A 55,003-nucleotide genomic window follows, 5' to 3' on the forward strand; every position below is an offset into this window, starting at 1 on the left:
GAAAACCGGCTGTTTGTCGTCTATCAGCCGCAGGTCGATCTGCCCAGCGGCAAACCGATTGGCGCCGAGGCCTTGCTGCGCTGGCGCACCGAGGATGGCAAGTTCGTGCCGCCCGATCAGTTCATTCCGCTGGCCGAAAAGTCGGGGCTCATCATCAGCATTGGTGAGTTCGTCTTGCGCACGTCTTGCCATCAGCTCAAACACATGATCGAACTCGGCTACGCCGATTTCCGCATGTGCGTGAACGTCTCCTTGGCGCAGTTCCGCCACCCCGAGTTCATGACAGTGGTGAACAACGCCATGCGCGATATCGGTGTGACCGGGCGCAATCTGGAACTCGAAATCACCGAGTCGATGGCGATGGAAGACACCGAATTGGTGATGCACATTCTGGCCGACATCAAGAAGCTCGGCATCACCGTGGCGATTGATGACTTCGGCACCGGCTTCTCATCACTGAGCCATTTGCGTCAGTTGGATGTAGACCGGCTCAAGATCGACCGCGCCTTTGTGCGCGAAGCGCAGACCTCGACCGCAGGTTCCACCATCGCGCAAATGGTCATCAATCTGGGCCGTGGCCTGGGGCTGACGGTGATCGCCGAGGGCATAGAGACCGAGGAACAAAGGCAGCTGCTGCTCGGCCTGGGCTGCCACGAAGGTCAGGGTTATTTGTTCGCCCGGCCGATGCCGGCCGACCAGTTGGAGAACTGGATGGCACAAGCCAAAGCCGGCGCCGAATAAATCGCCGTCGGCTTTGCTTTAGCTTTGGGCTTGAAGCCGATTCAGCGACGGCTGATCAGCATGCCCAACAGCAGGCCCACGCCGGCCGCCAAGCCCATGGCCTGCCAAGGCTTCTCATGCACGTAGAGATCAGTGGCTCGGCCGGCCGCACGAGCTTTCTCGACCGCCGCATCCTGCAGATCCGCCAAGTTGTGTTTGGCGCGGTCCAGGCTGGCTTGAACCTTGGCGCGCAACTCAGAGGCACCTTCGCTGGCTGAACCCGCAGTGGCGCGCAGCAAGTTCTCGGCTTCAGACACAACGGCATGAAGATCGCTCATCAGGCGGTCTTTGTGGGCTTGGTTGACTTCAGACATGGCAATGCTCTCCTTGGCTATAAAAATCTCACTCCCGTAACTTAACACCTCTTTTCGACGGATGGGTGACGGGCGACTGATTTGGATCAATAAGCCGCCTCGCTAACGTAATTTGCCGAGGCCCGAATGTCAGTCCAGCAAACCTTCCGCCGGCACATATTCATAGCCCAAATCACGCGCCACCGCCTCGTAGGTCAGTTGACCCAGGGCCACATTGAGCCCCGCGCAGAGGTAGGGGCTGTCATTCAAGGCGCGCCGCCAGCCCTTTTCGGCCAAGGCCACGGCATGGGCGATGGTGGCGTTGTTGAGCGCAAAGGTCGAGGTGCGCGCGACAGCGCCTGGCATATTGGCGACGCAGTAATGCACCACACCGTCAACCACAAAGGTCGGGTCGGCATGCGTGGTCGCATGCGAGGTCTCGAAGCAGCCGCCCTGGTCGATCGCTACGTCCACCACCACTGCGCCCTTCTTCATGCGCGCAATCATGTCGCGCGTGACCAGCTTGGGCGCCGCCGCACCGGGGATCAAAACGCCGCCGATCACCAAGTCAGCCGACAACACCGTCTCCTCCAGGCTTTGCACATTCGAGTAGCTGGTGCTGATGCGGTTGCCAAAGACCAGGTCCAGCTGCCGCAGACGGTCGACATTGCGGTCCAGCACGGTCACGCGCGCGCCCATGCCCACGGCCATCTGCAGCGCATGGGTGCCGACCACGCCGGCGCCGATGATCACCACATGCGCGGGGGCAACACCTGGCACACCGCCCAGCAGCACGCCCATGCCGCCCTTGCTCTTTTCCAGATGGGCAGCGCCGGCCTGGATTGACATGCGCCCGGCCACTTCGCTCATCGGTGCCAGCAGTGGCAGACCGCCGCCGGGACCGGTAATGGTTTCATAGGCAATGCAAACCGCGCCCGACTTGACCAAGGCGGCGGTCTGCTGCGGGTCCGGTGCCAGGTGCAAATAGGTGTAGAGGATCTGCCCCTCGCGCAGCATCGCGCATTCCTGCGGCTGCGGCTCCTTGACCTTGACGATCATCTCAGCCTGCGCAAACACCGTCGCCGCGTCGGGCACGATGCTGGCGCCTGCCTCCACGTAATGTTCATCCAGCAGGCCGATGGCTGCACCGGCGCCGGTCTGCACCAAGACCTGATGGCCGCGCGAAGTCAGCTCGCGCACGCTGGCCGGCGTCAGGCCAACTCGGTATTCGTGATTCTTGATTTCCTTGGGGCATCCGATCTTCATGCTTGTCTCCAGGGCCTTGACGGCTTGTTGTGGTGCTCTGTTGTACGCCCAAGGCCCTCCGCTAGGCAAGCTTGATTTGTTTCGCTTCAGATTCATTAGCTTCGCTTATGCGAGCAAGCCAAAGCAGCCAAGCTAAGTCACAATCACCACGCACTCCAACCATGCCAAGGAACGCTCATGTCCCTCTGCAAGATCCTCGTCGCCCAGGGCGGCGGCCCGACTGCCGTCATCAATCAATCCTTGGTCGGCGTGGTGCTCGAAGCGCGCCGCCAGCACCAGGTCGGCCTGGTCTACGGCGCGCGGCACGGCGTGCGCGGCATCATCAATGAAGACTTCGTCGACCTGACGCAAGAAACCAGCCACAACCTGGAACTGGTCGCACAAACGCCTTCCTCTGCCCTGGGCTCCACGCGCGACAAACCCGACGCCGCCTACTGCCACAAGATCTTCAAAGTTCTGCAGGCGCATGGCATCACACATTTCTTCTACATCGGCGGCAATGACTCGTCCGACACCGTGCGCATCGTGAGCGAGGAAGCCGCCGCGGCAAGCTACCCGCTGCGCTGCATCCACATCCCCAAGACGATTGACAACGACCTCGTCGGCAACGACCACACGCCCGGCTTCCCCTCTGCTGCGCGCTTTGTGGCGCAGGCCTTCGCCGGCGCCAACCTCGATAACGCGGCCCTGCCCGGCGTCTATGTCGGCGTGGTGATGGGCCGGCACGCCGGCTTTCTGACGGCCGCTTCGGCCTTGGGCAAGAAGTTCCCCGACGACGGCCCGCATCTGATTTATTTGCCCGAGCGCGTATTCGATCTGCAGCAATTCCTGGCCGATGTGAAGGCGACCTATGAGCGTTTTGGGCGCTGCGTGATCGCCGTCTCCGAGGGCATCCATGACGCCTCCGGCCAGCCGATCGCCGCACAACTGACCAAGGATCTGGAGCGCGATGACCACGGCAATGTGCAACTGTCCGGCAATGGCGCGCTGGCAGATCTGCTGTGCGAAGAAATCAAGGAAAAGCTCGGCATCAAAAGGGTGCGCGGCGACACCTTCGGCTATCTGCAGCGCAGCTTCATTGGCTGCGTGTCGGATGTGGACCAACGCGAGGCGCGTGAGGTCGGCGAAAAGGCGGTGCAGTTCGCCTTCAATGCCGGCCGTGACGGCTCGGTCGCCATCAAGCGCAGCGGCTATTACTCGGTCGATTACGAGTTACTTCCACTCACTGCCGTGGCCGGCAAGACCCGCGTGATGGAGGACGAATTCATCGCAGCCAGTGGCACCGATGTCACCGACGCCTTCCGCCTTTACTTGCGCCCGTTGTTGGGCTCCGGCCTGCCGGATGCCTTCCGGCTGCGGCCCAATCCGGTTGCCAAGGTTTTGAACCCCGACTGACCCCCTTGCAAGAGGAGAAGCGAGTATGAAGTCCCCTCCCGCCGGCTGGCCGCGCCTGAGCAGCACACTGTTTTACGAAGACGCCAACGCGGCGATCGCTTGGCTCGTTGAAGCCTTCGGCTTCGAAATTCAGTTGCTGGTGCCGGGCCCGGACGGCAGCGTCATTCACAGCCAGCTGAGCTTCGGCGAAGCCCTGATCATGGTCGGCGAAGGCGGGGCGCAGCGCCCCCCCAAACTCGGCGTTCCATGCCGAAGCCCCTTGCATACTGCAGCGGCCAATACGCAATGCTTGATGCTCTATGTCGACGACGTTGACAGCCATTGCGCGCAAGCCCGGGCTGCCGGCGCCACCGTCATTGCCGAACCGGCTCTGCACGACTACGGCCCTGAGTACTGGGCCGATCGCAGCTACGGCTGTACCGATCCGGACGGCCATATGTGGTGGTTCACGCAGCGCGTGCGCGACCCGCAGGCCTAGGCGACTCAGACAGGACAGAAAAAGGGAGAAATGACGATGGGACAGATGATCGAATTCCAGCGCCCCGACGGCGCCAACAGCGCCGCCTACTTGGCCGAGGCCGACAGCAGCGAGGGGCTCAAGCGCCCGGGCCTGATCCTGATTCAGGAATGGTGGGGCTTGAACCCGCAGATCTGCGGCGTCGCCGATCGCTTCGCGGCGGCCGGCTTCACCACCTTGGCGCCCGACCTCTACCGTGGCCGCCTGGCCAGCAATGCCGATGAAGCCACGCATCTGAAGAGCGGCCTGGACTTTGCCGACGCCACCCACCAGGACTTGGCCGGCGCCTTCGCCTTCTTGGCCCATCATTGCACCAAGATTGGCGTGACCGGCTTTTGCATGGGCGGCGCGCTGACCATCGCCGCTGCCGTGCACCTGCCAAGCTTAAGCGCGGCGAGTTGCTTTTACGGCATTCCGCCGGCCGAGTTGGCGGACCCAGCGCTGATCAAAATCCCCTTCCAGGGTCACTTTGCCAATATGGACGACTGGATCACACCGGCCGCTGCCGACGCCTTGCAAGCCAAGCTGCCGGCCTCAGCCGAAATACATCGTTATGCCGCAGAACACGGTTTCTTCAACGAGCAGCGCCCCGAGGTCTATGACGCCGCCAGCGCCGACTTGGCCTGGAACCGCACGCTCGCTTTCTTCAACCGGCATCTGCTGGCATGAGTCATCACGCCGCGGCGCGTTTCGCCAGCAGCGCCCGGCCGACTCTTGACACCGGCGGGCGCCCCAGCACGCCGGAGATAAAGGCGCCGGCGTCGACCAGCTTGTCGATGTTGATGCCAGTGTCGATGCCAAGCCCATTGAGCATGAAGACCACATCTTCGGTCGCCACATTGCCGGTCGCGCCCTTGGCATAAGGGCAGCCGCCCAGGCCTGCCACGCTGGCGTCGAAGGTGTGGATGCCCATCTCCAGGCAGGCATAGATATTCGACAAAGCCTGGCCATAGGTGTCATGGAAATGCCCGCTGACCTCGACCAGCGGGTAATGCTTCAAGGCCCGCTCCATCGCCGCCTGAATCTTTCTGGGCGTGCCCACGCCTATGGTGTCGGCCACGCCCAGATGATCAACGCCTATGCCCTTCATCAGCAGCACGACTCGCTCGACCTGGTCCGCGCTGATGTCGCCCTCATAGGGGCAGCCGACCGCGCAAGACAAGGCACCGCGCACCTTGATGCTGGCGGCGTGGGCGGCTGCTACCACCGGGGCGAAGCGCTCAATGCTCTCGGCAATCGAGCAGTTGATGTTCTTTTGGCTGAAGGCCTCGCTAGCCGCCGCGAAGACGACGATCTCGTCCGGGCGGGTGGGCAGAGCGGCCTCCAAACCCTTCAGATTCGGCGTCAGCACTGAGTAGCGCACGCCAGGGTGGCGTTGGATTGCCGCCATCACCGCGGCGTTATCGGCCATTTGCGGCACCCATTTCGGGCTGACGAAACTCGTCACCTCGATCTCGCGCAGGCCGGCCAAATAAAGCATCTCGACCAAAGCCGCCTTGTGCTCGGTGGCAACCAGCACTTTTTCGTTTTGCAAGCCGTCGCGGGGGCCGACGTCGACCAGCGTAACGCGGGAAGGGAGCGTGCTCATGACAAGGACTCCCGCCGGGCCGCCCCAAGGGAGGCCTGCGCCCCCTCGGGGGGCAGAGAACGAAGTGAACGTGGGGGCTTCATTGCGCTGTCTCCAAACGCAGCAGCTCGGCGCCGTCGCCGATCTGATCACCGACAGCGAACAGCAACTCGGCCACCACGCCGTCCCGCGGAGCGCTGATGGTGTGCTCCATCTTCATCGCCTCCATCACCGCCAGCGGCTGACCCTTGGCTACAGCATCACCGACCTGAGCGAGGAAGCCAACCAGCTTGCCCGGCATCGGCGCGGTCAGCCGTCCTCCCTCGGCCGGGCCGCTGCCGGCGCGGGCGATCACGTCGATCTCGACCACCAGGGCCGAGCCGGTCGGCGCAAACACCGCCACCGTTTCGCCCTCGGCATAGGTTTTGACGGTGATGCGCTGTTGGGCCAAGCCGGAGCCCAGCAACAGCTCGTGCGCTTCCAGGCTGGCCGAGTTGGCGGCGAAGGCAATCGCCTCGCCGGCCACGGTGAGTTGCATCCCACCCTGATGATGACGCGACAGCAAGACCTCATGGTGCACGCCGGCGATCTCCAGATCGAAGCGACGCGCCGAGGCGCCGTACATGCGCCAGCCGTCACGTCGGCTCCAGGGGTCGTTGGTCTGCAGTTGGGCCTCGGCCGCCAACTGATGAGCGACGACTGCCGCCGCGCAGGTAGCCAAAGGCAGACCCGGCTGCTCGAACAAGGCCGCGCGCTCGCGCTCGATCAGCGCGGTGTCGAGGTCGGCGCTCGCAAAGGATGCGGTTGCGGCGCAGCGGCGTAAAAACGCCACATTGGTTTGCAGGCCGACAATATGGGTGTCGCGCAGCGCGGCGTCCAGGCGCGCCAGGGCCTCGGCTCGGTCCTCGCCCCAGACGATCAGCTTGGCGACCATCGAGTCGTAAAACGGGCTGATCGCGTCGCCTTCGTCGACGCCGGCATCGATGCGCACATTGCCGCGTTCGAACTTCACATGCGCCGGCCAGCGCGCCACATGCAGCGCGCCGGTGGCGGGCAAGAAACCGGCATCGGGGTTTTCGGCGCAGATGCGCGCCTCGATCGCGTGGCCGGTCATCGTCAACTGTTCTTGCTTCAGCGGCAGCGGCTCGCCCGAGGCGACGCGCAACTGCCACTCGACCAAGTCCTGGCCCGTGATGGCTTCCGTCACCGGATGCTCGACCTGCAGGCGGGTGTTCATTTCCATGAAGTAGAAGCGCCCGTCTTGTTCGCAAATGAACTCGACCGTGCCGGCGCCGCTATAGCCCACCGCCTTGGCCGCCGCCACTGCGGCGCCGCCCATCTGGGCGCGCCGCTCGGCCGTCATCCCCGGCGCAGGCGCTTCTTCCAGCACCTTCTGGTGGCGGCGCTGCACCGAGCAATCGCGCTCGAACAGGTAGACGCAGTCGCCGAAGTTGTCGCCAAAGACCTGGATTTCGATATGGCGTGGGCGCTGCACATAACGCTCGATCAAGACTGCATCATCGCCAAAGCTATTGATCGCCTCGCGCTTGCATGAAGCCAGCGCGGCGTCGAACTCGTCTAGCTGAAAGACAGCGCGCATGCCCTTGCCGCCGCCGCCGGCGCTGGCCTTGATCAGGACAGGGAAGCCGATCCGCTCGGCCTCGGCGCGCAGCAGCGCAGGGTCTTGATCGGCGCCGTGGTAGCCGGGCACCAGCGGCACGCCGGCCGTCTCCATCAGGCGTTTGGATTCGGCCTTCAGGCCCATGGCCTGGATGGCGGCCGATGAAGGGCCGATGAAGGCGATGCCATTGGCAGCGCAGGCGGTGGCGAATTCCGAGTTTTCGCTCAGGAAGCCGTAGCCGGGGTGGACGGCTTCGGCGCCGGTGGCCTTGGCCGCGTCGATGATGCGCTGCCATTGAAGATAGGAGTCGCGCGGGGCGGGGCCGCCGATCAGAATCGCCTCGTCGCAGGCCTGCACATGCTTGGCTTTGGCGTCGGCTTCGGAGTAGACGGCGACGGTTTTGATGCCCATGCGGCGGGCGGTGGCCGCGACTCGGCAGGCGATTTCGCCACGGTTAGCGATGAGGATTTTCTTGAACATGTTGTTTGTCTCCAGTCTCGTGAACTTTGAACTCTTACTTTTACTTCCAGGGTCTCTGGGAGGGCCGCAATATCTTCATTTCATTCATGCGCTGCGGACCGCCCGGGCTTCGCTGGCACATCACCATCTCTCAAAGACCGTGCCGGGATTTCGCCCCGGCGGGCGACCTTCTTTCTTGGGCGTCCAAGAAAGAAGGCAAAGAAACCGCCCCGAATGCCAGGCCCCTTCGGGGTCCGCTGCGGTGCTCGGCTTTGCCGGGCCGCGCCCAACTCACTGCGCTACGCTCCGTTCAAACAAGGGGCGCGAAGCCAGTCCTTGATGGCGCTTCGCGCCGCCCGACAAATCCTGCGCTCCTCACCCAGGCAACACGGGGAACCCCGAAATACCGTCACGCCTCGCTGCGCATCGGATGGAGCGCTCATTTGAATCTACCTCGACGAAAACTGCTTCTCATAGTAGGACTCAAGCTCAGATTTAATTCCAGCTGACGGCGCGCCTATCAGTACGGTCGTACCCGACTCTTCTCGCAACTTGGCATATACGCGCTTCGTTGCCTTGCCGTACGCGATCGCGATGTTGTCCGTGTCGCAAGCATGCGGCTTGCAGGAACTGAGCAACAAAAACTCTTCGCCGCCGATCACCTTGTGTACCGCCTCGTTGCTCGGGCCGGGCAATTTAGTCAGCCATTTCTCTTGCACCTTTGATCCAAGCGCCTCTAAATAAGCCGACTTGAAGTCAGGCTGTTTGAGCAAATCCCAAGCGTGCTGCGCATCCGCTGACTGAGCGGCACTACAAAAGACAAAGATCAAACCTGAAACAAAACTGATCTTCATCTGTGTAGCTTCAACATTGGGTCGAACGAACGCGCCAGGCCCTGGAGTCCAAACCGATGCGCAGCGAGGCGTGTCGGTATTTCGGGGGTCCCCTTCTGCATGGGCGAGGAGCGGAAGGTTTGCCGGGCGTCGCGGAGCGACTTCAAAGACTGAATTCGCGCCCCTTGTTTGAACGCAGCGTAGCGAAGTGAGTTGGGCGCGGCCCGGCGAACCTGAGCATCCGAGCGGACCCGCAGGGCCATGCGGCAGGGGCGGTTTCTTTGCCTTCTTTCTTGGCCGCCCAAGAAAGAAGGTCGCCTGCCGGGGCGAACTCCCGGCATCGGTCTCTGCAGAACAGCAACGCCCATGACCCGTGAAAGCTCAGTGCGAGTGGCAACTCACCTTGCCGCAACCATCCTCAGCAGCAGCCTGCGGCACCAACTTCTCCTCGGTAGCGCACCGCATCCCCAGCCGATCCAGCAACGCCCTGTCCTTCTCCGCCTGCGGATTGCTCGTCGTCAGCAACTTGTCGCCATAGAACATCGAATTCGCACCCGCCAGGAAGCACAGCGCCTGCATGCTCTCCGGCATCTCCTCGCGCCCGGCCGACAAGCGCACCATCGCACGCGGCATCGTGATCCGCGCCACCGCAATCGAACGGATGAACTCGAAGGGATCGAGCGCCTCAGCGTCGGCCAAAGGCGTGCCCTCGACCTTGACCAAGTTATTGATAGGCACCGATTCCGGATACGGATTCAGATTGGCCAACTGCACGATCAAGCCAGCCCGCTGACCGCGCGTCTCGCCCAGCCCAACAATACCGCCCGAGCAAACCTTGAGCCCCACATTGCGCACCCGGTCCAGCGTGTCCAAGCGGTCCTGATAGGTGCGGGTGGTGATGATCTGCCCATAGAACTCAGGCGAGGTATCCAGATTGTGGTTGTAGTAGTCAAGACCTGCCTCGGCCAGCTGCTCAGCCTGGCCGTCACCCAACATGCCGGCGGTCAAGCAAGTCTCCAGCCCCATCGCCTTGACCTCCTTGACCATCTCGCCAATGGCTTCCAAGTGACGCGGCTTGGGCGAACGCCAAGCGGCACCCATGCAAAATCGCGTCGCGCCATTGGCCTTGGCTGCACGTGCCGCCTCCAGCACTTCTTGCAGTGGGATCAGCTTCTCGGCCTTCAGGCCGGTATCGAAATGCGCCGATTGCGGGCAGTAAGCGCAGTCTTCCTCGCAGCCGCCGGTTTTGATCGACAGCAGCGTGGACAGTTGCACTGCATTGGCATCGAAGTTCTCGCGGTGCACCTGCTGGGCGCGGAACATCAGGTCATTGAACGGCAGGTCATAAAGCGCCACGACTTCTTTGACCGTCCAGGTCTTGTCACTGCGGCGCTCGGCGTCGGTGGTCGGCGTCAGCGACTGGATTTGATTGACGGTTTGGGAGTGGGTCATAGCGAGCGATTCCGAAAAGAACTTATTACAAAGAAGACGATGCGGCCTGCGTGAGCAAGAGCGCGTGATTCAAATGGGCGGCAACGGCCGCAGGAGTTGGGTTTTCCAAGCGAGGCACATGGCCCCAGCAAGGCGCATCCAGCGATGCGCTCAGCGCGGCCAGATTGTCGGTCAGATGCGGCATGTCGGCGTCCACCGTATTGGCCACCCAAGCGATGAGCTTCAAACCGCGAGCGCGCACGGCCTCGGCGGTCAGCAGCGCATGGTTGATGCAGCCCAGGCGTAGGCCGACGACGAGCACGACCGGCAGGCCCAGGTCAACAGCGAGATCGGCGGTATCCCAGCCTTCACACAAAGGCACCCGAAAGCCACCGACGCCTTCGACCAGCGCCATTTGGCCCAAGTCGGCGCTGGCGCGAATCGCGGCCAGCAAAGGTGCGCGGTCAATGCTGCGACCCTCCAAGGCTGCGGCGATATGCGGCGCGCAGGCGGCGCGAAATTGCAGCGGGCCGACCTGCTCCGGCGTCATGCCAATAGTTTGAGCGGCGTGCAGACGCTGCACGTCCTCGTTGACCCATTGGCCGTCCAGCAGGTCTTGCCCGGCCGCCAGCGGCTTGATCGGGGCCACCCGCAGGCCCGCCTGCGTGAAGGCCTCAGTCAACCCGGCGGTGATGCAGGTCTTGCCGACCTCGGTGTCGGTGCCGGTGATGAAAAAGCCCTTCATCATCAAATGCCTGCCTTGTCCATGTCGGCGGCCGCCGCCGCCAAGGCTTGCAAGAGCTGCGCCACATCGGCCTCGGTATGCGTGGCGCACAAGGTGATGCGCAGCCGCGCCTCGCCGGCCGGCACAGTAGGCGGGCGTATGCCGGGCACGCGCAGACCTTCGCGCTCAAGCCTGGCGGCCAGCGCCATCACCTCGGCATTGCCGCCAATGATCAGCGGCTGCACCGGAGTGTCGGACGGCGCCAGACGCCAACCCAAGGCCGGGTGCTGCGCCAACATCGCTTCGATGCCGACGCGCAACTGCGCTTGCAGGCGGCGCAAATTGGCACGGCGCTCGGCGCCCAGCTCGCTGTCGATCAAGGCCAAGCTGGTCAGCAAGGCGTGCTCGACGGCCGGCGGCGAAGCGGTCGAAAAAATGTAGTTGCGGGCGGCTTGCAGCAGGTAGTCGGTGATGGTGGCGTGGGCGACCACAAACGCGCCGGCCAGACCGGCCGCTTTGCCCAGCGTGCCGACCAGAATCAAGCGTTCGCTGCGCAAATTGAAATGTTCCAACGAGCCTCGGCCGCGCTCGCCCAGGACGCCAAAGCCATGCGCGTCGTCGACGATCAACCAGGCGTCGAATTCTTCGGCCAGCGCCAGCAGCTCCGGCAGCGGCGCCAGATCGCCGTCCATGCTGAAGACCGCATCGGTGACGATCAGCTTGACCTTGGCTTGACTGGCCGACAGCAGACTGCGCAGCTGAGCCACATCGGCATGTGCATAACGCGTCACTTGTGCGCGCGCGAGCCGGCTGCCGTCGATCAGCGAGGCATGGTTCCAAGCTTCCGAAAAGATCTCGGTGTGCTCGTCGCCCAATGCGGTGACGACGGCCAGATTGGCCATATAGCCGGTGCAAAAGCCCAGCGCCTTGGCCTCGGGGATATGCGGCGCCATCCAAGCGGCCAAGGTCTCGGCAACCTGCTCATGGGCCCGGCTGTGGCCGCTGATCAAGGGCGAGGCGCCGGAGCCGCCGCCGTAAATCATCGCGCCTTCGATCAAGGCGGCGGTGATCTGCGGCTCGGCCGCCAGGCCCAGATAGTCGTTCGAGCAGAACATCAACAGCTCACGCGTGCGGCCGTCTGCGCCACGCACCTGCTGGCGCGGCGCAGTCGGGCTCTCGGCTTGACGCAGAAAACGGGTCAGGCTTTGCGCCTCGATGTCGGCCAGTTTGGCGTTCAGATGGTCAAGCAACATGGGCGTCGTCCTCCGCGGCTATGCCCTTGTTCATCGGCTGAGCCAAGACTTCGTCAAGCGTCAAGTTCACTGCTCGCGCCAGGAAGGACGCAATCTCGGCATCGACCACATAGGGCGGCATCAGATAGACCGTGTTGCCGATCGGGCGAATCAAGAGCTGATGCGCACGCGCGGCCAGATGGAAACGCTCGGCGAAGCGCAGGCCGGCGTCTTGCACATCAAAGGCCAAGACCATGCCGAGCTGGCGCAGATGCGCGACGCGCGGGTGCACAGCCAGCGGCGCGAAAGACTCCGCCAACAAGCGCGCCTGCGCCGCATTGCGTTCAAGCTGGCCCGCATCGAAGCGATCCAGTACCGCGTTCGCCGCCGCACAGGCCAGCGCATTGCCGGTATAGGAATGCGAGTGCAAAAAGCCGCGCGTCACGTCCTCGCTCCAAAAGGCCTGGAACACCGCCTCGGTCGTCAGCACCAGCGACAGCGGCAGCGTGCCGCCGGTGATGCCCTTGGACAGCAGGATGAAATCGGGCCAGAGCTGTTGGCCCCCACGCTCGCGGGTACACGCGCTGCCCCCCGAGGGGGCGTCGCCAGCTTGGGGCGGCCCGGCACTGGCTAGGTCCTCAATAAAGGTCTGCTCCCACGCGAAGAAGCTGCCGGTGCGCCCGCAACCCATCGCGATCTCGTCGACGATCAGATGCACCTCAAACTCCGTACAAAGCTTGCGCAAGGCCCGCAGGTAGCCGGCCGAATACATCACCATGCCCGCAGCGCCCTGCACCAACGGCTCGACGATGACGGCGGCGATCGTGGCGCTGCGCTCGGCCAGCAAGTCGCGCATCGCAGTCAGCGCGGCGGCTTCGTTGGCCAGACGGCTGTCGGGTGACATCACGATATGCGCGCGCATCAGCAGCGGGTCATAAGCATCGCGGAACACCGCCACATCGGTGACGGCCAGTGCGCCTATGGTTTCGCCGTGGTAGCCGTTCTTCAGGCACACGAACTCGCGCTTGTCACCCCGCCCCAGATTGCGCCAGCTGTGAAAGCTCTGCTTGAGCGCAATCTCGACCGCACTGGCGCCGTCGCTGCCGAAGAAGACATGTCCTAACGCTCCGCCTGTGCGCGCACTCAAGCGCTCGGCCAGGCGCACCGCCGGCGCATGGGTGCAGCCGGCCAGCATCACATGCGGCAAGGTGTCGAGTTGCTGCTTGATGGCGTCATTGAGGCCAGCGTCGGCGTGGCCGAACAGATTGACCCACCAGCTGCTGTTGGCGTCGAAATAGCGCGCGCCGTCAAAGTCATACAGCCAAGGGCCGGCGCCGCGCGCAATGGCCAAGGGCGGCACCATCGCCGCGCGCGCCATCTGCGTGCAAGGGTGCCAGACGGCGGCCAGGCTGCGCTGCTGCCAGTCTTTTTGAGTAGAAATCGTCATCTGAAGTAGTGATCGGGACTTCAGGCCAGCCAGGCTGGCCGGCTCTTGTTCAAAAAACTCTGCACACCCTCGCGGCCCTCGGCGCTGGCGCGAATGTCTGCAATGCGGCGGGCAGTGTCGTCGCGCAGCGCGGGCGTGATGTGCTTATCAGCGATGTCCTGCACCAGACGCTTGCAAGCGCGTACCGCTTGCGGTCCATTGGTGGCGATGGCCGAAGCGATCGCCACCACCTTCTCGTCCAAGCTCTCGGCCGTGGCCAGTTCATGCACCAGACCCAGTCGATGCGCTTCGGCGGCGCTGAAACGTTCAGCCGTCAGAAAGTAGCGCCTTGAGGCCTGCTCGCCCAAGGCTCGCACGACATATGGGCCGATGGTCGCTGGCAGCAAACCCAGCTTGGCTTCGGACAGGCAAAAGCCCGCCGACTCGACCGCCACCACCACATCGCATACCGACACCAGGCCGACGCCGCCGGCATAGGCATCGCCTTGTACGCGGGCGATCACGGGCACCGGGCAGCTATAAATCGTCCACAGCATTTCGGCCAGCAGCGCCGCGTCGGCGTGGTTCTGCTCCCAACTGAAATGGGCCATCGCCTTCATCCAATTGAGGTCGGCGCCGGCGCAAAAGGCCTTGCCCTCGGCGGCCAGCACGATCGCGCGCAGGGTCGGGTCTTGCCCTAGCTCGGCGAAGGCGGCGGTCAGCTCGGCGATCACCACTTCATTGAAGGCATTGCGCACCTCGGGGCGGTTCAGGCTGACGCAGGCGATATGCGGCCCAAGTGCATCGCGTTGCACCCGTATCGTTTGATAGTTACTGCTGTTCATTGGGGTCTCCAGACCACTTTGTCATCGACGGCATAAAAACTGCACGGTTTGCCCTTGCGTCTTTGGCAAAAACCTAGGGCGCGGGACAAGACATCTTCACCGCTGGCATAGCCAAACTCACCATCGCTATTGAGCGCAAAGGCCCGCGGCGGCTTGGCCAGCAAAAACTTCTTGTAACTCTCCTGAGCGGCAAATGAACTCAGCGGCAGCGCCTCCACATCGGTCAGCGGCGCGAAGTCAGTACTGGGCGGCGCCTTCATGATGCCGGGCTGAGTAAAGCCTTGCTGAGTCAGAAACTCATCGACCAAGGGCTGCCAGACATCGTTGGCCGCTGCGAACAGGCGGTGCCCGTCATCGCCGATGGCAGGCAAGAGCCGGTAGTCCACCAAACCGCCGCCGCTGCGGTAGGCCTCGGCCCAAGCGCGGCTGTGGTGTGGCGCGAAGTACATATCGTTCTCGGTGTAGATCCACAACGTCGGCGTTGGTGCGTCGGCAGTGGCATTGGCATTGGCATTGGCATTGAGTTCGCCATAGTGTTTGAACAGTCGTTTTAACTTCATCGACTGGCAAGGCTCACCGCGGTGTTCGGTCGGGCTGCCGCCGTGGCCACCGGCGAAATTGATCGCCGCCATCAAACCGGCGGGCCGCGAAGCCGCCGCTGCCACAGTCGCAATGCCACCGACCGACTGACCGACCAAAACCAGTCGGCTGCCATCAATATCGGGCTGTGCGGCCATGGCCTGAGCCACCGCGATGATTTGTTGCGCGGCCGCGATCAGCGCCGGCCCATAAAGGGCCTTGTCACAACTTTGGCTGCTCTCCGGATCTCCTAGGGCAGCTAACTCGCCATAGCCCAGGCGCAACGGCGCCGCCACGGCAAAGCCCTTGCGGACAAAAAAGCGCGCCGCCGATTCAAAGCGCTGGCGCCCATATTCGCTGCGTTTATCACTGCTGCGGCCATGACTGATGATGAGCAGGGGAAACGGCCCCGGCCCATTCGGCTTGAAGGTGGTCACGAGCAAATTCCCTGCCACGTCGCGCCCATAAGCATCTTGCACGGTGACAGGCACACGCAGCACCGCCTCGCGAATGTCTTTGTGCAGCGTGGCCGGGTCGACCGCCGACTCAGCCCTTGCCGTACCGCCAAATAGCCCGAAGGCAGCGAGCAAGGCCCATGCACTGGCGCGCGCCGCGCGAAGAAGGTTCGCCGCCATGATCAACTGCGCGACGCCAATTGAGGCGCCAAGGTTTTGACCATCAGGACGCTGGCGTAGTTCTTACCCTCCCATTGGATCTCGCACATCGGCACATAGCCGCTGCCGGCATAGCGACGCTGCAGATGCTCGGCCGGCCGGGCGGTATCAAGCGCGACATGGGCCATGCCCTGCGCGCCGGCCCAGGCCTCGGCGGCCTGCATCAGGCGCGCGCCCAAACCCTGACCCTGGCACTGCGGGTCCACCGCGAATTGCGACAAGATGGCGGTGTCGGCGCGGGTGTACCAGGGGGTATCGAGGTACCAGGCATCGACGCCGGGGCGATAAGGTCCGCGCACCATCACCGTGCCGACCATGGTCTCGCCATGCAGCGCGACCAGGCAATGCCCGGCCATGACTCGCTTGGCAGTGACTTCAACGCTTTGGTCAACGCCGGTGAAGTTCCAGCCCTGTGCGCCCAACGAGGCATAGGCCTTGTGCAGCAAGGCGGTCAACTCGCTCAGGCAGTCGCTAGGCGCCAAGGCACGAATCGAAATGGGCTGGCCGGCTATAGGCGTCTTCATGAGGAGCACTTCAATGTTTCCAGACCTTCAAGCCGCGCAAAGATTCCATCGCGTCATAGTCGCGGTCTGAATGCAGCAAAGCATAGTCGTTCTCGATGCAAAAGCTGGCTTGCAAAACGTCGACAGGGCTGTTGACGGTGAAGCCGCCGGCGCGCAGAGCACGGTAATGCTCGGCGGCGTGCAAGGCACTTTGCTCGCCGCCAATCTCCACCACATCGAGTGCCGCCAGGGCTCGCCTGGCGGCCAGATAGTCGCGCTCATCACGGAAGCCGCGCAAGACCTCAAACAGCACCAGATCGGCCAGCGCCAAGGGCGCACTGGCGTCCTCCAGCAAGTCGCTCAAACGGCGTACGCCGACAGTGTCGCGGCCGTTGAAAAAGTCAATCCAAACCGAGGAGTCCACCAGAATCATCGCGGGCCAGACTCCGTCGCTCGCGCATCATCTGGCCGCGCGTGATAGGGGCCAGCAGGCTCGTTCAAGATAAGTTCGGCGGCCCGGGGCGCATCGTCCCAGCGCAGCTTGCCACGCAGGGCCAAGATCTCGCGGTAGGCCGCCTGACGCGCCAACAAGCGCAAGCCCGCCTCGACCGCGTCTTTCTTGGTCTTGAAGGCGCCCGACTTCATCGCTTGATCCATCAACTCATCATTGATTTCAATATTTGTACGCATGATGTGTACCAAATTGTAAGTTTGCGCTCATTTTACACATTACATCCTGAATACACCAAACTTGGTCTCAGCAATCGGCGCGTTGAGGGCGGCACTCAGCCCGAGAGCCAACACACGACGCGTATCCGACGGGTCGATCACACCGTCATCCCACAGACGGGCGCTGGCGTAATAGGGGTGACCCTGGTCTTCGTACTGCTGACGAATCGGCGCCTTGAAGGCCTCTTCTTCGTCGGCCGTCCAGCTGCCGCCCTTGCCTTCGATGCCGTCACGCTTGACCGTCGCCAACACCGAAGCGGCCTGCTCGCCGCCCATCACCGAGATGCGCGCGTTCGGCCACATCCACAAGAAGCGCGGCGAGAAGGCGCGACCGCACATACCGTAGTTACCGGCACCAAAGCTGCCGCCAATGATGATGGTGAACTTGGGCACCTGAGCGCAGGCGACCGCCGTCACCATCTTGGCACCGGCGCGGGCAATGCCTTCGTTTTCGTACTTACGCCCGACCATGAAGCCGGTGATGTTCTGCAAGAACACCAAGGGGATCTTGCGCTGGCAGCACAGCTCGATGAAATGCGCGCCCTTGTTGGCACTCTCGGTGAACAAGATGCCGTTGTTGGCGACGATGCCGACCGGCATGCCCTCGATATGCGCGAAGCCGCAAACCAGGGTGGCGCCGTAGCGGGCCTTGAATTCTTCGAACTCGCTTCCGTCCACGACGCGGGCAATCACCTCACGCACATCAAATGGCTTGCGGGTGTCGGTCGGGATCACCCCGTGCAGTTCCTCGGCATCAAACAAGGGCGGGCGCGGCGCCTGCATCAACAATTGTGAGTCTTTGCGCCAGTTCAGGCCGGCCACGGCCTGGCGCGCGATGGCCAGCGCATGGGTGTCGTTATTGGCCAGATGGTCGGCCACACCGGACAGGCGCGTGTGAACATCACCGCCGCCCAAGTCTTCCGCGGTGACGACCTCACCGGTGGCGGCCTTCACCAGCGGCGGGCCGCCCAGGAAGATCGTGCCCTGGTTCTTGACGATGATGGTCTCGTCGCTCATCGCGGGCACATAGGCGCCGCCTGCCGTGCAAGAACCCATCACCACGGCGATCTGCGGAATGCCGGCGGCCGACAAATTGGCTTGGTTGAAGAAGATGCGGCCGAAGTGATCACGGTCCGGGAACACATCGTCCTGATTGGGCAAATTAGCGCCGCCTGAGTCAACCAGATAGACGCAGGGCAGGCGGTTTTGCGCCGCGATCTCTTGTGCGCGCAGATGCTTTTTGACCGTGATCGGGTAATAAGTGCCGCCCTTCACCGTCGCATCGTTGCAGACGATCATGCAGTCGACGCCGGCCACGCGGCCGATGCCAGCGATGATGCTGCCGCCGGGGGCTGCGCCAACACCAGCCTTGTCCAGATACATATTCAAACCGGCCAGCGGCGCCAATTCCAGAAACGGCGTGCCGGGGTCCAAGAGCATTTCAACCCGATCCCGCGGCAGCAATTTGCCGCGCGCCAAATGCTTGGCACGCGCAGCCTCGCCACCCCCCTGCGCAATTTTCTCCAGGTGCGTATTCAGATCATCCAGCAGGCAGCGCATGACCTCGGCATTGGACTTGAAATCGGCGGAACGGGCATTGAGCTTGCTGCTGAGTGCGGGCATGGTGTCTCCAAAAGCGCCGAACTCAAACTTAAATGAGTTCAGCTCACAAAATTCTTGAACAGGCCGCACATCAATCTAGACCGATGCGCGAAGGCCGAAGAATAAGCCAGCACTGCGGCAGACGCAAGTAAGACTTGAGCTTTACTCAATTTATGCGCAAAATGGCTGCCGTGACGACTCCATCAGCCTCCACACTCGCCCCGCAACGCCGCGCGCCAGCCGGCGCCAAGGCCGAGCAGCGCGTGCGCGACATTTTGCGCGTTGGCCGCGAAGTACTGGCCGAGCGCGGCTTTGAGCGCGCCACCACCACCGAGATCGCGCAGCGCCTGGGCATCTCTGAGGCCACCGTGTTCACCTACTTCCGCGGCAAGCGTGAGTTGTGCATGCGGGTGATTGGCGACTGGTATGACGAGATCATCGCGGCCATCGAGTCCGGCCTGCCGCGCTCGGCACCGGTGCGTGTGCAACTGGAGTTCATGGTGCACACGCATTTGCGACTGTTCCTGATACAAGGCACCGGCCTGTGCGCGCTGGTGCTGTCGGAGGGCCGCACCAAGGGCGACGCCGGGCAGGAACTGGGCGAAGCCTTCGTCGCGTTGCAGCGTCGCTACACCGCACCCTTGATGGACCTGCTGGCGCGAGGCCAAGCCAGCGGCGAGGTACGTGCTGATATCTCTTTGCGCTTGCTGCGCTCGCTGGTGTTTGGGCCGATGGAGCATATGTTGTGGGAGGTCATCAATGCCGGGCGCCAAATCGACATCGACGCCAGTGCCCGTGATCTGGTCGCCCTGCTCTGGCCGGCCCTGCAAGCGCCCGATCAGGAGTTGCTCAGCCTGCGCCGCTTGCGCGAGGATTTGAGCCTTGCCTTGGATCGAAGCTGAGCCAAGCTTGGATCCACAAAAGCGCCTGCGATTATGGCCGCCAGGGGCTGCTTGCAAAGCTTCAAGCACAGGCCCGACAAGCTAGGGGGCGGGTGTTTTATTTGAAGAAAAACCGCCTAGTGTGAAAGAGCCTAAGGTCACGATGCCCTCAAAAGTACGTAGACCCAAAGGCTCAATCCACCACTGGGAGTCTTCAAATGCCCTTACTTGACATCAACACCCTTTCAAAAAGTCTGACCCAGGCGAAAGCGCGCTGGACCCCCAGGCAAACTCCTCACTCGCTGCTCAGTGACGAGCAAAAGATGGCCCTGCTGGGTGTCATATTCAGCAAGGTGGAATTGGACGCGGCGGCCGCGCCCGTCCCAAGCAGCAAGGCCGCACCAGCCTTCGCGCCGGCGGTGGACTGGCGCAACCGCAACGGCAATCACGTCACCTCGGTGAAGGACCAAAAAAACTGCGGCTCCTGCGTGTCCTTTTGCTGCACCGCCTTGGTTGAATCGATGGCCTCGATCGAGAAAGGCCAGTTGCTCAATTTGTCAGAAGCAGATTCACATTTTTGCTCATCCCACGGCGCCAGCTGCGGCGGCTGGAATGCCAATGACTGCCTGGAACAAATCAAGGTTCGCGGTGTTGTGCCGGACAACCTTTTCCCCTATATGGCCGCGTTTGAAAACCCGCCACAAAGCTCGCCCACGCCGCCCCGCTATTGGATCCCGCACGCCGGCAACATCCCCAACCGCGCGGCGTCCGCCATCAAGATCAGCTCGCACGGCCTGCTCAACAGCATCGTGGACCGCAAGAACTACCTCAGCAATGTCGGGCCCTGTTCCGCTTCTTTTGACGTCTACGACGACTTCTTCTCCTATGGCAGCGGCGTCTATCACCATGTTTCCGGGAACTATGTCGGGGGCCACTGTGTGCAGGTGATCGGCTACTCCGAGGCCGAACAATGCTGGATCTGCAAGAACTCCTGGGACACCACCTTCGGCAATGCCGGCTTCTTCAAGATTGGCTATGGCGAATGCAAATTCGACACCTATCCCTTTGCCACAGCACAAGGCGTTGTGCTGCCTCAGCCCGCGGCCGGCTGGCATGGCTACGAAAGCCTGGGCGGCATCATAACGTCCAAGCCAAGCGCCACCTCCTGGGCCGCCAACCGCATCGATGTGGTCGCGCGCGGCACCGACTCGGCCACCTACCACCGCTGGTGGGACGGCAGCAATTGGCAAGGCTGGGAGAGCTTGGGCGGCAGCATTCAGAGTGCGCCGGCCATTTGTTCATGGAGCCCAGGGCGGCTGGACATCTTTGCCGTCGGCACCGATCACCGGATGTATCACAAATGGTTCCAAGGTGGTTGGAGCGCCTGGGAAAGCTTAGGGGGCCAGTTCTCCTCCGACCCTTGTGCAGTGTCCTGGGGGCCCAACCGCATTGATTTGTTCGCCCGCGGCATGGACTCGGCGATGTATCACATGTGGTGGGACGGCGCCCATTGGGGCGGTTGGGAAAGCCTCGGCGGCGTGCTCGCCTCCGGACCTGCCGTGTCCTCCTGGAGCGCCAACCGGCTCGACTGCTTTGTCAAAGGCACGGACAGCAAGCTCTTCCACAAATGGTGGGACGGCAACAGCTGGAGCGGCTGGGAAAACCTCGGCGGCTATGTCGGCGGCGAGCCAGGTGCCGAGTCCTGGGGGCCGAACCGCATCGACGTGTTCTACCCCGGCGCCAGCTTCCATATGATGCACAAATGGTGGGACGGGCGCAGTTGGAGCGGTGAGGAAGACCTGGGCGGCGTACTCAGCTCCGGCGTTGGCGTCAGCTCTTGGGCGCCGGGACGCTTGGATTGCTTTGTCGAAGGCACGGACTCGGCGATGTATCACAAATGGTATGCATAGGCCTGTGGGCCAGGACGACATTCAATGGAAAAACTGCAGCTCAAGGTCGCCCTGGGCGCAAGCTTTGAGGTGGAGCTGGGCTCGGGCGCCAGCACCGGCTATAGGTGGGAGTTGCTTGAACCGCACGACCACATAGTCCTGCTGGGGACAAGCTTTCGCCAGCAAGCCGGCGCTGCCATCGGCGATGGTGGCAGCCAGGTGTTCGAGTTACAGGCACAAAAGCTTGGGGCCCTGCAATTGCACTTCGTGCGCAAACGGCGCTGGGAGCAGCAAGCCATTGACAGCCAGGTGGTTGACCTCACTGTGGCTTGAGCGTCGGCAGAGTTGGCAGCTCATTCGCCGCGCAAAGCTCCATTCAATCGCCCTTCAATCGCTCTCAATCGCCAGTTCGGTCAAGTAGCCGGCTGGCGATTTTTTATGGCTCGCTCCGACGCAGCTGCCACCAAGCCGGCAGCAGCGCCTGCACCTCGCGCCTGCCATAGCGGTCATCCATCAAAAAGACCACACCGCTGTCGCTGCTGCTGCGTATCACCCGGCCGGCCGCCTGCACCACTTTGTGCAAGCCCGGGAACAAATAGGTGTAGTCATAGCCGGCCGCTTCACCCATCAAACGGTCCATCCGCAGCTTGATTTGTTGATTGACGGGGTTGACTTGCGGCAGCCCCAGCGTGGCGATAAAGGCGCCGATCAAGCGCTTGCCGGGCAAGTCCACCGCCTCGCCAAACGAGCCGCCCAGCACGACGAAAGCAATGCCCTGGCTGTCCAGCGTCAAGCGGTTCAAAAAGGCCTGCTGCTCCGGCTCGCTCATGCGCCGCGACTGTTTCCACACGGTCACCTGCGGGTGCTTGGCCTCAAACAAGCATGCAGCTTCCTGCAAATAGTCATGGCTGCTGAAGAAGGCCAAGTAGTTGCCGGGCGCGGCCACAAACTGGCTCGCCATCAAGCCCACGATCGCCGGCAGCGAAGCGCGGCGTTGCTGATAGCGCGTGGAAATATGGCCGGCCACGGTCACCTGCAATTGCTCGGCTTTGAACGGCGCCGCCACATCGACCCAGGCGGTATCTGCGGGCAGACCCAAAATATCGGCGAAGTACTGCGCCGGCTGCAAAGTCGCAGAGAACAACACGGTGGTGCGCGCTGCCTCATAGCGCGGCCTCAGGAAGGGCCCGGGCAGCACATTGCGCAGGCATAAGCTTGATTGGGTACGGGCCAGGCCCGCCGCAGACTTGCTCAGATCACACAGCGAATGTTGGTCAAACAATTCGGCCATGCGCGAGAAGTGCATCGCTTCAAAGTAGAAAGCTTGCAGTGGCCCGTTCACTTCGCTGGGATGCTCGACTTGGTACTCAGTGATCGCCGCAGTCAACAACTGCAGCGCCGCCAAAAACTTGAGCGGCAAGCCGTCCAGCACTTGATAGTCCTCGGCCTGAGCCTTGCTCAGTTCATTCCACTGGCGCTGCAATTTATCCAGCGGCTTTTTCAATACGGCAGGCGCCGCCAATCGCAGCGCGCGCAAATTGGCCTGATCCATCTCGGCCGAGTACATCTTGCGACCGCGCTCGACCAGGTTATGCGCCTCATCCACCAAGACCGCCACCCGCCATTGATTGGCCTGCGTCAGTCCGTACAGCATGGCGCTGACATCAAAGTAATAGTTGTAGTCCCCCACCACCACATCGCTCCAGCGGGTCAACTCCTGGCTCAGGTAATAGGGGCAAACGCTGTGCGCCAAGGCCAACTCGCGCAGCGCAGCGCGGTCCAGCAGCATGCCGTCGGACGCGGCGCTGACCGCAGCCGCCCGCGCTGCGCCCAGGCGGTCGTAAAAGCCCTGTGCCAGCGGGCAGGACTCGCCGTGACAGGCCTTATCCGGGTACTCGCAAGCCTTGTCGCGCGCCACCAACTCCAGCGCCCGCAAGGGCAGCGCACTGACGTTGTTTTTGAGCAGATGCAAAGCCTCCAGCGCCAAGCCTCGGCCGGCCGTCTTGGCGGAGAGGAAAAACACTTTGTCCAGTTGCTGACCCGGGCAGGCTTTCAACAATGGAAAGATCGTGCCCACCGTCTTGCCGATGCCGGTTGGGGCTTGCGCCATCAGGCAGCGTCCTGTTTGCGCTGCGCGATAGACAGCGGTCGACAAATCGCGCTGGCCGGGGCGGAAATCGCCATGCGGAAAGGCCAAAGTCGTCAGCGCCTCATCACGGCGACTGCGATGGGCCAGCTCCTGCCGGCCCCAAGCCAAAAAACGCCCACACAAGGACTCGAAAAATATCTGCAAATCAGCCGCAGCATGGCGCTCGCTCAACACCGTCTCCTGCTGCGAGCCGATATTGAAATACACCAGCGCCAGCTCGACCTCGGCCAAGCCCTGCGCCCGACACAGCATCGCGCCATAGACCTTGAGCTGTGCCCAATGTAGCAGCCGGTGGTTCTGCGGAATACGCTCGATTTTTCCCTTGAAGGTCTTGACCTCCTCCAGCCGGCCCAGCTGCGCATCAAAACCGTCGGCACGCCCGCGCACCAGCAAGTCTTCATATTGAGCGCTCAAGGTCAGCTCAGCCTGGTAATGCGCCGGGCGCCTTGAGGCCACCAGGGCGTGGCCTTCAATGCCTTCTTGCGCGCTTGGCGCCGGCGTGAAACGCAGGTCCAGATCTCCCTGCTTGGCCGTGAACTCGCACAGCGCCCGCACCGCCACCGTGTAGGGCTTCACGGCACCTCGCCTCCACCATCGAGCTGCGAACCTAAATGGCCCTGCGCCGGCTCCTCATCCAGCCGCACCGGCGTCGCCTTGGCCAGCGCCAGCCAAACAGAGAACGGCAGCCTGCAAGGCCTGTGGCGCGCCGGCCGCAGCAGCTCCAAACGGCCGTCCTCCACGCCACCGTGCAGCACCCAGACGCCGAAGGCCTCGGGGATCTCGGCCGCCTCGGCCACGCCGGCCGGAAACACGTAATAGCATTCGCTGCACAGCCAACGGTAAGACTCACGCTTGGCTGCATGGCGTAAATCCGACTGCAGATCGGCCCGGCTGACCTTGATCTCATGCACGACCGGCTGCAAATACTCTTCGACCGAGGTGTTGCGGACGGAAAACACATCCGGCCGCGCGACCCGCCACAGTGGCTTGGCCTTGGCCGTTTGCGTTTGCGCTTGCGTTTGCGCTTGCGTTTCAATCTGCGTCTGCAACGGCCGCTGCGGTTCAAGCAAGTATTCAGCGACGCCTTCCGCTGCTTTTGCTTGGGGCCCTACATCATCGAACGACTCAGCCTGCGCCTGCGCCCGCAATGACAGCTCACGCCACACCAGCCGCCCGCCGAGCAACAATTCCCGCGCCATTCGCCCAGCCAAGGCGTCATGCGCACTCAAGGCACGCTGATTGCGCCGCCGGGCTTCGGCTACGCAGCGAACCCCAAGCTCGGTCAAGCTGAGGGTTTCATGGCAGCCATGCGCTGTCTGGGTTTGCTTCAACACGACCCAACCCGCCGCGACCAAATCAAGCTCTACCCCATCCCGGCAGGGCCAAGCACCCGCCGACCAGATTTTCATCAGGCGAGACAATTGCTGGCGATTGGGAATTTGGCCGGCGGCCGGGGGCAAGTTCACTGTACAAGTTTACAGTGATGTGATGCGCGCGTGCTGGCGAGGGTTTCGCAGGCGTCAGGCCGCGGAGTTCGGTCCAAATGCCAAGCATGCGCCTCGTCTAATCAATGTCCTGGCGCAGCACTTGCGACACAAGCCAGTGCAGGTCTTTCAGTCGGCCAACCCCAATCCGCTGGCCCATAACGCCGCAGGCCCGGCGAAGAAATCGGCCTGCACCAGTGCAGCACCGTTCAAAGCCAGGTTCACCCAAGCCAGGGTGTCATGATGACTGGCGGGTATCAGATTCTGTGAGCGCAGGGCCAACAGCCAAGCATGGACTTGCGCATACTGCCGTGGGTGCTTCTGCTGCGTCCACGCCAAACCGACCAAGTCACCATAGGCTTCCTCCCGCCTTGTGGCCTCCATGGCCGCATAGGCAACTCGGTTCTCGACGCCCAAACCCTGGGGCAAGCTGGGCACGAAACCCGCCGGCACGCTGTACCAAGCGCCATCCAGATAGCGCCGGCAATGGCCCAACTCATGCGCTGCCATCAGCTCCACTGCGGCAGCCAGCAGCGGCGGCGGTATACGGTCGAGCGTGGCTTGGGCTTCCGGGTTGCCGCGCATAGAAAGCACCAGTTTGCAGCGCCCCTCCACAAATGCCAGCGCGAGTGGGGCCAGCCCGGCTGCAGGCTGCGGCTGCACAACGATGTCGATCGGCAAATTCAGTTCGCGGGCATAGGCGATCACCGGACTGGCGGCCTGGAGCCAGCGAGTTTCGGTCGCAGTCAGTTCGGCCGCTCGAAGCGGGCTCCCCAGCAGACAAGCCAGCATGGCCAACAAGGGGAACAGAACAGGACGGCGCATGGCGATACTCCTCGATGGGAGATCTTCGGCGACTCTGAGCCGGCCTTGAGTGCACCGGACTCTAAGCAATTGCAGGTTCTGCCTAGTATTGCCGCCAATGGGCCGCCGCCAGCCCAAAGGATTGCGCGTGCTGCCTCGAACCAGGACGCCGGCCCCATTTGGACAGGCCAACCAGTGCCTCAATGTGAGTCGCCTCAGCCTCCCCCACCGGCCGCCCGCCTACACTGCGGGCGGTGGCGCGCGATGCGTGTCCGATGACAAACCCACAAACTGACCGGCGGCAAGCGCCGCGACCACATGCTGAGCTGGATCTTCAAGAAATTCGGGCGCGCCGCCGCCCCGGCCAAGGCCACCACGGCCTCGCGCAAAGCCACCGAGCAAGCCTCAACCCAAGCAGCCCAAGTAGCCGCCCAAGAAGCCAGTCAAAAGGCCGCACAGAAGGCGAAACAAAAAGCCGCAAAAAAAGCCCAAGAGCTGGCCGCCGCTCAGGCCGACTGGGCGCCGCGCCTGCAGGCTGCGCTGGGCGATGACGCCGCTTTGCTGGCGCTGGCGCTGGCTGCGCCGGTGCACGATATCAAGCTCGCCGCGCTCGCCGCGCTGCAGGGCGAAGTGACCTTGAAGCAGGCCGAGCGCGAGTTTCGAAACCAAGATAAACGCTTGCACCGCGCGGCCAAAACCCGCTTTGAGGCCGCAGTAGCCCAGCGCGAAACCCGCGCACGCGCTCAAGCCCTGATCGCCAGCGCCCAAGCCCTGCACGCCGAGACCGATTTGCCCGTCAACCTGCTGAGCAGCCTGGACCGCGACTGGCAGGCGCTGGACCCCGACCGGCTGGAGCCGGCGCAGATCGCGCAGTTCCGTGGCCTGAGCGAAGCCTTGAACCACAATTTGCGCCAGCGCAGCGAGTTGGCACAGCAGGTGCTGCGCTGGACCGGCGAGGCCCGGCAGGCCTTGATTGAGTGGCAAGCCGCCGCCGAGCAAGCGGCAGCCACGGGCTTAGGCACGGAGCTCAGCGCCGGGCAGCACACGCAAGCCTTGCAAGCGCTGCAAGCGCGATGCCCCGACGCCAACGCCGCCGCTTGCCAAGAGCTGCTACCTAAACTGGCCAGCGCCTTGCTCAGCAGTGAGCAAATTGAAGCGCGGCTGCAGTGCTTGGCGAGTTTGTCGGCCGCGCCGGACAACTCGCCCAGCGAGCCTGCGCCAGAAGCTTCTCAGGCGTCCTCGCCCGTCGAGCCGCCAGCCGCTTCGCCTACCCAGCAATGGCAGGCCCTGGCGCCGATGGCTGATGCCGCCTTGGCGCGCGTGCTGACGCAGCGCTTTGAGCAATGGCGCCAGACACAGCAGCGCGCCCAACGGCTCGGCGACACTTCAGCACCGGCCGACGAGGCCACGGCCACGCGCACCAAGCCCACGCGCAAGCCGCCAACACATCTGAGAGACGCGACACCGGAGCAGATACAGCAGTTTGAGGCCCATCTGGCGCAAGCCGAGGCGGCGCAGGCAGCTGGCTTGCTCAGCGATATGCAGGCCTTGCTGCAGCAAATCGATGCCGGGCTGCAAGGCGTCAAGCCCGCCACGCTGAGCGAGGACTTGCGCGCGCGCCATCACGCCTTGCTGGCCGAGCGCAGCCGCCTGCGCGACTGGGAGCAATGGGGCGGCGCCCTCGCCCTCGACGCTCTGGTGGCCGAGGCTGAAAACCTGGCCCAAGCCACGTTGGCGGCTGCACCGGCAGCCGTGCCTGCAGCAGCGGGGCCTGCCCAAGCGCCCGCCGCTGAAGACGCCGCTGCTGCCGCTGATTCGGCAGTCGCCGTTGATGCTGCTGCGACGGCACCAGCCATTGAGGGCGCTCCGCCGGCACCCGCCATTGAGGGCGCTCCGCCGGCACCCGCCATTGAGGCCGCTCCGCCGGCCAGGGCCGCCAGGCTCAATTTGAAAGCGCAGCGCGAAGCGATTCAAGACCTGCGCAAGCGCTGGAAAGAAGTGGATCGCCTCAGCGCCGGCGCCGGCCATGCGCTGTGGCCGCGCTTTGATGCGGCCTTGCAAACGGCAAATGAGCCGGTGGCCGCACAGCTCGCCGAGTTGAAGCTCGCCCGCGAAGCCAATCTCGCCAGCCGCGAACTGCTGCTGGCCGAGCTGGACGCCGTCCCCGCGCCTGAACCCGATGTTGCCAGCTTGGCCGGTGAAAGCGCGGCCCACTACTGGAAGGAATGTCTGCGTGCACTGTCGGCCTTCCAGCTCGCCTGGCGCCAGCTCGGGCCGGTCGAGCACACCGTGCCGCTGTCAAACCGGGATGCCCTGCTGCAACGCCAGCGCGCCAGCCTGGAGCGCCTCGAAGCGCCCTTGCAACAAGCCAGACGCGCGGCCGAGGCGCAGCGTGAGCAGTTGATCCAGCAGGCCGAGGCCTTGTTGCAAGCGCTGCAAGAGAACCCGCAGCTGCGCGACGTGACGCAGCGTGTGCGCGATTTGCAGGCCGATTGGCAGAGCCAAGCCCGCAGCCTGCCGCTGGCCCGCAGCAGCGAGAACGAATTGTGGACGCGCTTCAAGGCCGCCACCGACGCCGTCTTCGCGCAGCGCTCGGCCGCCTTTGATGCGCGCGACGCGGCCCTGGCCGGCAGTGTGGCCGGCTACGAAGCCTTGTTGGCGCGACTGACCGCCTTGAGCCTGGACAATGCTGACGCCGAAATTCGACGCACCCTGGCCGAGGTTGACCGGGCCTGGCGCCAAGGCGGCGAGTTGCCGCGCGGCCTGGCTGCGACGCTGGACGCGCGCTTGCAGGCCGCTCACAGCGCCGCATTGCAAATATTGGCTGGGCGCAGCCAATTGATCTGGCAAGCGCAATGCGAGGCGCTGAGCACCAAGCTCAAGCTGTACCAAGCCCAAGAAACAGCCACCGCCCCAGCAGACGCGGATGAATTCGCGCGGCAAATGGCCGGCCAATCGGCTTCGGCCGCCTTGCCGGATGAATGGCAGCTGGCACTCGCGCAGCGCGCGCCCGCCGCTGGCGACCTTGACGAGGTCTTGTTGCAACTCGAAGCCGCGCTGGATCTGCCCGCATCCCCCGAGATGCAGGCCGCTCGTCGCCAGCTCAAGCTCAAGGCCTTGAAGGACGCGCTGGAAGGGCGCGGCGCCACGCTGCAAGGCGCCCAACAGCAAGCGGCCTGGCTGCGCGAGGCTCTGCGCGCCAACAACTGCACGGCCAGCCAGAGCGAGCGGCTGCAGGGCTTGATCAAGGCCTTGGCTCAAGCGCCCGCAGGCTCTTTGGGCGCGCCGCTCAAAGGCGTCTGATCAGGCAAACAAGGCCCGCACCTGCTTCACATAGCGCTCGCTGACCGGCACCTTGTCGGCGCTGCGCAAGGTGGCTTCGTAGCAGGCATCACCGCTGACTTCCAGGCTCAGCACGGCTTCGGGACGCAGCAGTACCGTGCGATGCACCCGCATGAATTGCCGGCTGGGCAGGCGCTGCTCCAAGGCGCTCAGCGTCGCGCGGTGCAGCACGACGCGGGGCTTTTGGCTTGACCCGTCCGCTGCGCGCAGGTGCAATTCAACATAATTGCCCGCCGCGCTGATCCATTCGATATCGGCCACCGCAATACGCTCCAGCAGGCCCACCGAGCGCACGCTCAAAAAGTCCAGCGTCGGGCAGGCCTCGCCCGCGGCCAAGCTGCGCTGCTCGTGCAAGAAGCCGCCCATCGCCTGTGCATAGGCCGCGCCTTGTTTGAGCTTGAGCACCTGCTCGACGCGCACCAGCATCGCGGCAAAGCGCAGGTCATCAAATGGCTTGAGCAGGTAGTCGAGCGCGAACACATCAAAAGCGGCCAGCGCATGTTCGTCATAGGCGGTCACAAAAACCATCAGGGGCGGCTTGGCACCCGCGCACAGTTCAGCCGCAAAACTCAGGCCATTCTGGCGCGGCATTTGAATGTCCAGCAATAGCAAATCAAACTCGCGCTGTGCCATGGCCACGCGGGCCTCGGCGGCGCTCGCGCAAAGTTCGGCGCCATGCCATTGCGGATGCTCGGCCAGCGCCAACTGCACATTGCGGCGCGCCAGCGCCTCATCGTCCACCACCAGGGCGGTCCATTTGTGACTACTCATGCAGCTCTCGCGAAGGCAGCATCAACTCGGTAGTGAAGCTGCCCGCCGCTTGCCGGGTCACCAGGCTTGCCCCTTCACCATAGAGAATGTGCAGGCGCTCGCGGGTCGCCGCCAGACCAAGACCATGGCCGCGCTGACCCTGCGGCTCAGAGCCCACCGGGTTGCGCAAGCTCAGGCGCACGAAGCCGTCCTCCCGTGCCAAGCTCAGGTACACAAAACCTTCGCCCTCGCAGGCTTCCAGTCCGTGGCGAATGGCGTTTTCCACCAGCGGCTGAAACATCAAGGGCGGGCAAGCGGCACGGTCCCAGCCGGCGTCGGCGACATCCCACCGAACGTCCAAACTGGCGCCATAACGCAGGCTTTGCAGTTCCAGATAGTCGCGCATGAAGTTCATTTCATCTTGCACCGAGACCCACTCCGTCTTGCTGGCGCGCAGCGCATAACGCAGCAACTCACTGACCCGGGCCAAGGCCGTCAGCGCCAGGCTGCGATCGGCGGCGCGCACCAAGGACGAGATGCTGTTCAGGGCATTGAACAAAAAGTGCGGCTCCAACTGACCTTGCAACAGCGTCAGGCGCAGGCGCAAATTGTCCGTCTGCTCGCGCTGTTGGGCCGCCGCGCGTGCGCGGGCACTGGCCTTGGAAACAATGAAGGCCTGTACACAGAATGCCCCGCCGGCCAAAACAAGATCATAAAAAAGCGAATACCAACGGTTTTTGAGCACCAAAGCCCACCATTCATCGGGCAGTTTGCCGTGTCGCAGCAGCTGTAACCACCAAAAGTAGCTCAGCCACGCCAGCGCGAACAGCGAGATGCTGACCAAAAAAACTCGCAATTGCAGCTCAGGGCTGGCCCATTGCTGTGGCCGTCGCCAAGCATGCAGGAACAGCAACCAGCTGAACAGAATATAGGGCGGAAAGGCCGACAAACTGAGCCGCAGCACCTGCACAAGACTCAGACTGGAACGCCCCGTGTTGGCTGCATCGGCTGTCTGCGCCAAGGCCATCAACAGCCATATCAACAGCCACACGCCGGTGCAAAGCAGCAAGCCTTGCAGCGCTCGGCCGATCAGTAGCCGAGGAGCGATGTCGCTCGGCTCAGCTGCCTCGGGCGCGGCGGCAAGGACAGAGATGTGAGCAGCCATGGATATTTTCAAAAGGATTCTCTGCTGAACCGAATCAGCGGCAGCCGAGCGCAAAAGCTCTGCCAGCACTTTATGCGATCTGCCGGCCGGCCCGCAGGCGGCCGCTGACTCGGCGGCGGTGTTTCATCCCAAACGAATCACTAGCACGGCAAGTTTGCGCCACAGTGTTTGCTTTCTCAGCCATCCCAGCTCACCATGGACTTCCGCCAAACCTTGCCAGCCTTGATGCTGGGCCTGAACTGCGTCATAACGCCACTGACCCTGGCCGCAAGCGAACCCACCCAGCCGGACTACCAAGCCGTCTCAGCCAGTACGCGCGCCATTGGCGAGTCCTATTTGCAAGCCTATATCAAGCAGGACTGGGCGCACTTGGCCGAGCTGATGGATGAGCAGATCGTCTTTCGGGACCCGACCGCCAAGCTCGTCTTTGGCGAGTTGGGCCAACAGGGCAAAAGCCGGCTGCTGGCCTACCTGAAAGCTACCTACCCCTATATCGAGACGCACAGCTTCAAACTCGAACGCAGCTTCTTTGCCGGCGAGCAGGCGGTCTTCATCGGCGTGTCCGACTGGAGCTTTGCGCCGCCCGGGCAGCCGGTGGTACGCAGTGTGATTCCCCTCGTCATTGCGTTTCAGGTCAAAGAGGGGAAGATCGTCGAGCACCTGGAGATGGGCGATCTGCAACCCTATCTGGACGCCCAGAGCATTGCCCGCAAGAACAGCCAGCACCCGGCGCCCGCGCAAAGTCAGGCGCAAGCAAAATAGCCGAACTCTGTGTATGCTGCGCAGCGGGAACCAGCCCTGGCGGCTCAGCCCCGGGCAGCTTCGATGCTCAAATTTTGCACTTGCAAGGACTCACGATGATCAATCTCAACGTCAACGGCAAGGCCGCCAGCGTGGACGCCGACCCCGACATGCCGCTGCTCTGGGCCTTGCGTGAAGACCTACAGCTGACCGGCTCCAAATTTGGCTGCGGCATGGGCTTGTGCGGTGCGTGCACCGTGCATCTGGACGGCCAACCGGTACGCGCCTGTTCGACGCCGCTGTCAGCAGCGGTGGGAAAAAAGGTCACCACCATTGAAGGCATCAGCGCCAGCAAGACCGGCAAGGTCGTGCAAGCCGCCTGGGTCAAGATCGACGTGCCGCAATGCGGCTACTGCCAAAGCGGCCAGATCATGAGCGCCTGCGCGCTGCTGGCGACCAAGAAGTCCCCCAGCGACGCCGACATCGACCAGGCCATGAGCGGCAATATCTGCCGCTGCGGCACCTATAACCAGGTGCGCGCCGCCATCCATGACGCCTCGGCCACCTTGAAGAAAGGGGCATGAAGATGGACTCCACCTCGACCCTCCAAACCTCCCGCCGTGGCTTCCTCAAGAGCAGCGCTGGCGGTGCTCTGATGCTGTCGTTTGCGCTGCCCCTGGCCACCAAGCGTGCGGCGGCGCAATCGGTGAGCAATACCTTTGCGCCAAGTGCCTGGCTGCGCATCACACCGGACAACCGCGTCACCGTGCTCTGCGGCTCATCCGAGATGGGCCAAGGCGTGCTGACCGCCATCCCGATGATGGTGGCCGAGGAGCTGGATGCCGATTGGGCGCTGGTGGGCGTTGAGCAAGCCCCCGCCGATGCGGCCTTCAACAATCCGCTGTTTGGCATGCAGGGCACCGGCGGCAGCACTACCGTGCGCGCACATTGGACGCCGCTGCGACAGGCCGGCGCAGCGGCCCGCGAAATGCTGGTGGCGGCGGCCGCTCAGGCGTGGAAGCTGGACGCCGCTCAGCTGCGCACCGAGCGCGGCCATGTGATTGGCCCTGGCGGCAAGAAGCTCGCCTATGGCGCTTTGGTGGAAAGTGCGGCCAAGCAAGCGGTGCCGGCCAAGCCGAAATTGAAAGATCAAAAAGACTTCAAGATCCTGGGCAAACCCACCCGTCGCCTGGACAGCGCAGCCAAGGTCAATGGATCGGCGCAGTTCGGCATCGACGCCCATGTTGAAGGCATGTTGATTGCGGTCATGACGCGCGCGCCGGTGGCCGGCGCCAAGGTCAAGAGCAGCGATGAAGCTGCGGCGCGGGCGGTCAAGGGCGTCAGCCATGTGATTGCGCTGGACAACGGTGTGGCGGTCTTGGCCAGCGGCTTTTGGGCCGCAAAAAAGGGCCGTGCCGCCTTGAATGTGCAGTGGGATTTGGGCAGCGGCGCCGAACTGTCAACGGCCAAAGTATCGGCGCAGCTCTTGGATGCGGCCGGTAATGCCGGCGCGGTCGCGGTTGACAACGGCAATCTGAAGGATGCCGCCGCCAATTCAAGCGCGCAGCTGAGTGCCACTTACGAGGTCCCCTATCTGGCCCATGCCTGCATGGAGCCGCTGAACTGCACCGCCTGGGTACGGGACGGCGCCGCCACGGTCTGGGTGGGCACCCAAGGCCAGGGGCCGACACAGCAAATCATCGCGCAAATTGCCGGCGTGCCGACCGACAAGGTGCAGGTCCACACGACGCTGCTGGGCGGCGGCTTTGGGCGCCGCTTCGCGCATGACTTCACCATCAGCGCGACGCTCTTGTCCAAGCTCAGCGGCCGCCCGGTCAAGCTGATCTATGAGCGCGAAGATGATATGGCGGCAGGTTTTTACAGGCCTGCGTCGGTGGTGAAGTTCGAGGGTGCGCTCGATGACAAGGGTAGGACCAGCCTTTTGAGGGCCGACATCGGCTCGCCCTCCATCATGGCCGGCTCCGGCTTCATGAAGTTGCCGGCCAGCGGCGTCGATGCGATGGCGGTCGAGGGCTTGGCCGATCACCATTACGAGATCCCCAACCAGCGCATCGCCTATGGCCAAGCCGAGCCTGGCCCGCAGGTCTGGTTCTGGCGCTCGGTCGGGCATTCGCAGAACGCCTTCTTCTTGGAAAGCTTTGTCGATGAGCTGGCCCACGCGGCCAAGGCAGACCCGCTGCAGTTCAGACTGCAAATGCTGGCAAAGCAGCCGCGTTTGCGCGCCGTGTTGGAAATGGCCGCTGCCAAGGCCGGCTGGGGCAAGCCTGCGGCCAAAGGCATCTTCCGGGGCATCGCCGTGGCCGAGAGTTTTGGCAGTTATGTGGCCGAGGTAGCTGAAGTTTCCATCGGCAAGGACGGCACGCCGAAGGTGCACCGCGTCGTGGCCGCGGTTGACTGTGGCATGACCGTCAATCCCCTGACGATCGAGCACCAGATCGAAAGCGCCATTTGCTACGGCATGTCAGCCGCGCTCTACGGCAAGATCACTCACAAGGACGGCCGCGTGGAGCAGAGCAACTTCCACGATTACCCGGTCGTGCGCATGAGTGAAATGCCCAAAGTCGAGGTGTATATCCTGCCCAGCAGCGAGGCGCCTGGCGGCATTGGTGAACCGGGCACGCCACCGCTGGCTCCGGCGCTGACCAACGCGATTTTTGCGGCCACGGGGGTACGCTTGCGCAAGCTGCCGATTGATAGCGCGGCGCTGAAGCCGGCCTAATGCTTCAAGCAGGCGGATAGCCCTCTTCTGTCAAGGCCGCGACGAACACGTCGCGGCCTTTTTCGCTTTCGACCCGCAGGATTTTCGCTTCGCGGTCAAACAGCGGCTTGGCTTCGGCATCCACGGTCGCCACTGTCTTGGTGATTACGGCCACGCAATGGCCGCAGGTCATGTCGGGGAGTTTGAATTCGTACATGGTGGGGACCTTTTGGTTGAACGGGCCTCAGCATAAACCGGCTGGAGAGGGTCCAGGCTTGCCGGTTTATCTGAGGTGGCCTCCCTGCACGATGCCGGGAGTTCGCCCCGGCGGGCGACCCCCCTTCTCTTGTCTCGCCAAGAGAAGGAGGCAAGAGAAGGCGACCCTGCCGCATGGCCCTGCGGGTCCGCTCGGATGCTCAAATTTGCCGGGCCGCGCCCAACTCACTCCGCTACGCTGCGTTCAGACAAGGGGCGCGAAGTCAGTTTTTGAAGTCGCTGCGCGACGCCCGGCAAATTCTGCGCTCCTCGCCCATGCAGAAGGGGGAATGCGAGAGAACTCGGCTCGCTGCGCATCGCCTCAATGGGTACTGCGCGGCGCGCATGCACCTCTCAGGCCAGGTCAGGTCTTGCCTTTTTTATTCAAGATATCACCCTGACCACTTGGACGCTTTTTTAAAATCTCAACGTTGAAGTTGACCTGCGAGCGGCGGCTGGGCACCAAAGGCCCAGAAAGACATGGTGAAGTGAAGTGAACAGCTATTTCGAGTCAGCTCGAAAGCTAGGTCGGACCTCTATATTTTGTTCGCGGGCTCTACTTCCGTTTTCCGAACCAGGCAAGAACCCCCTTACGCACGACCTGGGTGGCGCCGCTGGCGACCGGCGCTGCGACCATGTGCTTCTGGAGATTTTCAAGTTGAGCCTGTTTGGCTGCCAGGTAAGCACGAATCCCGGTTTCGTTTCCCTTGAGTCTGAAAAGAATGACCTCCTCAATCGTTTGGGCGAAGCACTGGCTTGTTTCTCTCTCATCGACTTCAGCTTCCTCGTGGGCTAGCTCCAAAAATTTGCTCCCAAGCGCCATCAACTCTCCAAGCGACTGTGCCTCGAAACACTCATTGAATCGAACAATTGACTGATACCAGTTCAGTCTTTCGAACTCATCGGCTGCGTCTTCGTAGCTTCGATCGCTCATGCTGCGGCCCCTTTGTTAAAGACGTCTAACGCGCTGTATCGCACCCTGTGGCGCTGAATATTGCCAGAACTCGCACACCAACAGCCCTGCCAAACCGGCGAGCAAGTGCCTGTCGCATCTGAGTACTCTCCGGACCAGCTTGTTTAATCATGCAGTATTCAATCTATCGAGAAGTGCCGCACCTGTCACAAATCCACTGATGATCAGGCGGCACAGCAACAAGGCAAGTGTGAATGTTGCCATCAAAAACAGGCGTTATGCTCGGGCTGAATTTACATCTCAAGAAAAAGGCAAGGCCTGATCCTCTCGGCATCGACCTGCGCGGTGCATGCGCGCGGCGCAGCACCCCTTGAGGCGACGCGCAGCGAGCCGTGGTCTTTGGAGTTCACCCCTTCTGCATGGGCGCGGAGCGCAGAATTTGCCGGGCGTCGCGCAGCGACTTCAAAGACTGGCTTCGCGCCCCCTGTCTGAGCGTAGCGGCCGTTAGGGCGCGCAGCGAGTTGGGCGCGGCCCGGCAAATTTGAGCATCCGAGCGGACCCGCAGGGCCATGCGGCAGGGTCGCCTTCTTTTGCTTACTTTTCTTGGCGAAGCAAGAAAAGTGAGTCGGCCGCCGGGGCGAACTCCCGGCATCGTGCGGGGCAAGCGATTCAGCCGAAGCGGATCGGATCGGATCGAATCGAATCGAATCGGCCCAAGGCCAAGTCTGCGCAAAAAGAGCTTGACCTGCCCATCATGGCAAGCCTTAGTATCCGGTCATGATGAATCCCTCGATAACGTCAAACATCCAGTCCCTCACAATCCCCATCGCCGGCATGACCTGCGCCTCCTGCGTCAAGCGGGTAGAAAAAGCTTTGCTGCGCGTGCCCGGCGTCAGCGGGGCGGAGGTCAACTTGGCGACCGAGGCGGCCAGCGTCAGCGGCTCCGCCGAGGTGACGCTGCCGCTGCTGCGCACCGCCGTCGAGGCGGCTGGTTATAGCCTACCGGAACAAAGCCTGAGCTTGCAAATCAGCGGCATGAGCTGCGCCTCCTGCGTGAACCGGGTCGAGCGGGCACTGCTCAAGCAGCCCGGCGTCTTGTCGGCCGAGGTCAATCTGGCGACCGAGGCGGCCAGCGTGCACGCGCTCGCTTCGGTCGATCCGCAAGCGCTGATAGAGGCAGTGGCCAAGGCCGGCTATGCAGCCAGCCTGCCGGCAGGCCAAGGAGCTGCTACCGAACCCAAGCCGAATTGGCAGCACAGCGGCTGGCCGGTGCTGATCGCGGCTCTCCTGTCTGCGCCTCTGGTGCTGCCGATGGCGGGCACGCTGTTTGGCCAGCATTGGATGCTGAACGGCTACTGGCAACTCGCACTGACGCTGCCGGTGCAGTTCTGGCTGGGCGCGCGCTTTTACAAGGCCGGTTGGGCCGCGCTGCGCGCCGGCAGCGGCAATATGGATTTGCTGGTAGCCCTGGGCACCAGCGCGGCCTTTGGTTTGTCGGTCTACGAGCTTTGGCAACAGGGCCCGCATACGATGCGGCTGTACTTCGAGTCGGCGGCGGTCGTCATTACTCTGGTCTTGCTGGGCAAATGGCTGGAGGCCAGAGCCAAGCGGCAAACCACCGAAGCGATCCGTGCGCTCAAAAAACTGCAGCCCGAAACCGCCCGCGTGCGCCGCGACGGACGAGAAGTCGAGTTGCCGCTGGGTCAGCTGCGCCTCGGGGACGAAGTGCTGGTGCGACCCGGTGAGCGCATCCCGGTGGACGGCGAAGTGCTGGAAGGTGCCTCCCATGTGGATGAATCGCTGATCACCGGGGAAAGCCTGGCAGTCAGCAAAGGGCTCAAGGACAAGGTCGTCGGCGGCGCCGTCAATGGCGAGGGCCTGCTGCTATTGAGCGTCACTGCACTGGGTGCGGAGTCGACCCTGGCGCGCATTGTTCGCCTGGTCGAATCGGCGCAGGCCAAGAAAGCACCGATCCAGCGCCTGGTGGATCAGGTCAGCGCCGTGTTCGTGCCGGTGGTGATCGGCGTGGCCCTGCTCACGCTGCTGGGCTGGGGGCTCTTGCAAGGCAGCTGGGAACAAGCGCTGCTGAACGCCGTCGCAGTCTTGGTGATTGCCTGCCCTTGCGCGCTGGGCCTGGCTACGCCCACCGCCATCATGGCCGGCACCGGTGTGGCGGCCCTGCACGGCATTTTGATCAAGGACGCCGAGGCGCTGGAATTGGCAGCTCGGCTCGATGTGGTGGCCTTCGACAAGACCGGCACCCTCACCGTCGGCATGCCGCAAATGGTGGCACTGCTGGCTGCGCCCGGCATCGCCGAGGCGCAGTTGCTGGCCTGGGCCGCCGCGCTGCAAGCGGGCAGCGAGCATCCGCTGGCCCACGCGGTGGCCGAAGCCGCTGCGGCACGCCAGCTCGCCATTCCAGCGGCGACAGCGATGCGGGCCGTGGCCGGGCGCGGTGTGGCAGCGACGCTGCTGGTCGACAACAGCACCGCTATGGAGCTACGCCTGGGCAGCAGCCGCTTCATGCAGGAGTTGGGCGTGGCATGCACCGCCTTGCAGGCGCAAGCCGATCAATTGCAGCAAGAAGGCCGCACGGTTTCGTGGTTAGCGGAAGTTTTCGGATCAGGCTCGGCGGCGCCGGCACCGCGCCTCTTGGGTTTGCTGGCCTTCGGTGACAGCGTCAAGCCAACCGCCGCAGCGGCCGTACAGGCCTTGCAAAAAATGGGGATTCGCACCGTCATGCTCAGTGGCGACAACGCGGGCAGCGCAAGCCAAGTTGGCCGCCAACTCGGCATTGACGAGGTGCGGGCCGAGGTGCTGCCCGAAGACAAGGCCCGCATCGTGGCGGAGCTCAAAGGCGGCGGCCAGCACCGCGTGGCCATGGTCGGCGACGGCATCAATGACGCTCCGGCCTTGGCCGCTGCCGATGTGGGTTTGGCCATGTCCACCGGCACCGATGTGGCGATGGCCGCAGCCGGCATCACCTTGATGCATGGCGATCCGGCCCTGGTGGCACAGGCGATAGCCCTGTCACGTCGTACCGTGGCCAAGATTCGGCAAAACCTGTTTTGGGCTTTTGCCTATAACGCGATCGGTATTCCGCTGGCCGCTTTTGGCCTTTTGAGCCCGGTGATTGCCGGTGCCGCGATGGCCCTGTCCAGCGTCTCGGTGGTCAGCAATGCTTTGCTGCTGAAGCGCTGGCGGGCCTGAACAAGCGATCTTTCAGCGCTTCAATGCTGCAAATGCAAAGCACCGTCTTTTTGCATCTGGCCCAAGGCTTCGTCCAATTGACGCAAGCTCAAATCCGCCTTCGGCGACAAGGCACAGCGCAAATCAGTGCGCTCGAGCTCCAGCGGCGCGTGCAAGGCCAGGGTGAAGCCGCGTACCTCACGCTGATAATTCAAATAGCTCAAGCTGACGATGGCATGCGATATGCGCTTGGCGGCGAGGCGACGCATCAAAGCTTCAGCATCGGGCCCGTCGTCGCGAATAAATTGCGCGCCCAATTGCCGCTCCAGTGAGGGATAACGAAAGCCCGCGATGCTGCCTACGGTCTGCCCGGCAAGATCGGCCACACGATGCGGTGCCCGCGCATCTGCGCGGGTGATCAGCAGTTCGACATGTTGAACCAGCGCCTGACTCCATTCGAACGGCCCAGGCAGCCAAGCGGTGGCATAACCGCAGATCAGATCGGCTTGGCCGCTTTCCAAAACAGCGGCAATTCGTTTGCGCGCCACCGGCACAAAGACCGCCTCGCGGTCCAGCCGTTTGGCCAGATCAAGGCCAAGCTGGTAACTGAGCCCGGCCTTGAGTTCGCCATCCTCAAACTTTGCATAGGGCAAGGTCACGCTGGTATCGACCAAGAAGCGCAGCGGCGCCGCGCTAAGAAGCGAGCAAAACAGACTCAAAAGCAGGCAAAGCGCGGCGCGCAAAAGCATCATCAACCGCCAATAACAAAGAAGAGCGCAAGGATACCTGCTGCACCCTGAAGCCTCGGCGCCGCTGAAGATTTTTTCTCAGGCGAGCACGCCGGCTTGGTAATCCCGCACCGCCTGAATCAACTCAGCCTGGGTATTCATCACAAACGGGCCATGTTGAGCAATCGCCTCCCCCAAGGGTTTGCCGGCCACCAGAATGGCCCGCGCGCCGGCCGCGCCGGCCACAAAAGCCAGGCCGTCGCTGCCTGCGGTATTGGCCAGAATCGCCATCCGCTGCTGCGGCACTTGCACCTGCTCGCCAAACTGCAAGTCACCGCGATAAACATAGACAAAAGCATTGTGCGTGGCCGGCAGCAACTGCTCGAAGCGGGCACCGGGCTTAAGGTGCAGGTCCAAATACAGCGGCTCGGTGTGCTCGCGCTGCACCGCACCTTGCACGCCGTGACTGCTGCCCGCGATCACCCGCACCTTGACGCCGTCCAGGGCGAATTCTGGGATCTGCTCGCTGGGAATGTCGCGGTACCAAGGCTCGCGCATCTTCTCGAAGCTGGGCAGATTCAGCCAGAGCTGAAAGCCTTCCATGCGCCCCTCTTCCTGCTCGGGCAGCTCGCTATGGATCACGCCGCGCCCGGCCGTCATCCATTGCACGCCGCCATTGCCCAACAGCCCCTCATTGCCGGCCGAGTCACGATGGCGCATCCGCCCTTCCAGCATATAGGTGATGGTCTCAAAGCCCCGATGTGGGTGGTCCGGAAAGCCGGCAATGTAATCATCCACCTGGTCGGAACCAAATGCATCCAGCATCAAATAGGGGTCGAGTCGGCGCTGCAGGCTTTGCGTCAGCACGCGAGTCAGCTTGACGCCGGCGCCGTCGCTGGTGGCCTGGCCCGTGACCAGGCGCTCGACCGCGCGGGGGGCTTGCACTGTTTCAATCGTCTTGTTCATTCGCTCCACCGTTTCTGTTCAGTTCATGCCGGCAATGCCGTGCCGACCGCCTCAGTGATTTGCTGGCGCGCTGCTGCCAGACCTTGGGCGGCCGCTTCCGGCCCCATGGCCAGTCCTTCAGCATAAACAAAGCTGATGTCGCTCAAGCCCAGAAAGCCCAGCACCGTGCGCAGATACGGCACCATGGTATCTGCAGCCTGATCGCGGTAGATGCCGCCACGGGTCAGCACGACATAGACCTTCTTGCCGCTCAGCAAGCCTTCGGGTCCATTGGCCGTATAGCGAAAGGTCACGCCGGCCTTGGCCACCGCGTCGATCCAGTTTTTCAACTGCGTGGGCACACCGAAGTTGATCATGGGAACGGCCAAGACCAAGACATCGGCCCGGCTCAACTGCTCAATCAAGGCGGTGTCCAAGGCGACCCTGGCGTTTTGCTCCTCGCTGCGCTGCCCGGCCGGCGTGAACAAGGCCTGCAGCGCTGCTTCATCCATCGCTGGGTGTGGCGCCAGCGCCAGATCCAGCAGTTCGAGCGTAGATGCCGCAGCTGCGCCCTGCTGCAGGCGCAAGCTCGCGACCAGCTCATTGGCCAAACGGGCCGAGTCCGAGCCTTCTCCGCTGCTTTGCAAACGGCGGGCACTGGAGTTGATTTGCAGAATCTTCATGGTCTTGGCCTTCTTCAAAGTGGTTTGATTGACGATGGCCTCACTTTATTGAATCCACCAAAGCAACGGAAGCCAATAGAATAGATAACACTGTTCCACCAATGCACCAATGAACGCCTATGAGCCTGGACGCCGACGATCTTCTGTTATTCGCTCGCGTGGTCGAAGCCGGGTCCTTCAGCCGCGCCGCCGAACGCGTCCATCTACCTAAATCGACCGTCTCGAGGCGCATTGCCGCCTTGGAACAAAGGCTGGGTGAAAAGCTCTTGCAGCGCAGCACACGCAGCCTGACGCTGACCGAATTCGGCGCCGGCGTGCTGGAGCATGCCCGCGCCCTAGCGGCCGAGGTAGACGGCGCCTTGGCCTTGGCGCTGCATCGACAGCAACGCCCGAGTGGACGCCTGCGTGTCTCCATGCCCGGCGATCTGGCCAATCTGGCCCTGCCCGCCATGCTCAGCCAGTTTGTGCTTGATCATCCTGCCGTCACGCTGGAGCTGGATTTGTCGCCACGGCGGGTGGATTTGATCGCCGAGGGTTTCGATCTGGCCGTGCGCATGGGCTCACTGGCGCAGGACAGCCAGTTGGGCGCGCGCCGCCTGGCCTTGCTCAGTAACGGGCTCTATGCCTCACCCGCCTATGTGCGAAGCCATGGTGAGCCGCTGTTGCCCGAAGCCTTGGAGCACTTGCATGGGCTGATGATACTCAGCCGCTCGGGCGACGCCATGCCTTGGCACCTGAGCAAGAACACGCTCGGCAGCGCGGGCGCGCAAGGAGAACTCAGTGCCCAGGTCTGGCAAGGTGTGCCGAGCAGCCGCAGCTTGGTCAACGCGCCCGACCTATTGCTGAAAATGGCTTTTGCCGGCGTGGGCGTCGCTGCAGTCGGTGAGCATTTCGCGCAAGACTATGTGGCGCGAGGTGAATTGCTGCGCATCTTGCCCGATTGGTGCTTGCCTGCCGCCGAATGCTGGGCGGTATTCCCGGAGCGCCGCTTGATGCCTCTGCGCACCAGGGTGTTTCTGGAGGCCTTGGCAACCGCCTTGTCTGGCTGCTCTGGGCTTGAGCGGGAGAGCTTTCGCTAGATTCGACGGCGACACGCAAGTGTCAAACCTGCTCTGCGTCACACGCTCAACAAGGCGCTCAAAAAAGCTCTCCTTAGGCGCGTCGCCGAACAGCCGCCGCCAACAGCAGCGCGCCCAATGACAGCAATACACCCGTGCCGGGTTCCGGCACGGGTATCAAGACAGGATTGTTCGATTGAATCTGAGTAAATATCGGCGGCTCGCCAGGATTGGCTGCGGCGTACCCAGTTTCCAGAGTGGTACCGACCAGCATTTCCACCGCCGTGATCTTGCCGGTGTGACCGAAATCAAGTGTGCTATTGCCATACCCAAGCAAGTTAAGCTGAAGCTCAACACCAAAGCTTTGCCCATAGAGAAACGGCATCAAGACTTCCGCTTCAACCGAACCTAGACCGGAAAACGCTCCCACGGGGCTCGCCGTGATGGGCCAAGTATTCCAGTCGCTGCCGCCGGGGCTCGTGAACTTCATTGCATTTTGGCCGTTCAAATAGACGCCGCCGATGCTGTCACGCACACCGCCACCACCGGACGCAGCAAAGCGCGACATCATCAAGCTCACATAATTATTGAAGGGCCTGGCGGACACACTCGTCCCATCGCCAAGAATATTGCCGTCCAGGCTGAGATGGATATTCAGCAGCCCCAAGGAGCCAGCTGCATGATCGGCGGTCGCCGCGACATACCAACTGTCACCCCACAAGGCCGAGGCATTCCCGAACAAATTCGTTGGGCTGCTGTGAGACAGATCATTGCTGTGCGTTTCTATCTTTGCATGCAAGCGCGAATTCGCATCGACCTGGGCATTGCCGCTGTAACTGTATTGATAACGGCCATCCTGGGTGAGTAGCCGCGCCGTCGAATCAACAACGCCTGTCGAGTCCCATGATTGCGCGCTCGATCGTTCATCCCAAACGGTTGGCAAGGCATAAGTGTTCCCCGGCAAGCCCAAACCCGCTTGGTCAGCGGTCAAGTCGGTCAGCGTGCCATGAACATAGGTATAACTGTAATAACTTCCCACCGCCACGGCATGGGCCGGCTGAGCCAACAACGCCAGGACACCAAGCAAGCTCGCGCAAGTGCGCCGAATCATTTTTGTCATTGAAGACTCCGAAATTCAAGGGATGGAAAAGCAGGGCGCCAACCGCAAGCCTCTACTCAAGCTCAATACCGTTGAGCTTTGCTCACAAGTTCGCAGGCTCGCAGCACAAAGACTGACACGCCCCGGTAACGGCGAAATGACGTCGCTCTGTGCATGTCTTATTGCGACATAACTTGCAAATTACAGCGCTTGATTGTCAAAGCGTATCGAGCGCCACGCCCCCCTAAGCCTAGGGACATCGAAGAGGTAAAAATTACCCCGTGCAAGCCTCGCTCAAGGTTCTTGTGCGCAGATAGATTGTTTGGACCAACTTTGTGGGCACCGCGCAAGGCCGATGCTGCCTCACCACTTTTCGCCAAACCAGGTCGCCAAGGGCCTGTGGGCACGACCGAGTCCGCCCCGGGGCCGCCGCTAGATGCCCGGCGCGTGGGTGTGCGGGTGTGCGGGTGTGCGGGGAAATACTGACCTATGCTTCGTCAGCTTGACCGATTCGGATTTGGCTGTCGGCAATCAAGCCAAGCCTGCCCCTACTCCAGCGCAAACGCGATATCCACCGTGGCCTCGCGGGGTGATGGCAGCGGTGCAAAACGCCACTGATTGACGGCAGCGACGGCGGCAAGCGCCAGCCGCTTGTGGGACGACTGCATGGCCTGCGCTTGCACGACCGAGCCGTCGGTTTGCACCGTGAAGCGCACCGTCACCGCGCCGCCCTTGAAGTCGTTGTGCAACTGGCGCGGGATCTCGGGCTCGACCTTGCTCAACAACTGCAGGGCGGGGGGTTCAGGTTCGGCCTGAGCCACTGGCGGCTGGGGCAGCAGCTCGGGTTGCACGGCTGCAGCACTCAAGCTGGCCGCCGCCAAGAGCGCTGCCGGAGAGTCCGCGTCTGGCAAAGGCCGCGAATCTGGGGCAACAGTTGTCGAGGGGCGCGATTCGACGCTGCCGGCACCAGAACCAGCACCAGCACCGGCGCCAGCGCCAGCACCAGCACCAGCGGCAACTGCAGCGGTCTGCTTGGTCTGGGGTTTAGGTGTCGGCTTGGCTGGAGCCATATTGGCGACCTGAGTCGATGGACTGGCCACCTGCGCATCGGCTGCCGCACGTTTGGCCGCAGGTTTCACCGATTGCAGCTTGATAAAGGTGAACACCTTATCGGCCTGCTTTTGCGCCCGCTCCTCGGCGCTGAGTTCGGGCTTGGCCGGCGTGTCGACTTGAGCGTGAGCCACGCCAGCCGCAACAAGCAAACCAACCCACAGATACGGCAAGCCCGACCGCACACAGCGCAAGCGTCGACTCATGAAGAACACTCCAACACAGTGGGCGCGACACGACTACGCCAAGGCTGGCAGTGTAGCCAGCCCCCCCCCGCGAATGGGGTGTGGGTTTACCCGCAAACGAAGCCACAAGCTGCGCAATAAATCACATCTATACTTCGCCTCGCTCCGGGGTGCCCTGCTGCGCATACACAAAGAAGTAAGTCGTTATGCGCCGGGCTGAGATGTGGTGGAAGCCATAGACCCGCTGAACTTGATCCGGTTGATACCGGCGTAAGAAGAGCCCGCTCGCAGACCCGTTCCGCCACGCTTCCCGCCGAGGATGCAGGCCGAACTCCCTGGGGCAGCCGGTCTCCTCGCAACGCCACAGCGACCCTCGAGCCGGCCCTCGCAGCGCTTCACAGCCAACGCGAGATCCGACCATGAACAGCATCACCGAACCGGGCCTGAACAGCCTAGCCAGCAGCCTTGAGCTGACCCGCACGCCGCTGCCCGGCTCCAGCAAGACCTACCTCAATGGCGAGCGCAACCCCGAGCTGCGCGTGCCGATGCGGGAGATTGCACTGACCAACGGCGAACTGATCACGGTCTATGACTGCTCCGGCCCCTACACCGACATCACCGCCAAGATCGATGTCAAACACGGCCTGCCCGCCACCCGCGCCCCGTGGGTGGAGGCGCGGGGCGACACCGAGCTGTACCAAGGCCGGCCCATCCAGCTGATCGACGACGGCCTGCGCGACGCCGCGCAACAAGAGGCCTTGATGCAGATGAGCGCCGGCCTACGCCGCCAGCCCCGCCGCGCCCTGCCCGGTGCCAACGTCACGCAAATGCACTACGCGCGCCGCGGCATCGTCACGCCAGAGATGGAGTACATCGCGATCCGCGAGAACCAGCGCCTGGACTGGATGTGCGAGTACGAACAAGACGCCGAGCGCGAGGCCCGCCTGCGCGGCAATTCCTTCGGCGCCAGCATCCCGGCCGTCATCACGCCCGAGTTCGTGCGCGACGAGGTGGCACGTGGCCGTGCCGTGATCCCGGCCAATATCAACCACACCGAGTTGGAGCCGATGATCATCGGGCGTAACTTCCTGGTCAAGGTGAACGCCAATATCGGCAACTCGGCCGTCACCTCCTCAATCGAAGAAGAAGTCGAGAAGCTCGTCTGGAGCACGCGCTGGGGCGCCGACACGGTGATGGACCTCTCGACAGGTCGCAACATCCACACCACGCGCGACTGGATCATTCGCAACAGCCCCGTGCCTATCGGCACCGTGCCGATTTACCAGGCGCTGGAGAAGGTCGGCGGCGTGGCCGAGGACCTCACATGGGCGCTGTTCCGCGACACGCTGATCGAGCAGGCCGAGCAAGGCGTTGATTACTTCACCATCCATGCCGGCCTGCGTCTGCCCTTCATCCCGATGACGGTCAAGCGCCGCACCGGCATTGTCTCGCGTGGCGGGAGCATCCTGGCCAAGTGGTGCATCTCGCATCACAAGGAGAACTTCTTGTACACGCATTTCGAAGAGATTTGCGAAATCATGAAGGCCTATGACGTGACCTTCTCGCTCGGCGACGGCCTGCGTCCGGGCAGCTTGTCGGACGCCAATGACGAGGCCCAATTCGCCGAACTGCGCACGCTCGGCGAGCTGACCAAGATCGCCTGGAAGCATGAGGTGCAAACGCTGATCGAAGGCCCCGGCCATGTGCCCATGCACCTGATCCAGCAAAACATGACCGAGCAATTGAAGCATTGCGACGAGGCGCCCTTCTACACGCTGGGGCCCTTGACCACTGACATCGCGCCCGGCTATGACCACATCACCAGCGGCATTGGCGCGGCGATGATTGGCTGGTTCGGCTGCGCGATGCTTTGCTATGTCACGCCCAAGGAACACCTGGGTCTACCGAATCGCGACGACGTCAAGGCCGGGCTGATGGCCTACAAGATCGCCGCCCATGCGGCCGATGTGGCCAAGGGGCATCCGGGGGCGCGGGCTCGGGATGATGCCTTGTCCAAGGCACGCTTCGACTTCCGCTGGACCGACCAGTTCAACCTCGGCCTTGACCCCGAAACCGCACGCGACTTCCATGATGAGACCCTGCCCAAGGACAGCGCCAAGGTCGCGCATTTCTGCTCGATGTGCGGGCCGAAGTTCTGCTCGATGAAGATCACCCAGGACGTGCGCGAATACACGGCCGAGATGGAAAAGAAGAGCGCGGAGTTCAAGGCGCTAGGCAGTGAGATCTATATCCCGATTCAAGCGGTATGACTCTGTCGATAGGAATAGCGGGCGCGGGCCTGGTCGGGCGGCTGTTCGCCTGGGCCTTGGGTCGCGCCGGCCACCGCGTCGAAGTCTTCGAGGCCGGCCCCGGCCCCGAGCCACGCTTTGACGGCCAGGGTGCGGCCGCCTTCAGCGCGGCCGGCATGCTCAGCCCGCTGGCCGAATTGGACGCGGCCGAGCCCGAGGTCGCCGTGCGCGGCTTCGAGTCACTGCGCCTGTGGCCGCTGATTGCCGCCCGACTCCCCGGCCCGCCAACTTTGAAAATGAACGACAGCCTCCTGCTCGCGCATCGCCAGGACCTCGGTGCGGCGGAGCGCGTCTTGGCGCGCCTGCAGGTGAGCGGCTTCCCGGCCGCGCACAGCCTGAGCGAGGCCAAGCTGGCGGCGCTGGAACCGGCGCTGCTGCGCGGCCTGCGTGCGTGGCGGCTGCCCGGCGAAGGCTTCATCAACCCCGTCGAGGCGATGGCGGCCATGCAGCAAGACGGCAAGGCGCACTGGCATTGGGGTCGGCCTGTGAGTGCAGTCGAACCAGGCCGATTGAGACTGGCCGACGGCAATGACCTGAACTTCGACTGGGTCATCGACGCACGCGGCCTCGGCGCCAAGCCCCAGCTGCCGCTGCGCGGCGTGCGCGGCGAAGTGATCACGCTGAGCCTGGCCGCCCATGGTCTGAGACGGCCGGTGCGCCTGCTACATCCGCGCCAGCGCGTCTATCTGGTGCCACGCAGCCACGATCAACTCGTGCTCGGCGCCAGCGAGATCGAGAGCGAGGACCGCAGCCCTGTCAGCCTGCAATCGGCCGTCGAGCTGATGGCGGCCGCGCACAGCGTGATGCCGGCGCTGGCCGAGTCCCGCATCAGCCGGCTCGATGTCAATTTGCGCCCAGCCTTGAACGACAACCGCCCTTTCGCTCACTCGCAGCCCGGCCTGCTGCAGCTCAACGGCCTGTACCGCCACGGCTGGCTGTTAGCGCCGGCCTTGGTGCAAGAGCTGCTGCTGGCCAGCGGCCTGGCCAATTTGGAGACGCTATGAACGCAGAAGAAATCAATGTCTCGCTGGACGGTCAGCTCCAACGAATTCCCGCCGCAACGCCCTTGGAACATCTGCTGACCCAGCTGAGCCTGGCGCCCGAGAGCGTGGCCACCGCGCTGAATGGCGAGTTCGTCGCCCGTTCGGCGCGCGCCGCTGCCTTGCTCAAGGACGGCGACCAAGTGCTGCTGTTCAAACCCATCGTCGGAGGCTGATTCAAATGCTGCAAGAGGCAAAACCTGACCCTTGGAAGATTGACGACGTCTCTCTGACCAGCCGCCTGCTGCTGGGCAGCGCCGGCTACCCGAATCCGCAAACCTTGAGCGAGGCGATCCGGGCCTCGCAAACCGAGGTCTTGACGGTCGGCCTCAAGCGCAGCTTGCTGAGTGGAAGCCAGACCGGCGACAACGGCTTCGTCGCCATGGCCATGCGAACTGCCAAGGCGCAAGGCGCACGGCTGCTGCCCAATACCGCCGGTTGCCGTACCGCCCGCGAGGCGGTGCAATTGGCCTGCATGGCGCGCGAACTCTATGACACCACCTGGATCAAGCTAGAGGTGATTGGCGATGAGCACACGCTGCAGCCCGACCCTTTCGAGCTGCTGGCCGGCGCCGCTGAATTGGTCAAAAAAGGCTTTGCCGTCTTGCCTTATTGCACCGACGACCTGGTCTTGTGCCGACGCCTGCTGGACGCCGGCTGCGCAGTCTTGATGCCCTGGGGCGCGCCGATCGGCTCGGGCCAGGGCCTGCTCAATCCCTTTGCCTTGCGCAGCCTGCGCGAGCGCCTGCCGGACGCGACGCTGATCATTGACGCCGGCCTGGGCGCACCCTCGCATGCGGCGCGGGCGCTGGAGCTGGGCTTCGACGCGGTGCTGCTGAACTCGGCGGTGGCGCAGGCGCGCGAGCCGGTGCTGATGGCGGCCGCCTTTCGAGATGCCGTGCGAGCCGGCCGTCAGGGCTACCAAGCCGGTTTGATGAGCAGCCAGGACTTTGCCGTGCCGTCAACGCCGGTCAGCGGCCACGCTTTCCTGCTGGGAGACCCGCCATGAACTGGCTGAACGATCCACGGCCGCCCATCATCTGGAGCGTCGCCGGCACCGACAGCGGCGGCGGCGCCGGCCTGTCGGCCGACACCCGTGCGGCGGCCGCTTTCGGCCTGCATCTTTGCCCGGTGGTGGCGGCGGTAACGGCGCAAAACTCCTGCGGCGTGGAGCATGTCTTCGCCTTGCCGCGTGAGCAAGTGCTGGCGCAACTGCGCGCCTTGGCGGTGGACCAGCGGCCCAGCGTGATCAAGACCGGCCTCTTGGGTTCGGTCGACGCCGTGCATGCACTCTGCGAAGTCTTGGACGACTTGCGTCGCGACTGGCCCGTGAGCCTGGTGGTGGACCCGGTCTTGGGCGCCAGCGCCGGTGGGTCGGCCTCGGTCTTTGCTAACGCCTCATTGCTGCGGGCCTACCGCGAGCAACTGCTGCCGCGCGCCCAGCTGATCACGCCGAATCGGCGCGAGGCGGAACTGTTCTTGGGCCTGGCCCCGCGGTCGCAAAGCCGGCCGTGGATGGCCAAACAGTTGTTCGCGCTGGGCGCCCAGGCCGTGTGCATCACCGGCGGCGACGATGAGCATGATCTGGCCTTGGACTGGCTGGACTGCCCTCAAGCCAGCGGCTATATGGCCCTGCCCCGCCTGGCCCAGCGCCATCATCACGGCAGCGGCTGCACATTTGCCAGCGCAGCCGCCGCTGCCCTGGCCCGAGGCTTCGTCTGCGCCGACGCGCTCATCTTGGCCAAAATGGCCACTTGGGTGGCGGTGCGTGAGGGCCATGCAGCCGGCGCAGGCGCGGGGCCGGTGCGCGCCTCGGCCGGCTTTGTGTTTGAGCCCGCCGCGATGCCGGTGATGAGCTTTGGTGACGAGCCGATTGCCGCCGACACGCTCAGACGCTGGGCGCTGCTCTTACAGGCACAGGCTCCGGCCAAGCAATGCGCAGATTTGGGCCTTTATGCCATCACCGAGCGGCCGCACAGAGTGGCCGAGCTGGCGGCCGACGGCATCAAGCAAATCCAACTGCGCATCAAGCTGGCGCCGACAGCGAATGCAGCCGCCGAACTGCGCGCCGCGATAGCCGAGGCGCAAACAGCCGTCGCCGGCCCGCTCGGCTGCCAACTCTGGATCAATGATCATTGGCGGCTTGCCCTTGAGGAGCCGGGCGTCGGCTTGCATCTGGGCCAGGAAGACTGGGCGTCATTGAGCGCTGACGAGAGGACCCTGCTTCTGAACGTCGGCATCAAACTCGGTATTTCCAGCCACAGCTTGTGGGAGTTGGCGCGCGCGCGTGGCCTGAGCCCGAGCTATATCGCCTGCGGCCCGGTCTGGCCCACCAGCACCAAGCAGATGCCCTGGCGCCCCCAGGGCCTGGGCAATCTGGCCTGGTGGGTGCGCATGGCCGGCAGACCGGTGGTGGCGATTGGTGGCTTGCTCGAGGCCACACAGGTCCAGGCCTGCGCAGCCACCGGCGCAGCGGCGGCCTGCCTGGTGCGCGCGCTGGACACCCCAGGCGCTGACCTGGCGCAATTCAGGGCGGCCTGGAAACTGGGCCGCGAGCAGGCAGCGCCGGCGCTGCTGCCGCCTCAGCCCAGCCTCAGCGCCGGCCCTTTCGAAGCAGCGTGAAATCTCAGGGCTTGGCGGAATTGAAGAAGTAGGCTGCCTTGTAGGCGACACGCACGCTCTTGCCGGCCTGCGCCGCATTGCAGCCGTCCGCCGGTGCCTTGCCGCCGCTGGTGCTGACGCGCTGGATGCTCTGCACCGCGGCCAGCACACCGGCGCCGCTGTTCGCCTTGGCGCTCAGCAGCAACCAAGGAATGGCATTGGCATCGGGGCCGTTGTCGCGGGCTTTGACCTCGCCGACAACCTTGCTGCCGTCCGCAGACTCCCAGGTCGGGCCGCCATAATGCTTGCCGACGCTGAGGCCAGCGCTGTCGAACAACTCGGCCTCGGGCCCCTTGAAGGCCCACTCGAACTTCGTCGCGTCATCCTTGCTGACCTTGCATTCATAGATTTGCACGCCGGTGGCCTGCACTTCAAGGCTGAGGGTTTGGCCGGCCGGGGCTTTGATGGCCTCAGGGATCGCGAGCGTTGTTGGTGCCGCAGGAGCCGCCTGAGCCGCAGCACTTGCCAGCAAGGCGGTGCACAAGCAGGCGCGCTTGATGAGGGATGGGGCGAGTGCAAAAGAGTTGTTCATGCCTTGGCTCGAAAAAAAGTTTGAATGATCAGCCTGGACTCTTCCTACGGCTTAGGCTCGACATATTGCCTCGAACGATCAGCAAAATCGGAAGTCACGGCGGTGACAACAAAAAGCAGCTGCGAGCGCCACCCTTCCCAAACTACCCAGGCCGCCCAAACCACCCAACCCACCCAACCCACCTAAAAATCACGCCAACTTATCCCTCGCCACTGTGGATAAGTCTGGGGACGCCCACTTGAGCGATGCGCAGAACTCTGCATTCATCGAGCAAAAGCAAGTTTGCTGCTTTTTGCAGCAGAAAAGACAAAGCCGCGCACTCAATGCTTGGACAAGTGCGCATCGAAGAAGGCCCGGACGCTGGCATTCATCTCGCGATGAAAGGCCTGGCGGTCAAAGGGCGGCAGATCTTGGCACAGCTGCGGCGGCGCCAGCAAACCGGCAAGCCCGCCGCAGGGAACCAGAAATGAATAATGCACTGCGCCGGCCACCGCATGAAACTCAAGCTTGTCGCCCAGCGCATCGATCAGTACTTTGCCGTTCGATGCCAAGGGCACAAGCTGATCCTTCTCCCCGCTCCAAAGCTGCAGCGGCAACTGCAGCTGCGCGAGGCTGGCCGGCGTGAACGCGAAACCCAGGCCCGGCGCCGCCAGCGCTGCGGCCTTGATGCGCGGGTCGGCAAGGAATGACTCGCCCATGGCCGGCGTATCGGCCTTCAGCAAGGCCGACTGGCTCTGCGCCAACAACTGGCATGCAAACTCACCAGGCGTCTGCGCGCAATGCTTGGCGATCAGGCGCAAATCGGGCTGCGCGCCGAGCACGCTCAGCACCGTGAAGCCACCGGCCGAAAAGCCATAAGCGCCAATTCGAGCGGCATCAATCTGCGCATGGGCTGGCCAAGCCTTGAGCATATGGTCGAGCGTGCTGCGCAGCTCTTGCCCGCGCCCACTCAGCCAGCCGGGCTTGCCAACGGCGCTTTGGTCGGCGAAGTTGTCGCCGCTGTGCATCGGTGCCGCGACGATATAGCCGGCGCTGGCCAAAGCCATGGCGAGGTCCGCATGGGCCGCCATGCCGGCGCCATTGCCATGCGAGATCAAGATCAGCGGCAGGCCCTGGCCGGCCACCGGCGCACCCGCCGCAACATTCATCAGTACCAGCCCGGCCGGGGTCAGCGGCCGTGGCCGCGCGTCGGTCGGGTACCAAATGCCGATCGGCATCGCCAAGCCATTCGCCCCCTTGGTTTTGCTGAGCGAAAAGCCCACCGGATGTTCGCTGTCGATCGCATTACGCATTGCATAAGCCAGCAGCGCAGCGCCGACAAGCAACAGTGCCAGCAAGGCCAGCGCGAGCCATTTCAAAATCTTCTTCACGTGGTTTCCTGTTCATGCAAAAGGGATGGGGCCGGCAGCTCGACCAAGAAGCGGCAGCCTCGTCCACCGATGCCGGCCTCCAGGCGCAGCGTGCCGCGCATGCGCGCCACTGCCTGCGCGACGATGGCCAGGCCGAGCCCGGAGCCCGACTGCTCATTGCCCGAAACCCGGTAAAAACGCTCGAACACCAACGCCCGATCAGCGGCTGCGATGCCGGGCCCATCGTCGGCCACGGACAAACACAAACGGTCTTGCTGCTGCGACAACTCGATCAGCACTTGGCCGCCGGCCTGCACATAGCGCAAGGCATTGCCGAGCAGATTTTGCAAGACCGAGCGAAAGGCCGACTCCTCCAGCTCGAACGGCAGCCGATCGGGCGCCTCCAGCGCCAGCTCGATATCGGCAGCCATAGCCATCGGCGCGGCCAAGGCCAATTCCTGCCGCAGCAGCGCCGCGACGTCCAGGCGCGTCCACGGGGCCGGGCCGGCCGCATCGATGCGGGCCAGCTCCAGCAGCTGCGCTATAAGCCTGGACGCGCGCGCGACAGCCTGTTCCATCTGCTGCGCCGCCAATTGCCGCTCGTCCACGCCACTGGCGCGAGCCAGCACATGGGCTTGAAAGGTGATCACCGCCAGCGGTGTTCTCAACTCGTGCGCGGCGTCTTGCACAAAAGCATGTTCACGCGCAATCTTGCTGCGCAGCTGGGCAAACAATCGATCCAGCGCCTCGGTCACCGGCATCAGCTCCGCGTAGCTGGGCGCGACACCGAGCGGCGCCAGATCATCCGGGCCACGCTTGGCAATGCTGCGCGAGAGCTGGCGCAGCGGCCGCAGCCCGCGCGCCACCGCAAGCCAGGTCGGCAGCAACACAAAGGGAAATGAAATCAGCACCGACAGCGCGAGGTCCTGACTCAAGCGGGCCAGCAACCAGCTGTCGCCGCTGCGCGCCTCACCAAGCGACAGGCGCCAGCGAGCGCCGTCTATGCGCAGCACGTGATAGTTAGCGCCATTCAACTGTTGCTCTACAAAGCGCCCCGCTTCACCCTGCAATGCGGCAGCATTACTTTCGGGCGAAGGATAAAGCAGCTGCCCTTGCAGGTCGTCCAACTGCAGCAGGACGGGGAGCGGGCGGCCGGTTTGCCGGCTGCTGCTATTGAGCAGATCGGCCGCAAAAGCCACGGCCGTTTGCGCCTGCTCCGGCTGCTCGACCTTGTCCACCGCTGCGGCCAAAGCGCTTGCCCGGTCGCGCTGAACAGCATCGAGCGCCTGCTGGCTGGTCTCGCGTTGATAGTAATAGGCCAGCAGCACAGCCCAAGCCACAGCGGCCGTGCACAGCAGCGTCAACATCACGCGCCGCACCAGCGTCGGGCGCAGCAATTGTGCCAAGTAGTTCATGCCTGCAACATATAGCCGACACCGCGCACCGTGCGGATACGCTGGTTGCCGATCTTGCGGCGCAGATTGGAAACGTAAACCTCCAGCAAGCTGAACTCGAGCGCCTCGCCAAGCGGCTCCAGGCGCTGGGCCAGCAGCCCTTTGGGCACCACCACGCCGGGCTCACGCGCCAGCTCGCGCAACAGTTGAAACTCGCGCGGCGACAAGTCCAGCGGCTCGCCACTCAACTTTGCGCTGTGCGCGCGTGGCTCGATCTGCAGCTCACCTACTTGCCAAAGTTCGCTGGCCTGCTGCGCATAACGGCGCAACACAGCGCGCAGGCGCGACAGCAACTCGGCGGTCGCGAAGGGCTTGATGATGAAATCGTCGGCGCCGCCGTCCAGGCCGGCCAGCCTGTCATCCAGCGCCGAGCGCGCGGTAATCATGATGACCGGCAAAGCGACACCGGCGCTGCGCCAGCGCTTGAGCAGATCCAGCCCGCTGCCATCGGGCAGCGTGATGTCGAGCAGCGCACAGTCATAGGCTTCATCGTCAGGCGCCAGAGGTGCATCGGCGAGCCGCCGCCGCCATTCGCTGCTGACGCCTTCGGCCTTGAGCGCGCGCTGCAAGGCGGCCCCCAAGTCCAGGTCGTCTTCGATGATCAGGATGTGCATGCAAAAACTATAGCGGCACAAACCTTTAGAACAGCCAAAGCCAGCCGCTTGCCCGGTCTGGTAGCTGACCTAGCAATGCAGCAGCAGTTCTTGTTCGCCTTCGATGTCAGCTTCGGTCAAATGCCCCGTTTGATCATCGCGACCAGCTGATCCAGCGCGGCCCCCCATCCGGCTTCGAAACCCATATCGGCGTGCTTCTTGCAGCCGGCTTCATCCGCATGGATGACAGTGGCGGTATAGCGCGTACCGTCCGCGTGATCAGCGAGCTCCAGCATGGCAGTGAACATAAAGTTGGCGTCATCACTGCCACAAGTGGCCACCGGCAAGCTGGGGCGAAAGCCTGGCAGCAAGGCGTTGGTCCACACCAATTTTTCATGCGGCACGATTTCCAGATAGCAGCCCTGATTGGGGAATTGGCCACCTTCCGGCGACTGCATCGTGGTGCGGAAGCTGCCGCCGGGACGCAAGTCGATTTCGCA

General features: G+C 63.3%; 50 protein-coding genes and 1 riboswitch (2 of these 51 only partly in view). Of the genes, 18 read left to right on the top strand and 32 right to left on the bottom strand.

The window, feature by feature from the left end:
• A protein-coding gene (locus tag LNV09_RS22750; RefSeq protein ID WP_263559351.1) for a GGDEF/EAL domain-containing response regulator crosses the window boundary here: on the top strand, positions 1-741 show its 3' portion. Its footprint begins 1,512 nt before the window's first position; 741 of the gene's 2,253 nt are visible here — the last part of the coding sequence; the start codon falls outside the window, past its left edge; its stop codon occupies positions 739-741.
• Positions 742-782: 41 nt separating this feature from the next.
• On the opposite strand, the gene LNV09_RS22755 is transcribed toward LNV09_RS22750, so the two are convergent.
• Positions 783-1,094, bottom strand: a complete 312-nt coding sequence (locus LNV09_RS22755) for an ElaB/YgaM/YqjD family protein (protein ID WP_263559352.1) — start codon at positions 1,092-1,094, stop codon at positions 783-785.
• Between the two features lie 129 nt (positions 1,095-1,223).
• Positions 1,224-2,339, bottom strand: coding sequence for an alanine dehydrogenase (ald, locus tag LNV09_RS22760; protein WP_263559353.1), 1,116 nt, complete (start codon positions 2,337-2,339; stop codon positions 1,224-1,226).
• A gap of 177 nt (positions 2,340-2,516) precedes the next feature.
• Between ald and LNV09_RS22765 the strand changes: the two genes are divergently transcribed.
• From LNV09_RS22765 to LNV09_RS22775, 3 genes are read left to right on the top strand one after another with little or no spacing between them, the layout of a single operon-like run.
• The gene (locus tag LNV09_RS22765) at positions 2,517-3,734 is read left to right on the top strand and encodes a 6-phosphofructokinase (RefSeq protein ID WP_263559354.1); all 1,218 of its coding nucleotides are present in this window, start codon (positions 2,517-2,519) and stop codon (positions 3,732-3,734) included.
• Positions 3,735-3,759: 25 nt separating this feature from the next.
• Positions 3,760-4,212, top strand: coding sequence for a VOC family protein (locus LNV09_RS22770; RefSeq protein ID WP_263559355.1), 453 nt, complete (start codon positions 3,760-3,762; stop codon positions 4,210-4,212).
• A 36-nt stretch (positions 4,213-4,248) separates the two neighbouring features.
• Positions 4,249-4,920: a dienelactone hydrolase family protein gene (locus LNV09_RS22775; RefSeq protein WP_263559356.1), complete on the top strand. Its 672-nt coding sequence runs from the start codon at positions 4,249-4,251 to the stop codon at positions 4,918-4,920.
• 4 nt (positions 4,921-4,924) lie between these two features.
• Here LNV09_RS22775 and LNV09_RS22780 read toward each other — a convergent pair whose 3' ends face one another.
• The 13 genes from LNV09_RS22780 to LNV09_RS22840 all read right to left on the bottom strand — a co-directional run bounded on the left by LNV09_RS22780 (position 4,925) and on the right by LNV09_RS22840 (position 18,497).
• Positions 4,925-5,839, bottom strand: a complete 915-nt coding sequence (locus tag LNV09_RS22780) for a hydroxymethylglutaryl-CoA lyase (RefSeq protein WP_263559357.1) — start codon at positions 5,837-5,839, stop codon at positions 4,925-4,927.
• A gap of 79 nt (positions 5,840-5,918) precedes the next feature.
• Positions 5,919-7,919, bottom strand: a complete 2,001-nt coding sequence (locus LNV09_RS22785; protein WP_263559358.1) for an acetyl-CoA carboxylase biotin carboxylase subunit — start codon at positions 7,917-7,919, stop codon at positions 5,919-5,921.
• A gap of 428 nt (positions 7,920-8,347) precedes the next feature.
• Positions 8,348-8,752 (bottom strand): Ivy family c-type lysozyme inhibitor, encoded by a 405-nt coding sequence (locus LNV09_RS22790; protein ID WP_263559359.1) that lies wholly within the window; start codon positions 8,750-8,752, stop codon positions 8,348-8,350.
• A 360-nt stretch (positions 8,753-9,112) separates the two neighbouring features.
• Complete coding sequence (bioB, locus tag LNV09_RS22795) at positions 9,113-10,183, bottom strand: biotin synthase BioB (RefSeq protein WP_263559360.1); 1,071 nt, start codon at positions 10,181-10,183, stop codon at positions 9,113-9,115.
• A gap of 25 nt (positions 10,184-10,208) precedes the next feature.
• Complete coding sequence (bioD, locus tag LNV09_RS22800) at positions 10,209-10,910, bottom strand: dethiobiotin synthase (RefSeq protein ID WP_318023318.1); 702 nt, start codon at positions 10,908-10,910, stop codon at positions 10,209-10,211.
• Positions 10,910-12,139 (bottom strand): 8-amino-7-oxononanoate synthase, encoded by a 1,230-nt coding sequence (gene bioF / locus LNV09_RS22805; protein WP_263559361.1) that lies wholly within the window; start codon positions 12,137-12,139, stop codon positions 10,910-10,912. The genes bioD and bioF overlap by 1 nt, the downstream gene beginning before the upstream one ends.
• Complete coding sequence (locus LNV09_RS22810; protein WP_263559362.1) at positions 12,129-13,565, bottom strand: aminotransferase class III-fold pyridoxal phosphate-dependent enzyme; 1,437 nt, start codon at positions 13,563-13,565, stop codon at positions 12,129-12,131. Before LNV09_RS22810 ends, bioF begins: the two co-directional genes overlap by 11 nt.
• Positions 13,566-13,585: 20 nt before the next feature.
• Complete coding sequence (locus LNV09_RS22815; protein WP_263559363.1) at positions 13,586-14,389, bottom strand: enoyl-CoA hydratase/isomerase family protein; 804 nt, start codon at positions 14,387-14,389, stop codon at positions 13,586-13,588.
• Positions 14,386-15,603 (bottom strand): alpha/beta hydrolase family protein, encoded by a 1,218-nt coding sequence (locus tag LNV09_RS22820; RefSeq protein WP_263559364.1) that lies wholly within the window; start codon positions 15,601-15,603, stop codon positions 14,386-14,388. Before LNV09_RS22820 ends, LNV09_RS22815 begins: the two co-directional genes overlap by 4 nt.
• Before the next feature lie 2 nt (positions 15,604-15,605).
• Complete coding sequence (locus tag LNV09_RS22825) at positions 15,606-16,166, bottom strand: GNAT family N-acetyltransferase (RefSeq protein ID WP_263559365.1); 561 nt, start codon at positions 16,164-16,166, stop codon at positions 15,606-15,608.
• A gap of 10 nt (positions 16,167-16,176) precedes the next feature.
• Positions 16,177-16,578: a type II toxin-antitoxin system VapC family toxin gene (vapC, locus tag LNV09_RS22830; protein WP_263559366.1), complete on the bottom strand. Its 402-nt coding sequence runs from the start codon at positions 16,576-16,578 to the stop codon at positions 16,177-16,179.
• Positions 16,575-16,835, bottom strand: coding sequence for a type II toxin-antitoxin system VapB family antitoxin (locus LNV09_RS22835; protein ID WP_263559367.1), 261 nt, complete (start codon positions 16,833-16,835; stop codon positions 16,575-16,577). The genes vapC and LNV09_RS22835 overlap by 4 nt, the downstream gene beginning before the upstream one ends.
• A gap of 39 nt (positions 16,836-16,874) precedes the next feature.
• Positions 16,875-18,497 carry a carboxyl transferase domain-containing protein gene (locus LNV09_RS22840; protein WP_263559368.1) on the bottom strand — a complete coding sequence of 541 codons (1,623 nt, stop codon included), beginning with the start codon at positions 18,495-18,497 and terminating at the stop codon, positions 16,875-16,877.
• 170 nt (positions 18,498-18,667) lie between these two features.
• Here LNV09_RS22840 and LNV09_RS22845 point away from each other — a divergent pair, with 170 nt between their 5' ends.
• The 3 genes from LNV09_RS22845 to LNV09_RS22855 all read left to right on the top strand — a co-directional run bounded on the left by LNV09_RS22845 (position 18,668) and on the right by LNV09_RS22855 (position 21,579).
• Positions 18,668-19,378, top strand: coding sequence for a TetR/AcrR family transcriptional regulator (locus LNV09_RS22845; RefSeq protein ID WP_263559369.1), 711 nt, complete (start codon positions 18,668-18,670; stop codon positions 19,376-19,378).
• Between the two features lie 197 nt (positions 19,379-19,575).
• Positions 19,576-21,267 (top strand): DUF8189 domain-containing protein, encoded by a 1,692-nt coding sequence (locus LNV09_RS22850; protein ID WP_263559370.1) that lies wholly within the window; start codon positions 19,576-19,578, stop codon positions 21,265-21,267.
• Between the two features lie 24 nt (positions 21,268-21,291).
• Positions 21,292-21,579: a protease inhibitor I42 family protein gene (locus LNV09_RS22855; RefSeq protein WP_263559371.1), complete on the top strand. Its 288-nt coding sequence runs from the start codon at positions 21,292-21,294 to the stop codon at positions 21,577-21,579.
• A gap of 103 nt (positions 21,580-21,682) precedes the next feature.
• Here LNV09_RS22855 and LNV09_RS22860 read toward each other — a convergent pair whose 3' ends face one another.
• The 3 genes from LNV09_RS22860 to LNV09_RS22870 all read right to left on the bottom strand — a co-directional run bounded on the left by LNV09_RS22860 (position 21,683) and on the right by LNV09_RS22870 (position 25,704).
• Positions 21,683-23,971, bottom strand: a complete 2,289-nt coding sequence (locus LNV09_RS22860) for an ATP-dependent DNA helicase (protein ID WP_263559372.1) — start codon at positions 23,969-23,971, stop codon at positions 21,683-21,685.
• Positions 23,968-24,804: a hypothetical protein gene (locus LNV09_RS22865; protein WP_263559373.1), complete on the bottom strand. Its 837-nt coding sequence runs from the start codon at positions 24,802-24,804 to the stop codon at positions 23,968-23,970. The genes LNV09_RS22860 and LNV09_RS22865 overlap by 4 nt, the downstream gene beginning before the upstream one ends.
• A gap of 204 nt (positions 24,805-25,008) precedes the next feature.
• Positions 25,009-25,704, bottom strand: coding sequence for a hypothetical protein (locus tag LNV09_RS22870; RefSeq protein ID WP_263559374.1), 696 nt, complete (start codon positions 25,702-25,704; stop codon positions 25,009-25,011).
• A 297-nt stretch (positions 25,705-26,001) separates the two neighbouring features.
• On the opposite strand from LNV09_RS22870, the gene LNV09_RS22875 reads away from it, so the two are divergent.
• The gene (locus tag LNV09_RS22875) at positions 26,002-28,986 is read left to right on the top strand and encodes a DUF349 domain-containing protein (RefSeq protein WP_263559375.1); all 2,985 of its coding nucleotides are present in this window, start codon (positions 26,002-26,004) and stop codon (positions 28,984-28,986) included.
• On the opposite strand, the gene LNV09_RS22880 is transcribed toward LNV09_RS22875, so the two are convergent.
• Positions 28,987-29,796 (bottom strand): LytR/AlgR family response regulator transcription factor, encoded by an 810-nt coding sequence (locus tag LNV09_RS22880; RefSeq protein ID WP_263559376.1) that lies wholly within the window; start codon positions 29,794-29,796, stop codon positions 28,987-28,989.
• The gene (locus tag LNV09_RS22885; protein WP_263559377.1) at positions 29,789-30,940 is read right to left on the bottom strand and encodes a sensor histidine kinase; all 1,152 of its coding nucleotides are present in this window, start codon (positions 30,938-30,940) and stop codon (positions 29,789-29,791) included. The genes LNV09_RS22880 and LNV09_RS22885 overlap by 8 nt, the downstream gene beginning before the upstream one ends.
• 195 nt (positions 30,941-31,135) lie before the next feature.
• Between LNV09_RS22885 and LNV09_RS22890 the strand changes: the two genes are divergently transcribed.
• The 3 genes from LNV09_RS22890 to LNV09_RS22900 all read left to right on the top strand — a co-directional run bounded on the left by LNV09_RS22890 (position 31,136) and on the right by LNV09_RS22900 (position 34,421).
• Positions 31,136-31,702: a nuclear transport factor 2 family protein gene (locus LNV09_RS22890; protein WP_263559378.1), complete on the top strand. Its 567-nt coding sequence runs from the start codon at positions 31,136-31,138 to the stop codon at positions 31,700-31,702.
• A 95-nt stretch (positions 31,703-31,797) separates the two neighbouring features.
• Positions 31,798-32,265, top strand: coding sequence for a (2Fe-2S)-binding protein (locus LNV09_RS22895; protein WP_263559379.1), 468 nt, complete (start codon positions 31,798-31,800; stop codon positions 32,263-32,265).
• Positions 32,262-34,421 (top strand): xanthine dehydrogenase family protein molybdopterin-binding subunit, encoded by a 2,160-nt coding sequence (locus tag LNV09_RS22900; RefSeq protein WP_263559380.1) that lies wholly within the window; start codon positions 32,262-32,264, stop codon positions 34,419-34,421. Before LNV09_RS22895 ends, LNV09_RS22900 begins: the two co-directional genes overlap by 4 nt.
• Before the next feature lie 4 nt (positions 34,422-34,425).
• Here the strand turns inward: LNV09_RS22900 and LNV09_RS22905 are convergent, their stop codons facing one another.
• Complete coding sequence (locus LNV09_RS22905) at positions 34,426-34,617, bottom strand: heavy-metal-associated domain-containing protein (RefSeq protein WP_263559381.1); 192 nt, start codon at positions 34,615-34,617, stop codon at positions 34,426-34,428.
• Positions 34,618-35,211: 594 nt separating this feature from the next.
• On the bottom strand, positions 35,212-35,589 hold the full coding sequence (locus tag LNV09_RS22910; protein WP_263559382.1) for a hypothetical protein: 378 nt from the start codon (positions 35,587-35,589) through the stop codon (positions 35,212-35,214).
• A gap of 756 nt (positions 35,590-36,345) precedes the next feature.
• Here LNV09_RS22910 and LNV09_RS22915 point away from each other — a divergent pair.
• Positions 36,346-38,778, top strand: a complete 2,433-nt coding sequence (locus tag LNV09_RS22915; protein WP_318023319.1) for a heavy metal translocating P-type ATPase — start codon at positions 36,346-36,348, stop codon at positions 38,776-38,778.
• A 20-nt stretch (positions 38,779-38,798) separates the two neighbouring features.
• On the opposite strand, the gene LNV09_RS22920 is transcribed toward LNV09_RS22915, so the two are convergent.
• From LNV09_RS22920 to LNV09_RS22930, 3 genes are all read right to left on the bottom strand, one after another.
• Positions 38,799-39,509 (bottom strand): substrate-binding periplasmic protein, encoded by a 711-nt coding sequence (locus tag LNV09_RS22920; RefSeq protein ID WP_263559384.1) that lies wholly within the window; start codon positions 39,507-39,509, stop codon positions 38,799-38,801.
• Between the two features lie 75 nt (positions 39,510-39,584).
• The gene (locus tag LNV09_RS22925) at positions 39,585-40,451 is read right to left on the bottom strand and encodes a pirin family protein (RefSeq protein ID WP_263559385.1); all 867 of its coding nucleotides are present in this window, start codon (positions 40,449-40,451) and stop codon (positions 39,585-39,587) included.
• 23 nt (positions 40,452-40,474) lie between these two features.
• Complete coding sequence (locus LNV09_RS22930; protein ID WP_263559386.1) at positions 40,475-41,113, bottom strand: FMN-dependent NADH-azoreductase; 639 nt, start codon at positions 41,111-41,113, stop codon at positions 40,475-40,477.
• A gap of 119 nt (positions 41,114-41,232) precedes the next feature.
• Here LNV09_RS22930 and LNV09_RS22935 point away from each other — a divergent pair, with 119 nt between their 5' ends.
• Complete coding sequence (locus tag LNV09_RS22935; protein WP_263559387.1) at positions 41,233-42,192, top strand: LysR family transcriptional regulator; 960 nt, start codon at positions 41,233-41,235, stop codon at positions 42,190-42,192.
• Positions 42,193-42,265: 73 nt separating this feature from the next.
• Here the strand turns inward: LNV09_RS22935 and LNV09_RS22940 are convergent, their stop codons facing one another.
• Both LNV09_RS22940 and LNV09_RS22945 read right to left on the bottom strand, forming a co-directional pair.
• Positions 42,266-43,291: a PEP-CTERM sorting domain-containing protein gene (locus tag LNV09_RS22940; RefSeq protein ID WP_263559388.1), complete on the bottom strand. Its 1,026-nt coding sequence runs from the start codon at positions 43,289-43,291 to the stop codon at positions 42,266-42,268.
• A gap of 527 nt (positions 43,292-43,818) precedes the next feature.
• Entirely contained in the window at positions 43,819-44,586 is a 768-nt protein-coding gene (locus tag LNV09_RS22945) for a TonB family protein (RefSeq protein ID WP_263559389.1), read from the bottom strand.
• 135 nt (positions 44,587-44,721) lie between these two features.
• Positions 44,722-44,859, top strand: a riboswitch (TPP riboswitch).
• Between the two features lie 125 nt (positions 44,860-44,984).
• Between LNV09_RS22945 and thiC the strand changes: the two genes are divergently transcribed.
• Genes thiC through LNV09_RS22970 form a run of 5 tightly spaced genes read left to right on the top strand, consistent with a single transcriptional unit; the run spans position 44,985 to position 50,536 of the window.
• Positions 44,985-46,835 (top strand): phosphomethylpyrimidine synthase ThiC, encoded by a 1,851-nt coding sequence (gene thiC / locus LNV09_RS22950; RefSeq protein WP_263559390.1) that lies wholly within the window; start codon positions 44,985-44,987, stop codon positions 46,833-46,835.
• The gene (locus tag LNV09_RS22955; protein WP_263559391.1) at positions 46,832-47,878 is read left to right on the top strand and encodes an FAD-dependent oxidoreductase; all 1,047 of its coding nucleotides are present in this window, start codon (positions 46,832-46,834) and stop codon (positions 47,876-47,878) included. Before thiC ends, LNV09_RS22955 begins: the two co-directional genes overlap by 4 nt.
• Positions 47,875-48,090: a sulfur carrier protein ThiS gene (gene thiS, locus LNV09_RS22960; RefSeq protein WP_263559392.1), complete on the top strand. Its 216-nt coding sequence runs from the start codon at positions 47,875-47,877 to the stop codon at positions 48,088-48,090. The genes LNV09_RS22955 and thiS overlap by 4 nt, the downstream gene beginning before the upstream one ends.
• 5 nt (positions 48,091-48,095) lie before the next feature.
• Positions 48,096-48,923 (top strand): thiazole synthase, encoded by an 828-nt coding sequence (locus LNV09_RS22965; protein WP_263559393.1) that lies wholly within the window; start codon positions 48,096-48,098, stop codon positions 48,921-48,923.
• Positions 48,920-50,536, top strand: a complete 1,617-nt coding sequence (locus LNV09_RS22970) for a bifunctional hydroxymethylpyrimidine kinase/phosphomethylpyrimidine kinase (protein ID WP_263559394.1) — start codon at positions 48,920-48,922, stop codon at positions 50,534-50,536. The genes LNV09_RS22965 and LNV09_RS22970 overlap by 4 nt, the downstream gene beginning before the upstream one ends.
• 4 nt (positions 50,537-50,540) lie before the next feature.
• On the opposite strand, the gene LNV09_RS22975 is transcribed toward LNV09_RS22970, so the two are convergent.
• From LNV09_RS22975 to LNV09_RS22995, 5 genes are all read right to left on the bottom strand, one after another.
• Positions 50,541-51,107 carry a DUF3455 domain-containing protein gene (locus LNV09_RS22975; RefSeq protein WP_263559395.1) on the bottom strand — a complete coding sequence of 189 codons (567 nt, stop codon included), beginning with the start codon at positions 51,105-51,107 and terminating at the stop codon, positions 50,541-50,543.
• A gap of 320 nt (positions 51,108-51,427) precedes the next feature.
• Positions 51,428-52,477 (bottom strand): alpha/beta hydrolase family protein, encoded by a 1,050-nt coding sequence (locus tag LNV09_RS22980; protein WP_263559396.1) that lies wholly within the window; start codon positions 52,475-52,477, stop codon positions 51,428-51,430.
• Positions 52,474-53,871: a sensor histidine kinase gene (locus LNV09_RS22985; protein WP_263559397.1), complete on the bottom strand. Its 1,398-nt coding sequence runs from the start codon at positions 53,869-53,871 to the stop codon at positions 52,474-52,476. Before LNV09_RS22985 ends, LNV09_RS22980 begins: the two co-directional genes overlap by 4 nt.
• Positions 53,868-54,524 carry a response regulator gene (locus LNV09_RS22990; RefSeq protein WP_263559398.1) on the bottom strand — a complete coding sequence of 219 codons (657 nt, stop codon included), beginning with the start codon at positions 54,522-54,524 and terminating at the stop codon, positions 53,868-53,870. The genes LNV09_RS22985 and LNV09_RS22990 overlap by 4 nt, the downstream gene beginning before the upstream one ends.
• A gap of 116 nt (positions 54,525-54,640) precedes the next feature.
• On the bottom strand, positions 54,641-55,003 hold the 3' portion of the coding sequence (locus LNV09_RS22995; RefSeq protein ID WP_263559399.1) for an SRPBCC family protein. 147 nt of this gene lie beyond the right edge of the window; the window shows 363 of its 510 coding nt (coding positions 148-510); the start codon falls outside the window, past its right edge — the gene reads right to left on this strand; it ends in the stop codon at positions 54,641-54,643.

The organism is Paucibacter sp. B2R-40, assembly GCF_025717555.1.
Classification (GTDB): Bacteria; Pseudomonadota; Gammaproteobacteria; order Burkholderiales; family Burkholderiaceae_C; genus Paucibacter_A.

Excerpts from the sequence above, each read along its gene's own strand:
- ald (WP_263559353.1), bottom strand. The coding sequence starts at position 2,339 with ATGAAGATCGGATGCCCCAAGGAAATCAAGAATCACGAATACCGAGTT.
- LNV09_RS22945 (WP_263559389.1), bottom strand. The coding sequence starts at position 44,586 with ATGAGTCGACGCTTGCGCTGTGTGCGGTCGGGCTTGCCGTATCTGTGG.
- LNV09_RS22825 (WP_263559365.1), bottom strand. The coding sequence starts at position 16,166 with ATGAAGACGCCTATAGCCGGCCAGCCCATTTCGATTCGTGCCTTGGCG.
- thiC (WP_263559390.1), top strand. The coding sequence starts at position 44,985 with ATGAACAGCATCACCGAACCGGGCCTGAACAGCCTAGCCAGCAGCCTT.
- LNV09_RS22765 (WP_263559354.1), top strand. The coding sequence starts at position 2,517 with ATGTCCCTCTGCAAGATCCTCGTCGCCCAGGGCGGCGGCCCGACTGCC.
- thiS (WP_263559392.1), top strand. The coding sequence starts at position 47,875 with ATGAACGCAGAAGAAATCAATGTCTCGCTGGACGGTCAGCTCCAACGA.
- LNV09_RS22875 (WP_263559375.1), top strand. The coding sequence starts at position 26,002 with ATGCTGAGCTGGATCTTCAAGAAATTCGGGCGCGCCGCCGCCCCGGCC.
- LNV09_RS22970 (WP_263559394.1), top strand. The coding sequence starts at position 48,920 with ATGAACTGGCTGAACGATCCACGGCCGCCCATCATCTGGAGCGTCGCC.
- LNV09_RS22790 (WP_263559359.1), bottom strand. The coding sequence starts at position 8,752 with ATGAAGATCAGTTTTGTTTCAGGTTTGATCTTTGTCTTTTGTAGTGCC.
- LNV09_RS22900 (WP_263559380.1), top strand. The coding sequence starts at position 32,262 with ATGAAGATGGACTCCACCTCGACCCTCCAAACCTCCCGCCGTGGCTTC.
- bioD (WP_318023318.1), bottom strand. The coding sequence starts at position 10,910 with ATGATGAAGGGCTTTTTCATCACCGGCACCGACACCGAGGTCGGCAAG.
- LNV09_RS22785 (WP_263559358.1), bottom strand. The coding sequence starts at position 7,919 with ATGTTCAAGAAAATCCTCATCGCTAACCGTGGCGAAATCGCCTGCCGA.
- LNV09_RS22880 (WP_263559376.1), bottom strand. The coding sequence starts at position 29,796 with ATGAGTAGTCACAAATGGACCGCCCTGGTGGTGGACGATGAGGCGCTG.
- LNV09_RS22780 (WP_263559357.1), bottom strand. The coding sequence starts at position 5,839 with ATGAGCACGCTCCCTTCCCGCGTTACGCTGGTCGACGTCGGCCCCCGC.
- LNV09_RS22955 (WP_263559391.1), top strand. The coding sequence starts at position 46,832 with ATGACTCTGTCGATAGGAATAGCGGGCGCGGGCCTGGTCGGGCGGCTG.
- LNV09_RS22910 (WP_263559382.1), bottom strand. The coding sequence starts at position 35,589 with ATGAGCGATCGAAGCTACGAAGACGCAGCCGATGAGTTCGAAAGACTG.
- LNV09_RS22865 (WP_263559373.1), bottom strand. The coding sequence starts at position 24,804 with ATGAAAATCTGGTCGGCGGGTGCTTGGCCCTGCCGGGATGGGGTAGAG.
- LNV09_RS22975 (WP_263559395.1), bottom strand. The coding sequence starts at position 51,107 with ATGAACAACTCTTTTGCACTCGCCCCATCCCTCATCAAGCGCGCCTGC.
- LNV09_RS22810 (WP_263559362.1), bottom strand. The coding sequence starts at position 13,565 with ATGACGATTTCTACTCAAAAAGACTGGCAGCAGCGCAGCCTGGCCGCC.
- LNV09_RS22895 (WP_263559379.1), top strand. The coding sequence starts at position 31,798 with ATGATCAATCTCAACGTCAACGGCAAGGCCGCCAGCGTGGACGCCGAC.
- LNV09_RS22855 (WP_263559371.1), top strand. The coding sequence starts at position 21,292 with ATGGAAAAACTGCAGCTCAAGGTCGCCCTGGGCGCAAGCTTTGAGGTG.
- LNV09_RS22905 (WP_263559381.1), bottom strand. The coding sequence starts at position 34,617 with ATGTACGAATTCAAACTCCCCGACATGACCTGCGGCCATTGCGTGGCC.
- bioF (WP_263559361.1), bottom strand. The coding sequence starts at position 12,139 with ATGTTGCTTGACCATCTGAACGCCAAACTGGCCGACATCGAGGCGCAA.
- vapC (WP_263559366.1), bottom strand. The coding sequence starts at position 16,578 with ATGATTCTGGTGGACTCCTCGGTTTGGATTGACTTTTTCAACGGCCGC.
- LNV09_RS22920 (WP_263559384.1), bottom strand. The coding sequence starts at position 39,509 with ATGATGCTTTTGCGCGCCGCGCTTTGCCTGCTTTTGAGTCTGTTTTGC.
- LNV09_RS22885 (WP_263559377.1), bottom strand. The coding sequence starts at position 30,940 with ATGGCTGCTCACATCTCTGTCCTTGCCGCCGCGCCCGAGGCAGCTGAG.
- LNV09_RS22935 (WP_263559387.1), top strand. The coding sequence starts at position 41,233 with ATGAGCCTGGACGCCGACGATCTTCTGTTATTCGCTCGCGTGGTCGAA.
- LNV09_RS22890 (WP_263559378.1), top strand. The coding sequence starts at position 31,136 with ATGGACTTCCGCCAAACCTTGCCAGCCTTGATGCTGGGCCTGAACTGC.
- LNV09_RS22840 (WP_263559368.1), bottom strand. The coding sequence starts at position 18,497 with ATGCCCGCACTCAGCAGCAAGCTCAATGCCCGTTCCGCCGATTTCAAG.
- LNV09_RS22915 (WP_318023319.1), top strand. The coding sequence starts at position 36,346 with ATGATGAATCCCTCGATAACGTCAAACATCCAGTCCCTCACAATCCCC.
- LNV09_RS22925 (WP_263559385.1), bottom strand. The coding sequence starts at position 40,451 with ATGAACAAGACGATTGAAACAGTGCAAGCCCCCCGCGCGGTCGAGCGC.
- LNV09_RS22940 (WP_263559388.1), bottom strand. The coding sequence starts at position 43,291 with ATGACAAAAATGATTCGGCGCACTTGCGCGAGCTTGCTTGGTGTCCTG.
- LNV09_RS22835 (WP_263559367.1), bottom strand. The coding sequence starts at position 16,835 with ATGCGTACAAATATTGAAATCAATGATGAGTTGATGGATCAAGCGATG.
- LNV09_RS22820 (WP_263559364.1), bottom strand. The coding sequence starts at position 15,603 with ATGGCGGCGAACCTTCTTCGCGCGGCGCGCGCCAGTGCATGGGCCTTG.
- LNV09_RS22930 (WP_263559386.1), bottom strand. The coding sequence starts at position 41,113 with ATGAAGATTCTGCAAATCAACTCCAGTGCCCGCCGTTTGCAAAGCAGC.
- bioB (WP_263559360.1), bottom strand. The coding sequence starts at position 10,183 with ATGACCCACTCCCAAACCGTCAATCAAATCCAGTCGCTGACGCCGACC.
- LNV09_RS22985 (WP_263559397.1), bottom strand. The coding sequence starts at position 53,871 with ATGAACTACTTGGCACAATTGCTGCGCCCGACGCTGGTGCGGCGCGTG.
- LNV09_RS22755 (WP_263559352.1), bottom strand. The coding sequence starts at position 1,094 with ATGTCTGAAGTCAACCAAGCCCACAAAGACCGCCTGATGAGCGATCTT.
- LNV09_RS22965 (WP_263559393.1), top strand. The coding sequence starts at position 48,096 with ATGCTGCAAGAGGCAAAACCTGACCCTTGGAAGATTGACGACGTCTCT.
- LNV09_RS22870 (WP_263559374.1), bottom strand. The coding sequence starts at position 25,704 with ATGCGCCGTCCTGTTCTGTTCCCCTTGTTGGCCATGCTGGCTTGTCTG.
- LNV09_RS22815 (WP_263559363.1), bottom strand. The coding sequence starts at position 14,389 with ATGAACAGCAGTAACTATCAAACGATACGGGTGCAACGCGATGCACTT.
- LNV09_RS22990 (WP_263559398.1), bottom strand. The coding sequence starts at position 54,524 with ATGCACATCCTGATCATCGAAGACGACCTGGACTTGGGGGCCGCCTTG.
- LNV09_RS22775 (WP_263559356.1), top strand. The coding sequence starts at position 4,249 with ATGGGACAGATGATCGAATTCCAGCGCCCCGACGGCGCCAACAGCGCC.
- LNV09_RS22850 (WP_263559370.1), top strand. The coding sequence starts at position 19,576 with ATGCCCTTACTTGACATCAACACCCTTTCAAAAAGTCTGACCCAGGCG.
- LNV09_RS22770 (WP_263559355.1), top strand. The coding sequence starts at position 3,760 with ATGAAGTCCCCTCCCGCCGGCTGGCCGCGCCTGAGCAGCACACTGTTT.